Raw genomic sequence first — 57,671 nt, 5'->3', positions numbered from 1 at the left:
TGCTTCCGTGCTGGGCGCGGCCTCGACCATGCGCGATCTCGCCGGCGCACTGTCCGAGACCGAGAAGCGCGATCTGCTCGCGACCGTGATCGACGAGTCCGAGCGCCTCAACCGCTTTATCGCCAATCTGCTCGATATGACCAAGCTCGAATCCGGTGCCATCGTGCCCAACACGGCGCTGCACGATCTCGGCGAGATCGTGGGCAGCGCGCTGCGGCGGGCGTCCAAGATATTGGCCGCGCACAAGGTCGAGCTGGTCCTCGCCGCTGATCTTCCTATGCTCGAGCTCGATGCCGTGCTGTTCGAGCAGGTGCTGTTCAACCTGCTCGACAATGCCGCAAAATATTCGCCGGCCGAAACCACGATCGCGATCAAGAGCCGGCGCGAGCACGACCAGGTCGTGCTGGAGATCGCCGACGAGGGCGCCGGCATTCCGGCCCATGAGGTCGAGAGCGTGTTCGACAAGTTCTACCGCGTGCAGAAGGGCGACCATGTTCGCCCCGGCACCGGGCTTGGGCTTGCGATCTCCCGCGGCTTCGTCGAGGCGATGCGCGGCACGATCACGGCCGCCAATCGCAGCGACCGCAGCGGTGCGGTTCTCACCATCCGTCTGCCGGTCCCAGCACAGGCCCAAGCATTGGATACCGCCGCATGAGTGCTGCCCCGATCAAGCTTTTAGTGATCGACGACGAGCCGCCGATCCGCAAATTGCTGCGGATGGGGCTTTCAACGCAGGGCTACGAGATCCTGGAGGCATCGAACGGCAAGATCGCGCTGGAGAAGCTCGCTGAGGAGCCCGCACTGATCATCCTCGATCTCGGCCTGCCCGACATTCAAGGCCACGAGCTGCTGCGTACCATCCGCGCCCGCAATGACAACGTGCCGATCGTGGTGCTGTCGAGCCGCGGCGATGAGGCCGGCAAGGTGCAGGCGCTCGATCTTGGCGCCGATGATTATCTGACCAAGCCGTTCGGGATGGACGAGCTTCTGGCGCGCCTGCGCGCCGCGCTCCGGCACCAGCTTCAGGTGCAGGGCGAGCGACCGGTGTTTCGCACCGGCGATCTCTCGGTCGATCTCGTTCGTCGCATCGTCAAGCTCGGCGAGCGCGACGTCAAACTGTCGCCGAAGGAATATGACCTGCTGCGCGTCCTGGTGCAGCACGCCGGCAAGGTGCTGACCCATCGCTTCCTGCTCAAGGAGCTCTGGGATGAACTGACCGATCCGCAATATCTGCGGGTCTATGTTCGCCAGCTCCGCCAGAAGATCGAGGCCGATCCGGAGCGGCCGCAATACGTGCTGACCGAGACCGGGATCGGGTACCGGCTGAAGGCGGGGGATTGACGTTCCTATTGGGGGCGATGCTCTATCCACATCGTCGTTGCGAGCGCAGCGACGCAATCCAGGGTCCCTCCGCGGAAAGATTTTGGATTGCGCCGCTGCGCTCGCAATGACGGGGAGCTACCCAGCCTTCCTGTGACGCGCCGTGGAACGATGCGCCTTCTTCGCGGCGCGGTGCCGCCCGGTCGCACGCCGCGGATGCGACTTCGCCGTCGTCTTCTTCGCAGCCCGCCCCTTCAAGCTCTGCTTCAGCGCATCCATCAGGCTGACGACATTGCTGGGACGTTCCTCCGGCTCCGGCAGCTCGATCGTCTTGCCGCTGGCCTTGCGTTTCACCAATGACTTCAGGGCGGTCTCGTATTCGTCCTTGAACTCGCTCGGATCGAAATGCGCGGCCTTGGTGTGCAGGATGTGGCCGGCGAGCTCGACCATGTCCTTGGTGATCTTCGGGCTCTTGATGTCGCCAAAAAATTCGTGCTCGTCGCGCAGCTCATAAGGGAAGCGCAGTGTGGTGCCGAGCAGGCCCTTGCCGAGCGGTTCGATCGCGATGATGTGCTCGCGGTTCGTCAGCACGATCTTGGCGAGCGCGACGCGATCCTGGTCCTTCATGGCGTCGCGGATCACGGCAAAGGCGTCGATCGCGGCCTTGCCGTCGGGCGCGATGTAATAGGGGTGATTGAGATAACGCTGGTCGATCTCCTCGCTCGGCACGAAGCTCTCGATGTCGATGGTGTGGTTGCTCTCGATCTGCACCGCCTCGAGCTCCTCCGGCTCGATCTCGACATATTTGCCCTTGGAGAGCTCATAGCCGCGGCCCTTCTGGTCGCTCTCGACGACTTCGCCTGTTTCCGAATCCACCATCTGCTGCTTGAGGCGGTTGCCGGTCTCGCGGTTGATCAGGTGAAACCGCGTCTTCTCGGCCGCCGTCGTGGCCGGATAAAGCACGACCGGGCAGCTGACCAGCGACAGCTTCAACGTTCCCTTCCAATAGGCGCGCGGAGCCATTCCATTCTCCAGTGATTTCAAGGCCTTTCAGGAACTCCAACCGGCCTCCGGGGTTTTGGTTCCGGGCGGGACTTTAGCCGTGATAGGCTGAATGCCGAAAGTGAAGCGGGACCGGTCGTGCTGCAAAAACTCTCCACCTATCGAAAGAAGCGTGATTTCGAGAAGACGCCCGAGCCGTCGGGCAAGACCGCAGTGGCGCCCTCGAAGCAGCGGCGTTTCGTGATCCAGAAACATGATGCGACCCGGCTGCACTACGATCTCAGGCTCGAATTCGACGGCGTCTTCAAGTCGTGGGCGGTGACGAAGGGCCCATCGCTCAATCCGCAGGACAAGCGACTGGCGGTGGAAGTCGAGGACCACCCCCTCGACTACGGCGATTTCGAAGGCACCATTCCGGAAGGACAATATGGCGGCGGCACGGTGATGCTGTGGGACCGCGGCACCTGGGAGTCCGATGATCCCGAAGCCGGCTTCAGGAAGGGCGACCTCAAGTTCACGCTGCATGGCGACAAGCTGCATGGCAGCTGGGTGCTGGTGCGCATGCGTAACCGCGGCGGCGAGAAACGCACCAACTGGCTCCTGATCAAGCACCGCGACGAGTATGCCAGCGAGGGCCAGGATATTCTGGCCGAGGACAAGTCCGTGGCCTCCGGCCGCGCCATGGACCAGATCGCCGAGGGCAAGGGGCGGGCACCGAAGCCGTTCATGCTGGCAAAGGGAACGAAGGGCAAGGCCGATGCGGTCTGGCAATCCAATCGCGTCGACGAGACCAAGGGGCGCACGCTCAAGCCGGCGCCGCGGGCCGCTTTGAAGAGCGCCAAGACCTCTAAAGCGAAGGCGACGACCGCGACGAAGGCCAAGAAGGTCTCGGAGATGCCGGATTTCGTCGCGCCGCAGCTCTGCACCTCGGTCGAGCGGCCGCCTGCAGCCGATGGCTGGTGTCACGAGATCAAATTCGACGGTTACCGCGTGCAGCTCCGCGTCGAGGACGGAGAGGCGACGCTGAAGACCCGGAAGGGCCTCGACTGGACCGGGAAGTTCGCGTCGATCGCGAAGGAGGCGGGCGCGTTGCCGGATGTGCTCATCGACGGCGAGATTGTTGCGCTCGACCACAACGGCGCGCCGAACTTTTCCTCGCTCCAGGCCGCGCTGTCCGACGGCAAGACCGAGGACCTGATTTTCTTCGCCTTCGATCTGCTGTTCGCCGAGGGCCTCGACTATCGCGGTCTGCCGCTCAGCGACCGCAAGGACCGGCTGAAGGAGTTGCTGGAGGCGCGCAAGAAGAAGTCGAGCCAGATCCGCTATGTCGAGCATTTCGAGAGCGGCGGCGAAGCGGTGCTGCAATCGGCCTGCAAGCTCGAGCTCGAAGGCGTGGTGTCGAAGAAGCTGGACGCACCCTACCGTTCGGGCCGCACGGAGAGCTGGACCAAGGCGAAATGCCGCGCGGGCCACGAGGTCGTGATCGGCGGCTACAAGACCACCGACGGAAAATTCCGTTCGCTGATGGCGGGTGTGCATCGTGGCGACCATCTCGCCTTTGTCGGCATGGTCGGGACTGGTTTTGGCGCCGACAAGGTCGCTCGGATCATGCCGTCGCTGAAGGCCCTGGAGGCCAAGGAAAGTCCCTTCGGCGGCAAGAATGCGCCGAAAAAGACCCGCGACGTGCACTGGCTCAAGCCGGAGCTCGTGGCCGAGATCGAATTCGCCGGTTTCACCGCCGACGGCAATATCCGCCAGGCGGCCTTCAAGGGCCTGCGGCAGGACAAGCCGGCCGAGGAGGTCCAGGCGGAAACCCCTGCCGATACCAAACTGGCAAAACCCTCGGCCCGGAAGCGCGTCGCGCCGAAGGCCGACAAGTCGTCGAAGACGACCGGCACCGCCGAAGTGATGGGCGTCGTCATTTCCAAGCCTGACAAGGAGCTCTGGCCTGACGACGGAGAGGGGGCTCCGGTCACCAAGCTCGACCTTGCGCGCTATCTCGAGGCCGTCGGCGAATGGATGATCGTGCACCTCAAGGGCCGGCCATGCTCGCTGATCCGTGCGCCTGATGGCATCAAAGGAGAGTGCTTCTTCCAGCGCCATGCGATGCAGGGCACGTCAAACCTGCTCGAGCTCGCAAGAGTCTCGGGCGATCGCAAGCCTTACCTGCAGATCGATCGCGTCGAGGGGCTCGCTGCGGTCGCACAGATCGGCGGCGTCGAACTGCATCCCTGGAATTGTGCACCTGACGCTTATGACACGCCGGGCCGCCTGGTGTTCGATCTCGATCCCGCGCCGGACGTCAAGTTTACCGAGGTCGTGGACGCCGCCAAGGAGATGCGCCAGCGGCTGGTCGATGTCGGGATGGAGAGCTTTTGCAAGACCACCGGCGGCAAGGGGCTACACCTGGTGGTGCCGCTGCTTCACGGCGCGCGCGACAAGGTGAGCTGGAAAGAGGCGAAGGCGTTCGCGCAGGGCGTCTGCCAGTGGATGGCCGATGAGGATCCCGAGCGCTATCTGCTCAACATGTCCAAGAAGCTGCGCAACGGGAAGATCTTCCTCGACTATCTGCGCAATGATCGGATGTCGACGGCGGTGGCGCCGCTATCGCCCCGTGCGCGCGCCGGCGCCACGGTGTCGATGCCATTGACGTGGGCGCAGGTGAAGAGCGATCTCGATCCGAAGCGATATACGTTGCGGACGGTGCCGGGCCTGCTGGCGCGCTCGAAAGCCTGGGAAGGCTATGACGATGCGGCCACCTCGATCAAGGCGGCGATGAAGAAGCTGGCGGAGAGGAAATAGGTGCCTTCCAAACTGTCATTCCGGGCTGCGCCGAGCGCAAACCCGGAAATCCAGAGATTTGTGGCGCGAGATTCCGGGTTCGCGCTTGTGCGCGCCCCGGAATGACGGTTTGGCTAGATTCGCCCCATCAGCAGCAGGATCAGCAGAATGATGATGAGGAGCCCAAGGCCGCCGCCGCCGTAATAGCCGGTGCCGTAGAACGGGCCGCCACCGATGCCACTGAAGCCGCCGAGCAGCGCGATGACCAAAATGATCAGAATGATTGTACCGATAGACATGCGAATCTCCTCCAGCCCTTTGTTGAAAGGGTCGTTGCATCTGTCCGATATGCGGAGGGCAACTTGCCGCAGGTTCTAAAGTTCCGATTTTGAAACGGAACGACGGGTTCAACTTGAATGGAACCTTTGACCGTCCGGCCGACATGACTATGTGAGGATCAGTCACCGCAGGGCAGAGGCCATGTCAGCACCACTTGTCGTCTCCATTCCGCATCGTCTCGGCAGGGAGGAGGCGGTGCGCCGGCTCAAGACCGGGCTCGGTCGTGCCGCGGCCAGCATTCCCGTGATGCAGGTCGAGGAGGAGCGCTGGAACGGCGACACCATGAATTTTCGCATCCGCGCCCTCGGGCAGATCGCGAGCGGGCAGGTTGATGTCACCGACGACCATGTCGCGGTGCAGGTCGTGTTGCCGTGGCTGCTGCAGCGCTTTGCCGAGATGGCGCAGGCGACCATCCGCAAGCGCGGACAGTTGCTGCTGACCAAGGACGACGGGAAGTGAGGGTCAGGCGGGGGCGCGCTGGCGGGGCGATTTGGCCTGGCTTTTGGTGCGGGCTTCGATGACGCCCGCGGGTAGATCACGAAAAACCTGAGCCACCGGCAATTCGTTGCCGGCAAGGCCCGGCGCCTGGTAACCGCTGACGTCGACAGTCGCGTCGAAGCCGTCAAACACAGGCCATTCCCGACCTGCTTGCGTAAAGGGCGCGAACTGACGCCCGACCACGACGATCGCCGCATCGCGGCCATGCTGGCGGGCGAAGGCGATGACATGGCCGGCGTGGGCGCCACGCACCTGCAGCGGCTGGTAGTCGCCTTGCGCGAAGACGTCGGCGCATGCGTTGCGCAGCCTGAGCAGGTGCCGTGTCCAGGCCAGCTTGAGCTCGCCATCCGGCCAGCTCTTGATCAATCCATTCCAGTCCGGCGCGTCCAGCGACGTCAGGGCGGTGCTGCGCGCGACAAAATCCACGGGGCGGCGATTGTCGGGATCAACCAGCGAGAGGTCCCAATATTCGGTGCCCTGGTAAAAATCGGGAACGCCGGGAAGCGTCGCCTTCAGCGTGAGCTGGCTCAGCGAGTTCAGCGCGCCGAGCTGTGCGACGCGGCGGCCCAGCGTCTGCAGCGCCTCCAGGAATTCACCTGACCGCGCCGGATCGAGAATCTTCTCGATGAAGCTTTTCACCCCGTTCTCATACGCCTCATGCGGATTGAGCCAGCTCGTCTCCTCCTTGCCCTCGCGCGCCGCCTTGAGCGCATAGGCCTGGATTCGCTCGACGAAGCCCGCATTCGGCCCTTGCAGCGGCCAGGCGCCGAGCAGGGTCTGGTAGAGCATGTATTCGAACGTCGCCGACGGCGCGCGCAGATCGCCGTTGAGGACAAGGTGCGACGCGTTCAGCACCTTCCATCGCGCCGCCGCGCTGGTCCATTCGCCGGGAATTTCGCTGAGCGCCGCGATGCGCGCACGCGCATCCTCGCCGCGCTTGGTATCGTGGGTCGCGGTCGCCGTCATCCCTTGCGGCCATTCCTTGGCGCGGACGCGCATCGCCGCGTGGAAGGCGGGAATAGCGAGGCCCTTGCTGGCAGGATCGCCGCCGACCTCGTTCAGCGCCAGCAGCCGGTGGAACTGGTAGAATGCGGTGTCCTCCAGCGACTTCGCCATGACAGGCCCGGTGAACTGCTGCACCTTCAGCGCAAAGCGACGCACGCGGGGAGCGCTGTGCGGCGGGCGGCCGGGCTTGAGCAGGTCCATGGTCAGGGCATCATGCAGGAACTCGAAGATGCCTTCATCGGCGGCGAACCACTCCGCCCGGGCGCGTTCGATGGTGTCATCGATCAGTTTTCGGTCGAGCACCGTCGGGCCGCTGTGCGTCAGATAGGTGCGATAAACAGGAAAATGCAGCACGTACAATTCGAGTGCCTGCCGCAAACTGTCGGCGGAGAAGTCGCGGGTCGAATAATGGCCGTTGGCGATCCGGGCGAGCAGGCGTGTCAGCACGGTGAATTCGCTGGTGAGCAGCGTCTCCAGCACGCGCCGCTTGGCCTCCTTGACGTAGGGTCCGAGCCGCGGCGAGCGGTTGCTGATCTGCCGCCAGGTCTCGTCCAGCGCCTCCAGCCCCTTCGCATCCACCAGCACCTGGGTGATGGCATTCATCCACTCGTATCCGGTGGTGCCCTGGACGCCGGCGAAGTGCGGCAGTTTTTCGTGCTCGCACAGGATTTTTTCGATCACCGTGTAGAATGGCTTGGTATTGCCTTGCGCATCGCGCACCAGCCGGCGCAATCGTTGGCAATATTGAGCGGGATCGCGCAGGCCATCGATGTGATCGAGGCGAATGCCCTGCAGCTTTCCCTCAGCGACGAGCTGTTTCACCAGCCGGTGCGTGGCGGCAAACGTGCTCGCGTCCTCGACGCGCAGGCCTGCGAGCCCGTTGACGTCGAAGAAGCGCCGATAGTTGATGTCGCTGGAGGCGAGCCGCCAATGGCCGAGCTTGTAATGCTGCCGCTCGAGCAGATGATGCAGCGCCAGCGTCTGCGCCGGGCGATCCTTGGCCGCACGATACGCCGCAAGGCCGTGGGTGATGATGTCGGCGCTGCCAGCGATCTCCTTCAGTTCCGCCTTGAAGGCGGGCGCCTCCTTGCGATTGGGACGGCGCAAGCCCGTGTAGCGTGCGGCGAGCGAGAGCAGGCGTTTGCCGGCGACGGTATCGGCAGCGTCCGCTTCCTTCACGATCATCCGCAAGATCTCGCCATAGCGCTCCGGCGCGATCGGCAGGCGGTGCTCGAAATACCAGGCCGAAAGGCTGCCCTCATCCGGATCGTAGCGTAGCTCGATCTCGCCGCGCTCGAGTGCCTCGCCGTAAGACGAGCCGAGGATCGGCAGCAGCACGCCGCCGCGGGCACGGAAGGCCAGCTGATCCCAGTCGATATCGAACGAGACCGCATGGGGCGAGGCCTGGCCCCATTCCAGCACGTCCAACCACCAGGGATTGTCGGCAAAGTGCACGCCGACATGGTTCGGCACGAAATCGATGATGAGGCCGAGGTCGTGCTGGGTCAGCGCCTCGCTCAGCCGTGCAAAGCCGGCCTCGCCGCCGAGCTCGGGATTGAACTGGCTGTGATCGACGGTGTCGTAGCCGTGAGTCGAGCCCTTGCGGGCCTTCATCACTGGCGAGGCATAGAGATGCGTGATCCCCAGCGCCTTCAGGTAAGGCACCACCGCGGCGGCCTTGTCGAAGTCGAACTCCGCAGTCAGCTGGAGCCGGTAAGTTGCGAGCGGAATCTCGGAAGGCATCTCAACCTCCGAGATGCCAGACCACCGACCAGGGCGGAAGCCGGTCACCGGTCGCGCCGCCCCAGATCGGCGTGCCGGCATTGTCGTTGGAAAGCGCGATAGGCTTGTCCGACAGATTTGCGGTGAGCCGCAGCGTCGTGCCATCGCCCATCCGCCAATGGGCGGTGAGGAGGCCGCTGTCTGCGGCCTCGGCAGCACCGAAGCTCGCCCCCTTCAGCCGCGGCATGATTTCCTTGCGGCGAACTGCGAGCAGGTCGCGCACCCGTGCGAGCCGCGCGTCCTGTTCCACCGTGTGGCCGGTCCAATCAAGCACAGCCGATTGCGGTGTGGCCGGATCGAGCGGGTCGGGCACTTCCTCGCCGTATTTCTCATAGGCCCAGGCATATTCCTGCTTGCGCCCCTTGCGCACGGCATCCGCGAGGCCGCCCTGGAAATCGCAGAAGAACGGGAAGGGCACCTTGGAACCCCATTCCTCGCCCTGAAACAGCATCGGCACCATCGGTGCGAGCAGCGTCACCGCGAGCGCGGTGTCGATTTGCTCGGGCGAGGCCAGGCTCTCCAGCCGATCGCCGAACGGGCGGTTGCCGATCTGGTCGTGGTTTTGCAGGAAGTTGACGAAGGTTGCCGGCGGCAGATCGCCGCTCGGCTCGCCGCGCGGCTTCTTGCCCCAGAATTCGGAGATCTCGCCCTGATAAACGAAGCCGGACGCGAGCGCGCGCGCCAGATCCATGCGCGGCGTCTGGTAGTCGGCATAGTAGCCGTCGTGCTCGCCGGTCAGCATGACGTGCCAAACGTGATGATAGTCGTCGTTCCACTGCGCGCGATATTTACCGTTCGGCGGCTCCTGCGCGGCATCGAGCAGGCTGGCGCGGTTGTCGCCATTCTCCAGCACGAGATGGATGTGGCGACCGGTGGCCTTGGCGAGCTCGCCGGCGGCGACGCTGAGGTCCTGCAGCATCGACGACTGCTCGCCGGGGACCGCCATGATGTGGTTGGCGGCATCGAGCCTCAGCCCATCGAAGCGGTAGTCGGTCAGCCAGGACAGCGCATTCTCGACCGCAAAGGCCCGGACCTGCGGCACGCGATAATCGATGATGCTACCCCACGGCGTGTGCGCGTCGGTGAAGAAATCAGGCGCGTAGCGGCCGAGATAATTCCCTTCGGGGCCGAAATGATTATAGACGACATCGAGGAGGACCATCAGCCCGCGCAGATGGGCTTCGTCGATCAGCGACTTCAGGTCTTCGGGGCGGCCGTAGGCGCTGTCGGGCGCGTACCAGAGCACTCCGTCATAGCCCCAGCCGCGACGCCCGGCGAAGTCGGCGAGCGGCATCAGCTCCAGCGCCGTGATGCCGGTCCTCACGAGATGATCGAGCTTGTCGATCATGGCGCGATAGGTGCCATCGCGCGTGAAGGTGCCGACATGGGCCTCGATCAGCACCGTCTCTTCCCAGGGGCGACCGCGCCAATCCGTCGCGCGCCACGCAAAGGCGTCGTGGTCGATCACCTCGCTCGGGCCGGAGACGTCCTCGGGCTGGAAGGCGGAGGCCGGATCCGGCACATCGATCTCGTCGTCGATCCTGAACTTGTAGGAGCTGCCAGCAGAAAGGCCCGCAATGTCGGCGACATACCAGCCATCCTGCCGGCGCTGCATGGCATGTCGCCCCTCGAGCAGCAGATCGACGCGACGCGCGCCGGGCGCCCACAAACGGAACGACACGCCGTCCTTGGTCGGCTTCGCCCCGAAGGATGGCCTCATAGCGCCCCCGTAAAGGCGAGCACGGAACGCGGCGGCGCCTTGCTGTCGCTCCCGGGCAGGAAGTCAGTGCTGTTCAGCTTGGCATCCGTCGTGTTCAGGATTTGCTGCCAGCTCTTGTATTCGGGCATCTTTGGCAATTTGAATGCGATCTCTTCGGGGGCGGCGTTCAGTACGATAAAGATCGCCGCGCTGCCCGGTTCCACGGGTCCGACCACATAAGAAAGGAAGCGCCCATCCGGGAAGGTCCAGTCGCTCTCCGTCATCTCGTTGCCTTCAGGCGTCAGCCATAAAGCACCGTAGGAGATGCCATCCTTCGGCCGACCGTCGAGCCAGCGATGGCTGCGAAGCTGGGAGAAGCGGCCGCGGATGCCGGTGAGATGGGCGACGAAATCGATCATGTCGTCGCCGTCCTTGCCGAGATTGTCCCAGCCGACCCAGCCGATCTCGTTGTCCTGACAATAGGCATTGTTGTTGCCGGATTGCGTGTTTCCGACCTCGTCGCCGGCGAGGATCAGCGGGATGCCCTGCGCCAGCATCAGGCAGGCCAGCACGTTCTTGCGCAGCTGCCGCCGCAGCGCGAGGATGGCGGGATCGTCGGTCGGGCCCTCCACGCCGCAATTGTTGCTGTGGTTGTCGTTGGAGCCGTCGCGATTGTCCTCGCCATTGGCCTCGTTGTGCTTCTCGTTGTAGCTGAAGAGGTCGGCGAGTGTGAAACCGTCATGCACGGTGATGTGGTTGATGCTGGCGCGCGGCCGCCGACCGTCGTGGTTGAACAGGTCGGAGGACGCCGTCATGCGGCTGGAGATATCGCCGATCAGGCTGCCTTCGCCGCTCCAGTAGCGGCGCATCGCGCTGCGATAGCGATCATTCCATTCCGACCATTGCGACGGGAATGCGCCGACCTGATAGCCGCCGAGGCCGAGGTCCCATGGTTCTGCGACGAGCTTGACCGTGGCGAGCACCGGGTCCTGCCGGATCGCGGTCAGGAACGCGATGCCGCGATCATATCCGTTGGGCCCGCGCGCAAGCGTGGTGGCGAGGTCGAAGCGGAAGCCGTCGACGTGGCAGACCTCGACCCAGTAGCGAAGCGAATCCATCACCATCTGCAGCACGCGCGGATGGGTGAGGTTCACGGACGACCCGCAGCCGGTGAAGTCGTCGTAATAGCGCGGGTTCTCGCGGCTCAGCCAGTAATAGGAGGCGTTGTCGATACCACGATAGCACAGCGTCGGCCCCAGGTGATTGCCCTCGGCGGTGTGGTTATAGACGACGTCGAGCATGACCTCGATGCCGGCATCGTGCAGCCGCGCCACCGTGGTGCGGAAGGAATCGAGCGCGTTGTCCTGGGCGTAGCGCTGCTCCGGCGCGAAGAAGGACAACGTGTTGTAGCCCCAGTAATTGGCGAGCTTCTTCTCGACCAGGATGCGATCGTCGACGAAGCTGTGGATCGGCAGCAGCTCGATCGTGGTGACGCCGAGCTTCTTCAGGTGCTCGATCATCGCCGGCGACGACAACCCGCCATAAGTGCCGCGCAGATTCGGCGGCACGTCGTCGCGCTTCTGCGTCAGGCCCTTGACGTGGGCTTCGTAGATGATCGTGTCTTCCCAGGCGACGTTGGGCCGGATCTCGCGCCGGCCCCAGTTGAATGTCTCGTCGACCACGACCGCCTTGGGCATGCCGCGCGCATTGTCGCGCCGGTCGAACGACAGGTCCTCCCGCGCCGAGCCGGTCCGATAGGCGAAATGCGCATCGCTCCAGACCAGGCGTCCGGCAAGCCGCTTGGCGTAGGGGTCGAGCAGCAGCTTGTTGGCGTTGAAGCGGTGGCCGTGCTCCGGCTCGTAGGGGCCGTGCACGCGGTAGCCGTAGAGCTGTCCCGGCGAGACGTCGTTGAGATAGCCGTGCCAGACGTCCTCGGTTCTTTCAGGCAGCTCGATGCGTTCGAGCTCGCGGCGCCCCTGCGTGTCGAACAGGCACAGCTCGACCTTCTGTGCATTGGCGGAGAACAACGCGAAATTGGTGCCGCGTCCGTCCCAGCTTGCACCGAGGCGTGCGGGCGATCCAGCAGTCAGGCGCATCGGTCAGCTTTCCGGAACGAGGAAGATCGCGGCGAGCGGCGGAATGGTGAGGCGGAGCTCGGGCGCCTTGCCTTCAATGGTTTGCACCTCGCCGATGTTCCCGACATTTGTTCCGCCGTAATGGGCGGAGTCCGAATTGAACACTTCCTTCCACTTGCCGGCGAAGGGTACCGGGACGCGATAGTTGCGATAAACGTTGGGCGAGAAGTTGGTGACCACGAGACATCGCGCGTGCTCGTCAAAGCCCTTGCGCAGCCAGGCAAAGACGTTGCGGTTGGCATCATCGGTGATCAGCCATTCGAAGCCGGCATGGTCGCAATCCATCTGGTGCAGCGCCGGCACCGCGCGGTAGAGCCGGTTGAGGTCGCGGATCAGGGATTGGATGCCGGAATGGTACTTGTATTCGAGCAGGTGCCAGTCGAGTGACTGGTCGTGATTCCACTCCCGGCTCTGAGCGATCTCGCCGCCCATGAAAAGCAGCTTCTTGCCGGGATGGCCGAACATGAAGCTGTAATAGGCGCGCAAATTGGCGAAGCGCTGCCATTCGTCGCCGGGCATGCGGCCGAGCAGCGAGCGCTTGCCGTGCACCACCTCGTCATGCGACAGCGGCAAGATGAAGTTTTCAGAGAACGCGTAGTGCAGGCCGAACAGGATCTCGCCGTGATGATGCTTGCGGTGGATGGGATCCTTGCTGATGTAATTCAACGTGTCGTGCATCCAGCCCATGTTCCACTTGTAGCCGAAGCCGAGCCCGCCGAATTCGACCGGGCGCGAGACCTGCGGCCACGCCGTGGATTCTTCCGCCGCCGTGGTCGCCTGCGGAAAGCGCGCGAACAGCTCGGTGTTGAAGCGGCGCAGGAAGTTGATCGCCTCGATGTTCTCGCGGCCGCCATACTGGTTCGGAATCCAGGCGCCGGGCGGGCGACTGTAGTCGAGATAGAGCATGGATGCGACCGCATCGACGCGCAGGCCGTCGATGGCGTAACGCTCCAGCCAGAACAGCGCGTTCGAGACCAGGAAATTCGTCACTTCGGTGCGGCCGTAATTGTAGATCAGCGTGCCCCAGTCGAGGTGGCGGCCCTGCAGGGGATTGGCGTGCTCGTAGAGCGACGTGCCGTCGAAGCTGCCGAGCCCATGCGGATCGTCAGGGAAGTGACCAGGCACCCAGTCGAGCAGCACGCCGATGCCCTCGCGGTGGCAGGCATCGATCAGCGCGGCGAAATCCTCCGGCGTGCCGAAGCGGCTGGTCGGCGCATAGAGGCCGGTCGGCTGATAGCCCCAGGAGCCGTCGAACGGATGCTCGCTCACGGGCAGGAATTCGAGGTGGGTAAAGCCCATGTCGCGGGCATAGGCCGGAAGCTCCTCGGCGAGCTCGCGATAGGTCAGCCATTCATTGCCGTCCTTGCGCCGCCATGAGCCGAGATGAACCTCGTAGATCGACATCGGCGCCGACAGCGCATTGATGCCATCAGGCGCCGGGCGCGGCCGCGGCAAATGCGCCTCGTCGAACACGATGGAAGCCGTCTTCGGCCGCAGCTCGCTCGCGAATGCCATGGGATCGGATTTCAGCGGCAGCAGATGGCCATGCGGGCCAATGATCTCGAACTTGTAGTGATCGCCGGGCTTGGCGTGCGGAATGAACAATTCCCAATAACCGGCGCCGCGCACCCGCATCGGATGGCGCCGGCCGTCCCAGAAGTTGAAATCGCCGACCACCGAGACGCGCCGCGCGTTCGGCGCCAGCACGACGAAGCCGATGCCGTCGATGCCTTGCAGCCGCATTGGATGCGCGCCGAGCTTGTCGTAAAGGCGCTGGTGCGTGCCTTCGCCGAGCAAATAGAGGTCGAAATCGCTCAGGATCGGCGGAAAGCGGTAGGCGTCCTCGAATTCGACGACGTTGTCGCCGAATTTGGCGCGGAGCTGGTAGTGCTTGGAGCCATTGGGCAGCGGGCCGATGAACAGACCGGACGCGTGGACGCGATCGAGCTTTGCGACCTCGCCATGCTCGCCGACCGCTTCGACATTGGAAGCCTCGGGCAGGAAGGCCCGTACCACGCTCTTGTCGCCCTCCGGATGCATCCCGAGATAGTGGAAGGGGTCGGAATGGCGGCCCTCGATGATCGCGTAGGCCTCGGCTGGCAGTTTAGGCATGGGCTTCGCTCTCATTGGACAAAATGCGAAGCAGCCCGGCCAGCGCCCCATTGAGCCCCTCCGGCCGGTGGGACAGCTCGTACTCTACTTCGACGAACGCTTGATCAAGCAGGAAATACCTTAACATGTTTTCCGCAGCGTGCCTCTGTTGCGGCCAGATCCGCGGATCGGTCATGGCCTCGCGATAGGCGGTCAAGAAGGTCGAGGTGGCATGTTCGCGCCATTCGCCGAGCGCGGCGGCAAGCCGGCCCTGTTCGTCACTGGCCCCCGACAGGGCGCGGTGAAGCGCCGCGTTAACCGAAAGATCAATTGAGCGGACCAGGCCGGCGACGTCGCGCGCCGCAGGCAGCTTGCGGCGCCTGTCGGCCAACGTAAGATGCGGATCGCCGTCGAAATCGATGATGAAGATGTCGTCCTTCACGATCAGAGTTTGCCCGAGCCGGAAGTCGCCATGATGACGGATGTTCAACCCGCCGATGCCGGATGGCAAGAGCGCGTTGATATGGTCCGGCACGGTCGCGCGCGCCGCCACCAGCCGGTCGATCAGGGGCCGGTCGCCCTCGCGCAGGCCGTCCCTGATGTCGGCAAGGCGCTCGAACACCCGCTCGGCGCGTCCCTTGAGGTCGGATGTCCAACGCTTGACATCCTCAGGGCCGATCGCTTCCGGGGCGAGGTCGGTCGTCTTGGCGGTCGCGAGCGCCATGTGCAGTTCGGCGAGACGCCGGCCGATTTGCGCCATGAAGTGCAGATAGGGCGCCTGCTCCTGGGTCACCCGGGGCATCTCGCCGACCGGCCCTAACCGCTGCTCATCGATGTAGCGGTCCAGATAGCCCGTGGTCACCGCCCATCCATCGCCCTGGTTCTCGACATAGGCGTGCAGAACGCCGATCGCGCTGTGGCTACCGCCTTCGACCAGCTCGACGCTGCCGAGCAGCGCCGGCGCGTTGGCAAAGCGGGCGACTTCAGTGAGGTAGTGACCGATCTCGATCTCGGGATTGATGCCGCTCTCGAGCCGGCGATGGATCTTGGCCACATACTGATTGTCGACCAGCGCTGTGCTGTTCGACTGCTCGACGGCGCGGATGCGCGCGGGCTCCTTGATGATGTATTCGGCGAACCGGCTGGTGGCCTTGAACTCGAGCCGCAGATTGTTCTCGTCCACCACCAGGTTCTGCGACAAGCCTCGCAGGAACAGCCCAATGAAGATCTGGTCGGTCGCGACGTCGAGCAGCGTGCCTTCGCGCGCACCCTGGCGCACGGCGGCGAGCGCCTTCGGGTTGAAGCGCTCGCGGTCGAACCGCACCCACTCGATCTGCATGGGCAGCACGTAGCGCGTCGTGACCTCGTCCTGCGCCGTCTCGAAGAACGCGATCCAGGGCCTGTTGTCGCCGATGTCGCTGAACGGCACCGCCGAGGTCAGCGTTGCCTTGATGTGCTTGGGATCGTGCTCGGGATACCAGCGTGTCCGCGACAGGAAACCCGGCAGAACGTCACGCTCGAACACGCCGCGCTCGCGGGCGAGCGACACCCAGTTCGAGTTGACGGGTACCACGAGGGTTTCGAACTCCGGCACCGCGCGCGGCACCACCGGCTCGGACTTGTCACGCTCCTGGAGTTGGAACCAGTAGAAGCCGTAGGGCCCCAGCGTGATCATGTAAGGCGGCTCCCCGATCGCCGGGAAGCGGGTGCGGCCGAGCATCTCCTGCGGGATGCGATCTTTCCACGGCGACAGGTCGAGCTCGGTGGCTTGCGCCGCGCGCGACAGATTGGCGACGCAGAGGATCACCTCGTCGCCATATTGCCGGACATAGGCCAGCACGGCGCGGTTGGCCGGGCGGATGAAGGTCATGGTGCCGCGGCCGAAGGCGAGCGTCGACTTGCGCACGGAAATCAGCCGCTTGGTGGCGCTGAGCAGCGACGACAGACTGCGTGACTGCGCCTCCACGTTGACCGAATCGTAGCCGTAGACCGGGTCCATGATCGGCGGCGCATACAGGCGGGCCGGATCGGCGCGGGAGAATCCGCCGTTGCGGTCCGGGCTCCACTGCATCGGCGTGCGCACGCCGTTGCGATCGCCGAGATAGATGTTGTCGCCCATCCCGATCTCGTCGCCGTAATAGATGATCGGCGTGCCGGGAAATGACAGCAGCAGCGAATTCATCAGCTCGATCTTGCGGCGGTCGTTGTCCATCAGCGGCGCAAGCCGACGGCGGATGCCGACATTGATGCGGGCGCGGGGATCGTTGGCGTAGGTGGTCCAGAGATAGTCGCGCTCGACGTCGGTGACCATCTCCAGCGTCAGCTCGTCATGATTGCGCAGGAACAGCGCCCACTGGCAGCTCGCGGGAATGTCCGGCGTCTGACGCAGGATGTCGGTGATCGGGAAGCGGTCCTCCTGCGCGATCGCCATGTAGATGCGCGGCATCAGTGGGAAGTGGTAGGCCATCTGGCATTCGTCGCCGCGGCCGAAATATTCCTGCACGTCTTCGGGCCATTGATTGGCCTCGGCCAGCAACAGCTTGCCCTTGGAATAGGCGTCGAGTTCCTGGCGCAGGCGCTTGATGATCGCGTGCGTCTCGGGCAGGTTCTCGTTGGAGGTGCCCTCGCGCTCGCAGAGATAGGGAATGGCGTCCAGGCGGAAGCCGTCGACGCCGGCGTCGAGCCAGCGCTTCATCACCTGGATGATGGCGCTGACGACGCGGGGATTGTCGAAATTGAGATCGGGCTGGTGCGAGAAGAAGCGGTGCCAGTAGAACGCGCCGGCCTCGGGATCCCAGGTCCAGTTCGACTTTTCGGTGTCGGTGAAGATGATCCGCGTGCCCTGGTATTTCTGGTCGGTGTCGCTCCAGACGTACCAGTTGCGGGCGCTCGAGCCTGCGGGGCTGCGGCGCGCGCGCTTGAACCAATCATGCTGGTCGGAGGTGTGGTTGATGACGAGCTCGGTGATGACGCGCAGCCCGCGCTTCTGCGCTTCCTGGATGAAGCGCTTGAAATCCTTCATCGTCCCGAAATCGGGATTGATGGAGCCGTAGTCGCCGATGTCGTAGCCGTCGTCGCGGCCGGGTGAGGGGTAGAATGGCAGCAGCCACAGCGCGGTGACGCCGAGGTCCTGCAGATAGGGCAGCTTCTCGGTCAACCCGACGAAATCGCCGATGCCGTCATTGTTGCTATCGGCAAAGGCCTTGACGTGGAGCTGATAGATGATCGCGTCCTTGTACCACAGCTCATCCACGACCTCGGCGGCCGCGGCTTTCTGGGTGTCGACGGAAGACAGTACATTCATGGCGTGATCCTTACGCCAGGCAGCGGAATAGCAGCGCCGGATCGCAGTCGGGATCGATACGCAACCTGATCCCGCCCCATTCGATGCGGGACTGTTCGCCTGTCATGAGATTTTCGAGTGCGGAGATGCGGCGGCGTTCGCCGCCGACGTCGATGGTGAGCTCGCCGAGCGCCAACCAGACTTCGCGCACTGGGCGCGAGAGGGCGATGGCCACGACGACGATGTTGGCCGGCTCGGTCGCTTCCTTCACGAAAGCGATCGTCTCGCCGTGCTCGATGCCAAGGAAGCGCAGATTGGTGGTCTGCTGGAGCGCGGCGTTGTCATGGCGGATGCGGTTGAGCGCGGTGATGTAGGCCTTGATGTTGCCGGGGCGGTCCCAGTCGCGCTGGCGGATCTGGTACTTTTCGGAATCCTGATATTCTTCATGGCCGGGGATGGCCTCGTGCTCGAGCAGTTCGAAGCCGCTGTACAGGCCACAATTGCCCGACAGCGTGGCCGCCAGCGCGAAGCGCGACTTGAACATCCAGGCTTCGCCGCTTTGGAGATGGTAGGGCAGCAAATCCGGCGTGTTGACGAACAGGTTCGGCCGAACGAAGTCCCGCTCCGGATATCGTGTCAGTTCGCCGAGATATTGCTCGAGCTCCCATTTCCCGGTGCGCCAGGGGAAATAGCTGAAAGACTGCGCGAAGCCGAGCTTGGCGAGGCCCCTCATCAGCTTCGGCCGCGCAAACGTCTTGGAGAACAGGATCACCTCGGGATGGCGCGAGCGGATGTCGCGGATCAGCCACTCCCAGAACGGTAATGGCGCTGTGTCGTGATTATCGATCGCGAAGATGGTCACGCCGTGGTCGATCCAGAACAGCATGGCGTCGCGAAAGGCGTTCCACAATCCGACCCGGTCGACGGAGGCGAAATCGGGGATGACGATATCCGAATAAGGACCGTCCGCCGTCCGCACCGAGCGGTCCGGCCGCCATTTGAACCATTCCGGATGCTGCGTCAGCCAGGGATGATCCGGTGAGCATTGCACGGCGAAATCGAGCGCGATCTCGAGGCCATATTCCAGGCAGGTCGCGACCAGCGCGCGGAAATCCTCGATGGTGCCGAGTTCTGGGTGTAGCGCATCATGGCCGCCCTCGGCCGCGCCGATCGCGTAGGGCGAGCCGGGCTCGCCATCGCTCGCGCCCGGTGAATTGTTGCGACCCTTGCGCCGGGTTTTGCCGATCGGGTGGACAGGCGTGAAATAGAGCACGTCAAAGCCCATCGCGGCGATATCGGGCACCCGCGCGATGCAGTCGCGCAACGTGCCGTGCTGGCCGGCGACCGCGCTCTGGCTGCGTGGCATCATCTGATACCAGGCGCCGAAGCGCGCTCTGTCACGTTCGATGACGAGCGGGAAGCTCGGCGATCGCGTGAGGTCGGGCCGCGCCTGGCTCTCCGCCATGGCCTCGCCAAGTTCGGTGGCGAGCAGCGGCGTGACATCGCCGCTGCCGAGATAGTCCTCGCATTGCCTGAGGATGATAGCCGCCGCGTCCTGCCGCGCGCCTTGCGCCTTGGTCAGGAGGCCGGCGCCTTCGATCGCATCGAGCGTGATGTCGCTGCCGGACAACTGCTTGCGCTCGACGCCGTGCCGCCAGGTGGCGAATTCGTCGGTCCAGGCTTCGATGGCATAGACATAGGGACCGGGCTCGGTCGGAACGAATGCGCCGGACCAGCGGTCGTCGCCATGATGGATCATGCTCTCTCGCCGCCATTCTCGCTCCTGCTCGCCGCGCCAGATCAGTGCGGCGCTGATGGTGGCGTCACCGTCGCGATAGATGTCGGCCCACACCTCGACCCGATCGCCCGCGATCCGCTTCACGGCGAAGCGGCCGCCGTCGATGAGGGGATAGACGTCTTCGATCAGGAAAGCGCTGCCGGCCGCGGCACTCTCGACAGTTTGAATTGTCTTGTTCACGGTGATGCCATTGACAAGAAAGCAGGAGCCCGTTTCCCTTGGCGGGAATCCACGCTTGGTACCAGTATAGAAAGCCGCTTGTGTGGCATTGGTTCCCTCGGGAACAGGAGGCGCAGTTTGCGAGTTAAGCGTGACTAACCTCTTCCACCACCTCATTAAAATCGATGACACCGGCCTGACAATGGCCTGCAAGCTGCGTGCCGAATGGATCTTTTAGCTCAAGCCCGGATCAAGGGCGTTCAGTCCGAATTCATCGACGCCCTTGGAAAGCTGCGGGTCACCGCGCCCGAGGCGCTCAAATCCATCCTCGATGCCCTGCCGGAAAAGCGGGTCTACCGCTTCGTCAGCGGGCCGGTCGTGGTGCGCGCGCTGGGCAATCCGCGCACCGAGCTCGCTTCCACCGGCGCGGTGCCGCTGCAATGGAAGATCACCGGCAACGGCGATTTGATCGCAAAGGGTGAGACACGCGAGCCCGTGATCGCCTGGCCCGCCGGCCTGCCGCTCGGCTATCACCGGCTGACCCTGACCGATGCGGCAGGTGCGACGGAAGAGGTGCCGATGATCGTGGCACCGGAGCGTGCCTTTGGTGGCGATTTCGACCGCGGCTGGTTGCTCGCCGTGCAGCTCTACAGCGTCCGTTCGGACCGCAATTGGGGCATCGGCGATTTCACCGATCTGGCGGGGCTCGTCCGGCTCGCCAAACAGCTGGGTGCCGATGGCGTCGGGCTCAATCCGCTGCATGTGCTGTTCGATGATCACCCGGCCGATTGCAGTCCTTATTCGCCAAATAGCCGGCTATTTCTCAATCCGCTTTATATCGATGTCGAGGCCATCCCGGAATTTTCTCCGGACCTCATTCCGGACGCGGCCGCGACCGCTGCGCGGCTGCGCGAAGGCGATCGGGTCCCTTACGCCGACATGGCGGCGCTGAAATGGCTGGGCCTGCGCGCGGCCTTTGACAGTTTCGTGAAGTCGGCGAGCGGTGTCCGCCGCAACCAGTTCGATGCCTTCCGCGCCGAGCGGGCGCCGCTGTTGTCGCGCTTTGCCTGCTTCGAGGTGCTGCGGCATCGTTTCGCCGCGCCGTGGTGGGAATGGCCGGTGGAATGGCGGCAACCGGATGATGCCAAATGCGCCGGGTTGCGCAACGGCCCTGACAAGCACGAGGTCGAATTCGTCGAGTTCGTGCAGTGGACCGCCGACGAACAATTGCGCGCGGCGAAGGAGCTGTCGGCGGAACTCGGCATGCGCGTCGGCCTCTATCTCGATGTTGCCGTCGGCGTGCAGTCCAACGGTTTCGATGCCTGGAACGAGCAGACCGCGATCTCGCGTCAGCTTGCGGTTGGCGCGCCGCCCGATGTGCTCAACACGGTTGGGCAGGATTGGGGCCTTGCCGGATTCAACGCCGGCGGCTTGGAGGCGCAATCCTTCGTGCCGTTCGCCGAGATGGTGGCCGCGTCGATGCGGCATGCCGGCGCGATCAGGCTCGATCACGTGCTCGGACTGAAGCGGCTGTACCTGGTGCCGCGCGGCTTCAAGCCTGACAACGGCGCCTATGTGCAGATGCCGCTCGAGGCGCTGCTGGCCGCGGTGGTCAGCGAGAGCGTCACCCATAAATGCATCGTGATCGGCGAAGACCTCGGCACCGTGCCGGAAGGTTTCCGCGAGACCATGCAGGATTTCGGCATCTGGTCCTATCTCGTCATGATGTTCGAACGCGACGATGCCGGTCATTTCCGCAATATCGACTATTACCGGCCCAACGCACTGGTCACGCTGAACACGCATGACCTCTGCACCTATGCGGGCTGGCGCTCCTTCAGCGATCTCAGGATGAAGCGCTCGCTCGGGCTCGATCCCGGCGAGGACGATCAGGCGCGCTGGAACGCGCTCGGCGGGCTCGACGCGATCCTGCGCCAGAACGGCATCAACGCCAACGATCTCTACTCGGTGCTCACCTTCCTGTCGCGCACGCCGTCGCGTCTGCTCGCGGTGTCGTTGGAGGACCTGCTCGGCGTGATCGACCAGCCGAATATTCCCGGCACCATCGACGAGCATCCGAACTGGCGCCAGCGCTTGCCCGTTGCGCTCGACAAGATCGCCGCCAAGGTCGATCTCGCGGCATTGAAGGCGGCGACGCGGGAACGTTCGCTGCCCGGCGGGAGTTGATCAATCGGGGTTTCCAAGGTTCGGAAAGCCAGGGCTCGCACGACATTGTCACAGAAGATCGAGGACTATGCGTTGATCGGCGACTGCGAGACCGCAGCGCTGGTCGGGCGCAACGGCTCGATCGACTGGCTGTGCTGGCCTGCCTTCGATTCCGACGCCTGCTTTGCCGCCATCCTCGGTACGCCCGGGAACGGCCGCTGGCTGATTGCGCCGAGCGAGGACGTCACCACGATTTCACGCCGCTATCTCGGCGACACCCTCATCCTGGAAACACGATTTGAGACCAAAGGCGGCACCGCCGTGCTGATCGACTTCATGCCGCCGCGTGGCAAGGCCTCCGACATCGTGCGGCTGGTGCGCGGCCTCACGGGTACGATGAAGATGCGGATGGAGCTGGTGATCCGCTTCGGCTTCGGCGTCGACATTCCCTGGGTGCGGAAGATCGACCACTCGCTGCTGGCGGTCGCGGGCCAGGATATGACGGTGCTGCGCACGCCGGTCGAGACCCGCGGCGAGAATCTGACCACGGTCGCCGAGTTCGAGGTCAGGGACGGCGAGACCGTGCCGTTCGTGCTGACCTACGGTCCTTCGCATATCGATCCGCCCCAGGCGATCGATCCCGAGACCGCGCTCCGCGAGACCGAGAAATTCTGGAAGCAGTGGAGTGACCGCTGTGATCGCGAGGGCGATTACCAGAATCTCGTCATGCGCTCGCTGATCACGTTGAAGGCGCTGACCTTCGCCCCCACCGGCGGCATCGTCGCGGCGCCGACCACGTCGCTGCCGGAAAAGCTCGGCGGCGCCAGGAATTGGGACTATCGCTTCTGCTGGCTGCGCGACGCCACCTTCACGCTGCTGGCGCTGATGAACGCCGGGTATACTGAGGAGGCTTCGGCCTGGCACAGCTGGCTCCTGCGCGCCGCGGCCGGCTCGCCCGAAAACATGCAGATCATGTATGGCATCTGGGGCCAGCGGCGCCTCCTGGAATGGGAGGCCGGCTGGCTCGGCGGCTACGAGGGCGCGCAGCCGGTGCGCGTCGGCAATGCCGCCCATGCGCAGCTCCAACTCGACGTCTACGGCGAGTTGATCGATGCCTTCCACCAGTCGCGGATGGCCAAGCTCAAGCTCGATGATGAAGCGACCTGGGCGCTGGAATGCGCGGTGCTCCAGCATCTCGCCGAGGTCTGGGACCAGCCCGATCATGGCATCTGGGAGCGGCGCGGCCAGCCCAGGCATTACGTCTTCTCCAAGGTGATGACCTGGGTGGCCTTCGATCGTGCCATCAAGAGCGCCGAGACATTCGGCTTCAAGGCACCGCTGCTGCACTGGCGCACCTTGCGCGACGCCATTCACCACGACGTCTGCAACAAGGGTTTCGACGCGGAGGAGAACGCCTTCGTCGAATGCTACGGCTCGAAAATGCTCGATGCCAGCGTGCTGCTGCTGTCGGGGGTGGGCTTTCTGCCGGCAGACGACCCGCGCATCCGCGGCACCGTCGCTGCCATTGAAAAGCACATGATGCGCGACGGTTTCGTGCTCCGGCACGATCCGCGCGAGATGTCCGGGGAGACCCAGCCAATCGAGGGCGCGTTCCTGGCCTGCACCCTGTGGCTTGCCGATGCCCATGTGCTGGCCGGCGACACCGACAAGGCGCAGACGCTGTTCGATCGCGTGGCAGCTCTCGCCAACGATGTCGGATTGTTGGCCGAGGAGTATGATTCGATCGCGCGTCGCCAGACAGGCAATTTCCCGCAGGCGCTGACCCACATCGCGCTGATCAACACCGCGCACAATCTCTCAGCCGCGCGGCACGCGAGCGCGAAGCCGGCGATGCAGCGGTCGAAATGAGGGTCGGTGGGGCGCGACGTACCCAGAGCGGAGGCGCGCTCCCTCTTCCGCTAGCGGGGGAGGGCTGGGGCTGTCTCCGCTGGGCGAGAACCCCCAAGAGGAGAGAACCCTCACCCGCCGCTACGCGGCGACCTCTCCGCAAGCGGGAGAGGTTGAGAGAGCCCGCGGCTCGATCGACCAACTCGATGCAATTTCGCCTCAACCAACCCCGTTCCGCTTCAAAATCATCTCCATCGCCTCCGCAAAACCGTCCTGCTCGTTGGTCGCGGTGACGTTTGTCGCCTGGTCCTTGACGTCGTCGGTGGCGTTGCCCATTGCAATCGAGACGCCGCTGACGCGGAACATGGCGAGGTCGTTCTGCATGTCGCCGATGGTGGCGACCGCATCCAGGGAGATGTCCAGGCGCTTGGCCATGGCCTGCACGAAGGTGCCCTTGTTGAAGCCGGGCGGGGTGATGTCGAGATAGTAGGTCTGCGAACGGACGGCGGTCGCCGCACTGCCGAGCGCTTCCTGCATCACCTTTTCGCAACGCTCGAGACCTGCCGCATCGGCACTGGCACCGACGATCTTGCAGGCGCTGGCAAGATACGGCCTAAAGTCCCTCACGATGGTCGGATCGGCGCGGATCGTGTGCTGCTCATGGGCGACATATCTACCGCTCGGATTGTCGATCAGCCATTTGTCGGCAGTGAAGATCCAGATATCGGCGCCGAAATCGCGCAAGATCTGCAGCGACGTCTCGGCCGCGCTTGTCGGGATGAGGTGCTGCTCGACCGGATTCATCTCGGGATCGATGATCGAGGAGCCGTTGAACGGACCGACCGGCAGCCACAGCGCCAGCGGCTCGATCAGGAAGCGCATGCCGATCGCAGGCCGGCTGGAGGTGATGGTGAAGGCGACCCCGGCCTGGTGCAACCGCTGCACCGCGGACCGCGCGCGGTCCGTCAATGTCTTGTCCTTGGTCAGCAGCGTGCCGTCGACGTCGGAAACGACCAAAGAGATTTTCGTCATGGTTGAGCCTTCGTTTCCTTGGCCTTGCCTGTCGCGCCGTCGATCTTCAGCTGTCGCATGATGCCGTCGACGATCTCTTCGACCGATTCGTCGATCGACGCCGTGATGACGTGTTCGCTCGCGTCCGGGGGCTCCAGCGTGTTGAACTGGCTGGTGAGAAGCCCGGGCGGCATGAAGTGACCCTTGCGGTGCGCGAGCCGGTCGGCGATCAGCTCCTGCGTGCCCTTGAGGAAGATGAAGCGGACGTCGTCGCGGCCGCGCAGCAGCACGTCACGATAGCTGTGCTTGAGCGCCGAGCAGGCAATGATGACGTGCTCGCCCTTGTTGCAGACCCGCGCGACCTCGTCGGCAATGGCGTTGAGCCAGGGCCAGCGGTCCTCGTCGGTCAGCGGATGGCCGGCTCTCATCTTCTCGACATTGCTGACGGGGTGAAAGCTGTCGCCATCCTCGAATCGCCAGCCGAGACGCTCGCCGAGCGCCTCTGCAATTGTACTTTTGCCCGAACCCGACACGCCCATTACGATCAACGCACAAGGTGCTTTAACGCCCGCCACGAGTCCCCTCCGGAAGCGCGGCCTGATCGACCAGCCAGACGGTCTCACCATTCGAGCGCGCGCGTACAGCCGGCAGATTCTCGCCATTGAGCATGCGCGTCAAGATCGCCTGCTTGTCACGGCCTGCAATCTCGAACAGCATTTCACGGCAGGCGGCCAATGCAGGCAGCGTCAGCGAGACCCGCGGCACGAAGGGCGCGACATTGGCCTTGGGGACGCCGACGACCCAGCGCGCGGTCTCCTCGACCGCGGGATAGCCGGGAAAGAGCGAGGCGGTGTGCCCGTCAGGTCCGGCGCCCATCAGGACAAGGTCGAACAGCGGTCGGCTCGGGTCGAGCTGGTCAGCCCCATAGAAGGCCTTCAACTCGCGCGCATATTCCTCGGCGCCAGCGTCGGGACTCTCGACCGCGGTCGGCATCGGATGGATGTGGCCAGACGGCGCGCTGCGATCGAGAAACGTGGCGCGAGCCACCGCCATGTTGTTGAGGGGATCGCTCTCGGCGACAAAACGCTCGTCCCCAATGAACCAGTGCACGCGGTCCCAAGGAATCCTGCCGCGCCAGGCATCACTGCCCAGCAACTGGTAGAGCTTCTTCGGGCTGGAGCCGCCGGTGAGGCAGATCGCAATGCGGCCGGGATTGGCTGCTATCCGAGCCATCACTCGTTCGGCTGCGGCTTGCGCCAGGGCCTCGGCGTCGGCGACCACGATCAGGTTTGGCTCCCCGGCCGCCGCCATCACGAGAACTTCCTCCAGCTGCGGCCGTCGCGTCGCAGCAGCTCGTCGGCGCAGGCCGGACCGTCGCTGCCGGCCTCGTAGGTCTCGATGCCGTTGGTGCCTGCGTTCTTCCAGGCATCGAGGAATGGCTGCACCGCCTGCCATCCGGCCTCGATGCCGTCGGCACGCTGGAACAGGATGTTGTCACCGATCATGCAGTCATAGATCAGCGTCTCGTAGCCGGTCGACGGATCGGCCTGAAAATAGTCGCCGTACTTGAATTTCATCTCGACGCCGTCGATCGTGATGCTCGGTCCCGGAATCTTGGCGTTGAACTGAAGCTCGATCGTCTCGCTCGGTGCGATGCCGATGGTGAGAAAGTTCTGCGAGAGACGGTCGACCGCCGTGCCTGAGAACATCGACAGCGGCGCTTGCTTGAACTTGATCGCGACTTCGGTGCGCTTGTGGGCCAGCGCCTTGCCGGTGCGCAAATAGAACGGCACGCCGGCCCAGCGCCAGTTATCGATCATCAGCTTCAGCGCGACGAAGGTCTCGGTGGTGCTGCCGGGCTTGACGTCGTCGGTCTTCCGGTAGTCCGGGATCTGGTCGTCGCCGATGCGGCCTGCGAGATACTGCGCGCGAACCGAGCTCCTGAGCGCTTCTTCCTGGTTCGGCTGCTGCACCGCGCTGAGAACCTCGGCCTTCTCGGAGCGCACGGAATGCGCGTCGAAGCGCGCAGGCGGCTCCATCGCCACCAGCGACATCAGCTGGAACAGATGGTTCGGCACCATGTCGCGCAGCGCGCCGGTGGCGTCGTAGAAGCCGCCGCGATGACCGACGCCGAGCTTCTCCTCCACCGTGATCTGGACGTGGTCGATGTGGTTGCGATTCCAGATCGGCTCGAACATGCCGTTGGCGAAGCGCAGCACAAGGATGTTCTGCACGGTCTCCTTGCCGAGATAATGATCGATCCGGTAGATCTGGTGCTCGTCCATGATCTTCAGCAGTTCGGCGTTGAGCGCGCGTGCCGAGGCGAGGTCGGTGCCGAAAGGCTTTTCGATCACCAGCCGCCGCCAGGTGCCGTTCTCCTTCATCATGCCGGTGCGGCCGAGCTCGCGCGCGGTCGGTGCGAACGCAGCCGGCGGGGTCGCGAGGTAGAACAGCCTGTTACCGCCGGTGTCCTGCGCGCAGTCCAGCGAGTCCAGATGCTCGCGCAGCCGGTCGAACGATGGCGGATCCTTGGCATCGGCCTCGACGAAGCTCACGCGTTCCAGCAGTCTCCTGGCGACGACATCGTCCACCGGCCGGGTCGCGAACTGGCGCAGTCCCTTCAACAGGCTCTCGCGCAGCTCCTGGTCGGACATGGCGCTGCGGCCAACACCGACCACGCAGAATTTCTCCGGCAGCAGATGCTCGGCGGCAAGATTGTAAAGCGACGGGATCACGAGACGGTGTGTGAGATCGCCGGTGGCGCCGAAAATGACGAAAGCGCAATTTTCCGGCTTGCGCTTGGCTTGCGGGTCTTTTGTCACGAGCGATCGGCCTCGCTTGATGGTGTCTCTTATTTGATCTTCGAGGCGTCGGGCTGCGTCGGCTCCTTGTGGCCGCCGAAACCCGCGCGCATTGCGGAGAGAATTTTTTCGGCGAAGGTGTGTTCCCGACGGGAACGGAAACGTGTGTAGAGCGCTGCAGTCAGGACTTCAGCCGGCACGGCCTCGTCGATCGCCGCATTTACGGTCCAGCGGCCCTCGCCCGAATCCTCCACGAAGCCGGAATATTCTGCGAGCTGCGGGCTGTCGGCGAGCGCGGTCGAGGTGAGGTCGAGCAGCCAGGATGGGATCACTGAGCCTCGCCGCCACACTTCGGCGATGTCGGCGAGGTCGAAATCATAGCGATGATCGGCCGGCAGCGCGTCGATATTGGCGTTCTTGAGGATGTCGAAGCCTTCGGCATAGGCCTGCATCAGGCCGTATTCGATGCCGTTGTGGATCATCTTGACGAAATGGCCCGCGCCGGCCGGGCCGGCATGGATGTAGCCCTGCTCGATGCGGGCATCGCGGCCGTCGCGTCCCTTGGTGCGCGGAATGTCGCCGGCGCCGGGCGCGAGCGCCGCGAAGATCGGATCGAGCCGGTCGACGACCTGCTTCTCGCCGCCGATCATCATGCAGTAGCCGCGGTCGAGGCCCCAGACGCCGCCTGACGTACCGACGTCGACATAGTGGATGCCGCGCGCCTTCAGCGCCTTGCTGCGGCGGACGTCATCCTGCCAGAAGGTGTTGCCGCCGTCGATGATGACGTCGCCTTCCTGCATCACGCCCGCGATCGTGTCGATGGTCTGCTCGGTGATGCGGCCCGCAGGCAGCATCACCCAGACCGTGCGCGGCCGCTCGAGTTTCGAGATGAACTCTTCCAGCGTTGCCGAACCCACCGCGCCGTCCGCGGCGAGAGCGTCGACGGCCTTGCTGTCCTTGTCATAGACCACCGTCGAATGTCCCTGGCGCATCAGCCGGCGAACGATGTTGCCGCCCATCCGGCCGAGGCCGATCATGCCGAGTTGCATTGAGATATTCCCTCAGTTCAGTGCGTCGTTGAGCGCCGCATTGAGCGCCGCGAGACCTTTCTTGAGCGGACCCTTCAGGTGCACCCGAAGTGCGCGCCGGCCGCGCTCGGTGAGCACATCGAAGTCGCCGCGCGCCTGCGCCGCCTTGATCACGCCGAAGCTCGCCTTCTGGCCCGGCACGGCCAGGTCCTTGGCGTCATCTGCGGTAATCTGGAGGAACAGGCCGCTGTCGGGGCCGCCCTTGTAGGCTTGTCCGGTGGAGTGCAGGAAGCGCGGTCCGAATTCGGCGCAAGTTGCGACATGCCGTTTCTCGCGCACCTCGAGACGCATGGCCTGAAGCGCATCGATATTGGCCTTGTCGCGTTCGATGTAGCCGAGCAGGGCGACATAATCGCCGCGGCTGAAGCGCGACAGATGCGCCTTCAGCCAGGAGGTGAGGTCGCCGTCGGCGCCGGCTGCGCGCAGCGCCTTGGCGTTGGCGGCGTCGGTGTAGAGATCGGCTTCCTTGGTCCTGACGACAGGCTCTTCGGCCGGCAGCGCGCCGGTCTTCTCATAGGCCGACGTCAGTTCGCGGGTCTTGATCTTGGCGGCTTCCACGTCCGGCTGGTCGAACGGGTTGATGCCGAGGATCGCGCCCGCAACGGCAGTTGCCATCTCGAAGCGGAAAAATTCCTGGCCGAGATGCTCGATCGACTTCATGACGATGCGCACGACCGGATGGCCGGCGGCCTCGATCCCGGCGAGGGCCGAGTCGTGGGCAGCATCGGTCTCGCCTTCCGTGCGGATATCGATGAAGAAGCGATCATTGCCATAGAGCGCGGACTCGCCCAGCGCCTCGCCGGCGATCGGGATCAGGCCCTTGCCTTCCTTGCCGGTCGATTCGGCTATGAGCTGCTCGGCCCAGGCACCGAAATCGGCGATTTTCTTCGACGACAGGATCGTCACCTTGTCGCGGCCTTCGAGGCCGGCAAGTCCCATGGCGAGGCCGAGCTGCACGCCCGGATTCTCGGCTGGTGGCACATCCGGTCCGCAGGAGCGCGCCATCGCGAGCGCATGCTTGAGGAAGGTCTTGACGTCGATGCCGGCCGTGGCCGCCGGCACCAGGCCGAACGGCGACAGCACCGAGTAGCGGCCGCCGATCGACGGCTCACCGTGGAAGATGCGGGCGTAATTCAGCTTCTTGGCGGCCTTTTCCAGCGAGGAGCCGGGATCGGTCACCGCGATGAAGCGGAAGCCGGTCTTGGCCTTGGGGCCGAGGGCCTGCGCGACCCGCTCGTGGAAATAATCCTTCATCGCGTTCGGCTCGGTGGTGCCGCCGGATTTGCTGGAGACGATGAAGACGGTGTTGGCGATGTCGATCTTGGCCTCCATCGCCCGCACCTCGGCCGGGTCGGTGGAGTCAAGCACGTGCAGCTTCGGGAAGCCCGGCTTCCGCGCAAAGGTCTCGGCCAGCACCTCCGGACCCAAGCTCGAACCGCCCATGCCGAGCACGACGGCGTCGGAGAATTTCTGGCGCTTCACGCGGTTGGCATAGTCCTCATAATCGGCGACGTCGGCCTTCGCCGCGCTGTCGAGCCAGCCGAGCCATTTGTCCTCGTCCGTCCCGGTCCAGACCGACTTGTCGCGCTGCCACAGCCTGCGGATCTTGGCCGAGGCGCGCCACTCTTCGGTGCTCTTGGCCACGGCCTTGCCGAGGCTGTCACCCAGCGCGAGCTGCTGGCGGTCGATTGCCGGCCCGAGCACCGTTGCACGCTTGTGGGCGACTGCGCCGTAGAGCTTGTCGGCGGCATCCGCGAACTGCTTGACGCCGTCCCTGACGAGCTCCTCGGTGATCGCGTCGAGCGAGACGCCGGAGCGCTCCAGCTCTTCCAGCACGCGGCGGGCGTCATCGACGTTCTCTTCCAGGCTGTCGCGCGGTTTGCCGTGGTCGCGGAAAGCATCGAGCGTCGCCGGCGGCACCGTGTTGATGGTGTCGGGGCCGATCAGCTCCTCGACATAAAGGACGTCGCTGTAATCCTTGTTCTTGGTGCCGGTGGAGGCCCACAGCATGCGCTGCGGCTTGGCGCCCCTGGCAGCGAGCTTCTCCCAGCGCGGACCCGAGAACAGCCGCTTATAGTCCTGATAGGCAACCTTGGCGTTGGCGATCGCGACCTTGCCCTTCAGGGCGGCGAGCCGCTCCTTTTCAGATGGGTCGTTGGCGCGGGCAATCCTCTCGTCGAGCTGCTTGTCGACGACCGAGTCGATCCGGCTGACGAAGAAGCTCGCCACGCTCGCGACATGGGAGGGGTCGCCGCCGTCGGCAACGTATTTTTCGAGACCCGCGAGATAGGCCTCGGCCACCTTCAGGTAGACGGCTCTGGAGAACAACAGCGTGATGTTGATGCTGATGCCGTTGCCGATCAGCGTTTCGATCGCCGGCAGCCCCTCAGGCGTCGCCGGCACTTTCACCATCAGGTTCTTGCGGTTGACGTCCTTCCAGAGCCGCCGCGCCTCGGCCACCGTGCCTGACGTGTCCATCGCGAGATAGGGCGAGACCTCGAGGCTGACATAGCCGTCATGGCCCTTGAGCCTGTCATAGACCGGGCGCAGCACGTCGGCGGCGTTCTGGATATCCTCGACCGCGACCGCCTCGAACAGGTCGGCCACGGTCCGGTCTCCGCGCTTCAGCGCTTTGCCGATCGGGGCGTCGTACTCGTCCGAACTGCCGATCGCCTTCTCGAAAATCGAGGGGTTGGAGGTGACGCCCTTGACCCCGTCGGTGTCGATCAGCCGCTTCAGGTCGCCCTTGCTGATGAAGCCGCGGGCGAGGAAGTCCAGCCAGACGGCTTGTCCGTGCTTTTCCAGTTCTTTGACGGGATTCATGATGCTCTTTATCTCCAAGCCTGCGGGCGGAGGGGGTTTCCGCGACGGTCCTGACGCGCTATCCTTTAGCTCACATGCTCCCGGGAGGGAACCAATCAAGGGTACAGGCGTCATACTCCAGGTGTAACTCCGTCACGATCATGGCGATCCAGGCGGGAGTCGCGCTTTTGCGTAATAAAGATTCGGCCGGAATGGTCTGGCTGGATTGCTTCGTGAGTGATCCGTCGTGCCGCTGAATGTCGTCGGCGGATAGCGCCGATCGTCATTGGCGCGGCGACTGGCTATGCTGGGGGAAAGCATGCACGCTTGTCCTGACGGCGTTGCGATTGCCGGTAGCCGGCCATCGACTGCGCCAGCCGGCTGTGTCGATGCATCCCATGATCTCGAAATCGGTCCATGCGTCACGCGTCTGCGGCTGGCGCTCGCTGCGACCCTCGTCGCGACGCTGCTGAGCGCGAGCTTTGCCTTGGAATGGTGGCGTGACATCAGCTGTTACGATGCGACGATCGGCCATGGCGGCGTGGCCCTGTTCGGCCCCGTGACGGCCAGGCTTGCACCTCAAAGATGAACGCGACGCGCAAGGCATCGCCCTACAAGCGTCATAAGTTCGCCGCGCGCAGATCGTTCTATGTTGCAGTGCCGGATGGGAGTCGTCCCCGGTATTTGCCCGGATGTGGCGAGCCAGTGACAATTTCTGGAAATGAGCCAAGATAGACTGAGATTCGCACAAATTACAGGCAAGTGCCTGTTCGTAATTCAGCGAGTGCCTACCTTGTGCATTGCGTCGTGTTGGCAGCCAGGTGTCCAATGATCGTCATGTGCTCACGCTGATTCGAAACGCGGCCTGAGGAACGGTCCAGCAACTGCTTTCGTTTCAGCTTGTAGCGGAACTCACGCGGAGAGGGATCATGTACAACGATTCTCTATTCAATGCTTTCGCTCGGTCGTTCGAGGCGAGAAGCCAGCACGACATGTCGATGGCGGAATATCTGGAATCGTGTCGAAGCGATCCCATGAAATACGCGAACGCGGCCGAACGGCTACTAGCGGCGATCGGCGAGCCCCAGACGATTGACACGGCCAAGGACCCACGCCTTGGCCGTATTTTTTTGAACCGCACCATCCGTACCTATCCGGCCTTTGCCGGCTTCTACGGCATGGAAGAAACCATCGAGCGCATCGTCGGCTTCTTCCGCCATGCGGCGCAGGGCTTGGAGGAGCGCAAGCAGATTCTCTATCTGCTCGGGCCCGTCGGCGGCGGCAAATCCTCGCTCGCCGAGCGGCTGAAGTCGCTGATGGAAGTCCATCCGATCTACGTGCTCAAGGCCGGCGACGAACTCTCGCCAGTGTTCGAGAGCCCCCTCAGCCTGTTCGATCCCGATCATCTCGGTCCGATGCTGGAAGAGAAGTATGGCATTCCGCGCCGGCGTCTCACCGGTCTGATGAGCCCGTGGTGCTACAAGCGGCTCGAAGCTTTCGGCGGCGACATCTCCCAGTTCAGAGTCGCAAAAATCCAGCCGTCGCGGTTGCGCCAGATCGCAATCTCCAAGACCGAGCCCGGTGACGAGAACAACCAGGACATCTCCTCGCTCGTCGGCAAGGTCGATATCCGCAAGCTCGAGACCTACGCTCAGAACGATCCCGACGCCTACAGCTATTCGGGCGGCCTCAACCGCGCCAACCAGGGCGTGCTGGAGTTCGTCGAGATGTTCAAGGCGCCGATCAAGATGCTGCACCCGTTGCTGACCGCAACGCAGGAAGGTAACTATATCGGCACCGAGAATATCGGCGCGATCCCGTTCACCGGCGTCATCCTCGCGCACTCCAACGAAGCGGAATGGGCGAGCTTCAAGTCCAACAAGAACAACGAAGCCTTCATCGACCGCATCTGCGTCATCAAGGTGCCGTACTGCCTGCGCGTCACCGAAGAACAGAAGATCTACGAGAAACTGATCCAGGGCTCCGAGCTCGCGTCAGCCCCCTGCGCGCCCTCGACCTTGGAGACGCTGGCGCGATTCTCGGTGATGTCGCGCCTGCGCAAGCACGAGAACTCGACGCTGTTCGGCAAGATGCGGGTCTACGACGGCGAGAGCCTGAAGGAATCCGATCCCAAGGCGCGCAGCGTCCAGGAATATCGCGATGCCGCCGGCGTCGATGAGGGCATGGACGGCGTTTCCACCCGCTTTGCCTTCAAGATACTGGCTGCGACCTTCAATCACGATCCGCAGGAAGTCGCCGCCGATGCCGTGCACCTGATGTACGCGCTGGAGCAGTCGATCCGCAGGGAGCAGCTGCCCGAGGAAGTCGAGAAGCGCTATCTCGAATTCATCAAGGCCGAGCTCGCGCCGCGCTACGCCGAATTCATCGGCAACGAGATCCAGAAAGCCTATCTGGAATCCTACTCGGATTACGGCCAGAACCTGTTCGACCGTTACGTCGATTACGCCGATGCCTGGATCGAGGATCAGGACTTCAAGGACCCTGATACGGGCCAGCTGCTCGATCGCGAGCTTTTGAACCAAGAGCTGACGAAAATCGAGAAGCCGGCGGGCATCGCCAACCCCAAGGACTTCCGGAACGAGGTCGTCAAATTCTCGTTACGCTCCCGGGCCCAGAACGGCGGCAAGAATCCGACCTGGACCTCCTATGAGAAGATTCGCGATGTGATCGAAAAGCGGATATTCTCTCAGGTCGAGGACCTGCTTCCGGTCATCTCGTTCGGTTCGAAGAAGGACGGCGAGACGGAGAAGAAGCACGGCGAGTTCGTCGCACGCATGGTGGAGCGTGGCTACACCGAGCGTCAGGTTCGCCGACTGGTCGAATGGTACATGCGCGTGAAGCAAGCCGGTTGAGGCGGATGAGAAAGTGGCCATTCACATCATTGACAGGCGCCTGAATCCAGGCGGCAAGAGTCTTGAGAACCGCCAGCGGTTCTTGCGTCGTGCCAAATCCCTGGTGCAGGGCGCCGTCAAGAAGACCTCGCAGGAACGCGAAATCAAGGACGTCCTGGAGGGTGGTGAGGTCACGATCCCGCTCGACGGGATGCACGAGCCGCGTTTCCGCCGTGAAGGCGGAACGCGGGACATGGTGCTGCCCGGCAACAAGAAGTTCATCGAGGGCGACTATCTCCAGCGCCAGGGCCAGGGCAGCGCCAAGGATTCCGGACCGGGTGAGGGCGACAGCGAAGATGCCTTCCGCTTCGTGCTGAGCCGCGATGAATTCGTCGATCTCTTCCTGGATGATCTCGAACTGCCTGATTTGGCCAAGCGCAAGATCGCGCAGACCGAGAGCGAAGGCATCCAGCGCGCCGGCTACACCACGTCGGGTTCGCCCGCCAACATCTCGGTGAGCCGAACGGTGAAGCTCGCGCTTGCCCGCCGCATCGCGCTCAAGCGTCCGCGCAAGGACGAGGTCGAGGAGCTGGAAGCCGCGATTGAGGCCTGCACCGACGAGGACGAGCGCGCCGAGCTTGTCGCCCGGCTCGAAAAGCTGAAGGCCAAGACCAAGCGCATTCCCTTCATCGACCCGCTCGACATCCGCTACCGCCGCTACGAGAAGATGCCGCGGCCGGTCGCGCAGGCCGTGATGTTCTGCCTGATGGACGTGTCGGGCTCGATGTCCGAGCACATGAAGGATCTGGCAAAGCGCTTCTACATGCTGCTCTACGTGTTCCTCAAGCGGCGCTACAAGCATGTCGAGATCGTCTTCATCCGCCACACCGATCGCGCCGAAGAGGTCGACGAGCAGACCTTCTTCTACGGTCCGGCCTCCGGCGGCACACTGGTCTCCAGCGCGCTGCAGGCGATGCACGAGATCGTGCGCGAGCGCTTCAATCCGTCGGACTGGAACATCTATGCCGCGCAAGCCTCCGACGGCGACAATTCCTATTCCGACGGCGAGCTCACCGGCCTCTTGCTGACCGAAAAGATACTGCCGGTCTGCCAGTTCTTCGCCTATCTCGAGGTCGGGGAATCCGGCGGCAGCGCCTTCGATCTTTCCGATTCCTCGCTCTGGACCCTCTACGAGCGCCTCCGCAACTCTGGCGCACCGCTTTCGATGCGCAAGGTCTCTGAGCGCAGCGAGATCTTTCCGGTATTCCACGATCTGTTCCAGCGCCGCGAAACTGCCCAGGAGAAAGCCGCTCCATGACGGAACGCTTGTTCGAAGGCGCCGATTGGGATTTCCACACCTTGCAGCGCATTACCGATGCGTGCGAGGAGGTGGCGCTGAAGGATCTCGGACTCGACGTCTACCCGAACCAGATCGAGGTCATCACCGCCGAGCAGATGCTGGATGCCTATTCCTCCGTCGGCATGCCGCTGTTCTACAAGCACTGGTCGTTCGGCAAGCACTTCGCATATCACGAGGCCTCCTACCGCAAGGGCCTGATGGGCCTTGCCTATGAGATCGTGATCAACTCCTCGCCCTGCATCTCCTACCTCATGGAGGAGAACACGGCGACGATGCAGACGCTGGTGATCGCGCACGCTGCCTTCGGTCACAACCACTTCTTCAAGAACAATTATCTGTTCAAGCAGTGGACCGATGCGGAAGGGATTCTGGACTATCTGGATTTCGCCAAGAACTACGTCATGCAGTGCGAGGAGCGCTACGGCCGCACCGAGGTCGAGCGCACGCTGGATGCCGCGCATGCGCTGATGTCGCACGGCATCGACCGCTATCCCGGCAAGAAGCAGTTGGATCTGCGCGAGGAAGAAAAGCGGGCAGGGCGTCGCCGTCAGCACGAGGAGGAGATTTTCAACGACCTCTGGCGCACCGTGCCCAAGGGCGCCTCGAAGGCCCGGACCGCGATCTCGCTCGAACGACGCCGCAAGCTGCTCGGCCTGCCGCAGGAAAACCTGCTCTATTTCCTGGAGAAGAGCGCGCCAAGGCTGGCGCCCTGGCAGCGCGAGCTCCTGCGCATCGTCCGCCACATTGCGCAATATTTCTATCCGCAGAGCCAGACCAAGGTGATGAATGAGGGGACGGCGACCTACGTCCACTATCGCATCATGAGTAAGCTGCATCAGCAGGGCCGCATCACCGACGGCAACTTCCTCGAATTCCTGGGATCGCACACCAACGTGGTGTTCCAGCCCGAATTCGACGATCCGCGCTTCTCCGGCTTCAATCCCTATGCGCTCGGCTTCGCGATGATGCAGGACATCGAGCGCATCGTCACCAATCCGGAAGATGAGGACCGCGAGTGGTTCCCCGATATCGCCGGCAGGAACGACGTGATGGGCGTGCTGCGCGACGTCTGGGCCAATTATCGTGACGAGAGCTTCATCGGCCAGTTCCTGAGTCCGAAGCTGATGCGGCACTTCCGCATGTTCCACCTGCACGACGATCCCGAGGAGCGCGCCGGCATCCGCGTCGATGCCATCCATGACGAGCGCGGCTTCCGCCGGGTTCGCCGCGAGCTGGCGCGGCAGCACGATGTCGGCTTCATCGATGCAAATATCGAGGTGGTCGACGTCGATCTCTCCGGCGACCGCCGTCTGATCCTGCATCACCGCGTCATCAAGGGGTCGCAGCTCAACGAGACCGATGCCAAGCGGGTACTCCAGCATCTCGCCGATCTCTGGACCTACGACGTCGCGCTGATCGAGGTCGACGCTAACGACAAGGTGCTGCGCGAATACGTCGTCAGCCCGCGTCCCATAGCAGCCGCGGTGGCGTGAGGGCGGCGGGCTACCTTAGCAACATGGCGAGGTGCGCATTGATGTGCCCTCGCCCGCTGCGGCAGAGGGCAGCAACGGCGGGAGACACAAACTCACTCCGGTGAGGGGTATCTCTCCGCAGATTCCCGTGTCGATAGAGACCCCTCATCCGGCGCTTCGCGCCACCTTCTCCCACGAGGGAGAAGGGAAGGCTCTCGTGGCCGCGCCCAAGGCGGCCTAAGCCGATCGCTTCTTCGCCGGCTTCTTCTTCGCCGCATTCAGCTCCACCGCCGCGCGGATCAGCGCCTTCAGCGCCTTCTCGTTGATATCAGCGCCCTCGCCGATATCGATCGCGCGCCGCACGTTGCCGTCGAGGCTCGAGTTGAACAGGCCGGCCGGATCGTCCAGCGCCGCGCCCCTGGCAAAGGTCAGCTTCACCACGGTCTTGTAGGTCTCGCCGGTGCAGATGATGCCGTCGTGCTCCCACACGGGCACGCCGCGCCATTTCCATTCCTCGACCACCTCAGGATCGGCCTCCTTGATCAGCGCGCGGACGCGTTTCAGCGTCTCGCCGCGCCAGTCGCCGAGCTCCTTGATCCGACCGTCGATCAGCTTTGACGGTGACGGCTCATCCGCTTCTTTCTTCTTTGCGGTCACGGCCTTCTTCATGATCGCGCCTCGCTGGAGCGGCCAAGATAGGGCAGTGCGAACAGATAGAGCCCGGTCGCGAGCAGCGGGATCAGCGGCACGAAAGCCAACAGTCCGATCCATGCCGCTTGAATCTGCATGGTCAGCGCAACGATGTTGGCGATCACGGCAAGCGTGAAGGCAACCGACAGCCAGCGATGGATATGCCGGATCCACATGTTCGAATTCATCTCGATTTTCCCTGGTGATGTTGCGAATGGTCGTTGTTGGCCGGACTATTCGGTCCGCGCCAGCAACTCGTCCAGCTTGGTGAAAAACTGCTTCCAGCCGGCATGCGCACCGCCATAGGCCTGCTTCTGGCTGGGCCGGAAGCCTGCCTGCTCGACGCGCAGATGCGTGCCTGATCCCCGCGGGGTGAGCGTGAACGTCACGATGCTCTTGAGGTCGTAGGCCGCGTCCTCGTGCGTGAAATTCCAGGTGTAGGCGAGCGAGCGTTGCGGTTCGATGGCGAGCACCTCGCAGTCCAGCACACCGCCCCATTCGCCGCGCAGATTGAAGCGATGACCCACCGATGGCTTGAAGTCGTTCTTCATCAGCCATTCCTCGATCAGGTGCGGCTGCGTCAGCGCGCGCCACAGCCGCTCCGCAGGAAAGGCAAATTCCCGCTCGATCACCACGGAACGTGTCTCGGTCGCAGCTTCGGTCATTGGTCCATCCTCTTGAGGAGATCGTCGAGCGCATCGAGCCGGTTCTGCCAGAAGCCCGCCATCTGGCTGGTCCAGTCGATCAGTGGATTGAGCGCACCAGGCTGCGCGCTGTAATGGGTCTGGCGTCCTTCGTGGCGGTCACGCACCAGGCCCGCCTGCTTCAGCGCGCCCAGATGTTTTGAGACCGCCGGCTGGGAAACGCCTGATGTCGCCGTCAGGGCCCCGACCGTCTGCTCGCCCTCGCGGCAAAGCCGCTCGAAGATCGCCCGCCTTGTGGGGTCGGCGAGTGTCCGGAACAGGAGGTCGGGGGCGGTGGACATCGGGATCTATAACTCGAAGGTTATGGATCCATTCATAACCGTGGAGTTATGGGTATGTCAAGGCCGGTCGAAGTGAGTTGGGAGGTGACTGTGCGGGCTCCACCTTACCTCGCCCGCTTGCGGGAGAGGTCGCGCCGAAGGCGCGGGTGAGGGCTTTTTCCTCCAGGGGATTGTCCCGTCGCGGAGACACCCTCTCCCCAACCCTCCCCCGCAAGCCGGGGAGGGAGCGCAGCGAATTCGCGGCAACCGTTACGGCCGCAAATACAGATAACCCTGCGACTGAAGCTCGGCGAGACGAACCACGCCGCCCTTCTCCGCACTCACGAACCCCGGGAGCAGATCGGTCAGCTTGATGTTCTGCGCCTTGATGGTGTTGGCGCAGGCGGCGAGCTCGACGCCGTCCTTCGCGAAATTGCTGATGCGCCCGCTGACGTCGGGGTTGGCCTGCGCCCGGTGGAACGCCTTCAACGCCGGCCCGTGGATGACAAGCGCGAGCTTGACGTGGTCGGGACCCCCGACGCCGTCGATGTGGTTCTGGATGTTGCCGAGCACGAAATTGACCTTGTCGGCGTCAGCCAGGTGATAGACGACCTTCAGCTTGTCCGACTTGGTGGCTTCAGTCGCCGCTTTGGCGCGCGAGGCCGCAAAGGCTGCGCCAAGCGCCGAGACGGTGCTCCACAAGACGTTCCGGCGGTTCATGATGATCTCCTGATTTGCCGGAGGCATGTCACTTGTGGCGCAGCGCAGCGAGTTCCTTGCGGTCGGTCACCAGCGCGGCGCACTCGCTGTTGTCGGTCCGGTCGAGCCGGAAAATCCCGTCGTCCTGGCCTGCGACCAGGGATCGGTCCTTATCCTCAGTCGGGTTGTTGTGCGGCCAGATCCTGATGCTTTCGAGCCGCACGATGGCTGACTTGTCGTCCTTTGACAGTGCAATGCCGACGCCGCCGCCCTCGCAATCGACGCCGCAGTTGAGGCGCACCTCGCTGCCGTCCTTGGTAAACACCGCGTGGTGGCAGGAGCCGCCGGAGTCGAAAGCGCCGCTGCGGTGGCGATAGTGGAAGCCGATCCGGAACGAGTTGCGCAGCTGATTGTCCACTTCGTAGGTCTCCGCCGAGACCAGCAGCTTCATCGACGCAACTTTCTGCTTCGGATGCTGCGCCAGATGGGCGGCATCGTAACGGCGAACGAAGCAGGCATAGGCTGTCTTGCCGGGTGGGCCTGCATAGATGCGCGCGTTGAAGGTATCGGCTTCGGCCGTGGTGGCCTCGTGGATATCGTCGACCTCCTCGGCCCGGGCGGCGCCGATGAAGGCGGCAAGGGCAAGCGGAAGGATGAGGGCAAGCTTCATGATCGCACCGGGGACGTTGGCCATTGACGGCCCGCATCGGGGAGGGAGCGGGCCGTTTGCGGTTAGTCGCAAGCCGCTCGCCGAGCGTTCATCTGCCCTCCCTCCGGCAGCCTCGCTAAAGTGGTGTGGAGCTCTCCGAGGTCGAACAGGTTGTCGCGCAACATGTCGCTGGGAATAGACGCAGGTTAATGGGTGCGCTCGCGTCAGCCTTAGTCGCCGTCGGACCAGGAAGGTTCAGCGGCGTTTTGCCTGGGAACCTCGCGCGGTCCTCTGCGACGTTGTCGCGGTTCCTCGATGTGATAGTCTTCACAGGCAATTCACAGGCAATCGCATTTCGGAGTTTTAAGCTGATCCGCTTTGCAAGTTTGTGGAGTCCCCGTGATGGGCGAAATTCGCAACTTCAGATCCGGAAATCCCGGCGAGCCCCCTCCCCAGGGCAGAATGCCCCGTCGGCTCGCTGCGATCATTGTCGGTGACATCGCTTCCTACAGCCGCTTGATGCAGGCCGACGAGGAAGGCACGCATCTCCGCGTCAAACGGATCGAGCGGGACCTCATTGAGCCCAGCATCATCGAGCATCATGGCGCGCTGGTGAAGACGACGGGCGACGGCTTCATCGCGATTTTCGACAGTCCTGTCGAGGCCGTCAGGTGCAGCATCGTCATCCAGCAGAATCTCATCGGCCGCAACACCTCGCTGCCGAGGGAATCGCGCATCGAATACCGGATCGGCGTCAACCTGGGTGACGTGATCGTCGAACCTGATGACGTGTATGGCGACGGCGTCAACATTGCCACGCGCATTGAGGGGATCGCCGATCCCGGTCAGGTCTACATTTCGGGCGCCATCTACGAGCAGATCAAGCACAAGGTCGTGTGCGGCTATGAGTCGCTCGGAGACCGCAAGGTCAAGAACATCACTGATCCCGTTCGCGTCTATCGCGTCCTGCCGGACGCCGATGCGGTCGGGAGGACGCGCGGCCGGCGCGAGAACATGCTGATCTTTCTCCTCGGTGTCACGCTGCTCGTGATTGCTGCCGGCGTGCTGTGGTATCTGCTGGCGCAGCAGCCGGGCAAGACAGGCGAGCGCGCCGCCGCGCCGAGCGTCGCCCCTCCGGTCGCATCACCAAGTCCGCAATCGCCGCCGCGCGAAGCGGCGGCGCCGACACCTCAACCATCTCCGTCAGTGGCTGCCTCAACTCCGTCACCCGCGCCGTCGCCGAGTCCATCGGCGACAACGGCCCGCGAACCCGAAATGATCGCCATTCGCGGCGGCAGCTTCGCGATGGGAAGCAACGACGACCCGACCGAGCGGCCTATCCACCAGGTGACGGTCAAGCCATTTTCAATCGGCAAGTACCCGGTGACGACCGGCGAATGGAACGAATGCGCTGCTGCGAAGGCCTGCGGATTTGTTGCGACCGGAAAGGACGATGCGCCCGTCACCAATGTGAGCTGGACCGACGCGCAGCAATACGTGGCCTATCTCGCGCAAGCGACCAAAAAGCCCTATCGGCTTCCGAGCGAAGCCGAATGGGAATATGCCGCTCGCGGCGGAACGCAGACCAGATACTGGTGGGGTGACAAGCTGCAGGCAGGCATGGCCGGATGCAAGGATTGCGGTGATCTCGCGGCCGAGCAGCCGGCGAAGGTCGGCGGTTTCAAGCCGAATCCATTCGGCCTCCATGACATGGGCGGCGGTGTCGACCAGTGGGTCGAGGACTGCTGGCACAGAACCTACCAGGGCGCGCCCGGTGATGGCTCGGCATGGAACGGCGGGGACTGTGCATCGCATGTCTTGCGCTCGGGCTCGTGGAAGAACGATGCGAGATATGTGAGGCCATCCAACCGCGATGGCTACGACACCAATGTTCGCTATCCGACGCATGGATTCCGAGTAGCCCTTGATCCTTAGGTAGGAGTGGGTTTGATGCAAATCCTTCGTTGCATCGCGTTGTCGATGGCGCTTGCGTTGCTTCCGGGCGCAGCCCTTGCGCAAGGCAAGACCGCTCCGAAGGATGCAAAGCTCTATTTCATCACCCCCTATGACGGGCAGAAGGTCCGCGGCGGATTCTGGGTCCGGTTCGGCTTACGCAACATGGGCGTGACGCATGCCGGTGATGATTACCAGAACGCCGGTCATCATCATTTGCTGGTCGACGTCACCGACCCGATTGACCCGAAGGAGCCGATTCTCCAGGACAAGTCGCATCTGCATTTCGGCGCGGGACAGACCGAGACCTTCCTGGAACTCTCGCCCGGGACCCACACCCTTCAACTGGTGCTGGGCGACGCGAAGCACTATCCGTTCGATCCGCCTCTCGTGTCAGACAAGATCACCGTGCGTGTCAGGCCGCCGGCGGAGCGCAGCAAATGAGTCAGCGCAGGCTGGCGTTGATCTTGTCCAGCACCGCCGACCCCGGGCACAGCGTGTCGGCTTCGAGCGTGTTGAGCGGCGTCTCGACCGTGTTCAGATGCGCGTGCAGATCTTCCGCATCGGGGTCCACAAAGAGCAGGCCGGTGACGATCTGTCCCTTGGCGGCGTGCCTGGCGAGGAAGGTCTGGGCCCCTAACCGGTCATGGGGATCGTAGTCGGCCTCGATCTTGCGCAGCGCGATCTTGCTGCCGTCATGTTGTTCGACCACCTGCACCGTACCGGGCGCGTAGTCGACCGCAATGGGATCGCGGCCGACCAGCACGTCGAGCCGGTTCACGGCGTCGTTGTGCTCACGGACGTAGTCAAAGCTCTTGGTCGAGCCGGCGTGATTGTTGAAGGCGATGCAGGGGCTGATGACATCGATGAAGGATGCGCCCTTGTGGCGGATTGCGGCTGCGATCAGCGGCACCAGCTGGGTCTTGTCGCCGGAGAACGAGCGTGCAACGAAGGTGGCGCCGAGTTGTAGTGCGATCGCGACGAGATCGATGGCGTTGTCGGTGTTGGTCACGCCCTTCTTCGACTTTGAGCCGCGGTCGGCGGTGGCCGAGAACTGGCCCTTGGTCAGGCCGTACACGCCGTTGTTCTCGACGATATAGGTCATGTTGACGCCGCGCCGGATCGAATGCGCGAATTGGCCGAAGCCGATCGAGGCGGAATCGCCGTCGCCGGAGACGCCGAGATAGATCAGGTCGCGGTTGGCGAGATTGGCCCCGGTCAGCACTGACGGCATGCGGCCGTGCACGGAGTTGAAGCCATGGGAATTGCCGAGGAAATAGTCCGGCGTCTTCGACGAGCAGCCGATGCCGGAGATCTTTGCCACCCGGTGCGGCTCGATCGAGAGCTCGTAGCAGGCCTCGATGATCGACGCCGTGATCGAATCATGGCCGCAGCCGGCGCACAGCGTCGAGATCTTGCCCTCGTAGTCGCGGTGCGTGTAGCCGAGCTCGTTCTTCTTGAGGCCCGGATGGTGGAATTTCGGTTTTGCGATGTAGGTCATGACAATTTCTTTCTGCTTCCTCGCCGCAAGCCGACGTCTTTCAGCCCGCGCCCGGGCCGTTGCTGCTGCAACCCGTCATTGCGAGCGCAGCGAAGCAATCCAGGATCCCTCCGCGGCAAGACCTTGGATTGCTTCGCTGCGCTCGCAATGACGATGTCGATGCAGCTGGCCATCATGACACGGCCTTGCGGAGCGGGGTCACCTTGAGCTGATCCTGGTGGTCGCCAATGGCTTTTGCGATGAAACGTGCGGTGATCGGGGTGCCGTCGTAGTGCACGATCGGCACGAGGCGGACGGGGTCGATGCCGTTCTCGTTGACGATGAGCTGCCGAAGCTGGCTGTCGCGGTTCTGCTCGACCACGTAGACGAAGTCGTGCTCGGCAAGGAAGCTCGCCACGCTCGAGTGGAACGGGAAGGCGCGGATGCGCAGGCGATCGAGCTGGTGCCCGCGCGCCTCCAACAGGCCGATCGCCTCGTCCATCGCCGGCGAGGTCGAGCCGAAATAGATCACGCCATATTTGGTCGGCCGTTCCGCATTGGCCTGCAGCGGTCGTGGCACGAGGTCTTGCGCGGTCTCGAATTTGCGCACGAGGCGTTGCATGTTGTCGGCGTAGACAGTGCCTTCCTCGGAATAGCGCGCATAGCGGTCGCGCGAGGTGCCACGGGTGAAATACGAGCCTTTGGTCGGGTGCGTGCCGGGATAGGTGCGGTAGGGGATGCCATCGCCGTCGACGTCGAGATAGCGGCCGAAATCGCGGCCTTCCTCCAGCATCTCCGTCGTCATCACCTTGCCGCGGTCATATTGCCTGGCATCGTCCCATTTCAGCGGGCGGCAGAGTCGGTGGTTCATGCCGATGTCGAGATCGAGCATCAGGAAGATCGTGGTCTGCAGCCGCTCGGCGAGATCGAAGGCGGCCGCCGCGAACTCGAACGCCTCGGCCGGGTCTTCCGGGAACAGCAGCACATGCTTGGTGTCGCCATGCGATGCATAGGCGCAGGCGATGATGTCGCATTGCTGGGTGCGGGTCGGCATGCCCGTGGACGGGCCGGCGCGCTGGATGTTCATGATCACGGCCGGAATCTCGGCGAAATAGGACAGGCCGATGAACTCGGTCATCAGCGAGATGCCGGGCCCCGAGGTCGCGGTGAAGGCGCGGGCGCCATTCCAGGAGGCGCCGATGACGATGCCGATCGAAGCCAACTCGTCCTCGCCCTGCACGATCGCGTATTTGGCCTTGCCGGTTTCAGGGTCGTGCCGGTACTTCTTGCAATGCGCGGTGAAGGCCTCCGCCACGGAGGACGATGGCGTGATCGGATACCAGGCGCAGACGGTCGCGCCGCCATAGACGGCGCCGAGCGCAGCGGCGCTGTTGCCCTCGATGAAGATGCGGTCGCCGACCTTGTCGGACTTCCTGATGCGCAAGCCCAGCGGGCATTTCAGGTTTTGCAGCGCCCAGTCGCGCCCGAGATGCAGCGCATGCACGTTGGAGGACAAGAGCTTCTCCTTGCCCTTGTACTGCTCGCCGATCAGCTGCTCGATCAGCTTCGGGTCCATATCGAGCAGCGCGGAGAGCGCGCCGAGATAGATGATGTTCTTGAACAGCTGGCGCTGGCGCGGATCGGTATAGGTCGAGTTGGTGATCGCGGTCAGCGGCACGCCGATCACGGTGATGTCGTCGCGGAATTTGGTCGACGGCATCGGCTTGGTGGAATCGTAGAACAGATAGCCGCCGGGCTCGATGCCGGCGACGTCCTTGTCCCAGGTCTGCGGGTTCATCGCCACCATCATGTCGACGCCGCCGCGGGCGCCGAGATGGCCGGCTTCCGTGACGCGCACCTCGTACCAGGTCGGCAGGCCCTGGATGTTGGAGGGGAAGATGTTGCGCGGGGACACGGGTACGCCATGGCGCAGGATCGCGCGCGCGAACATCTCGTTGGCGCTGGCCGAGCCCGAGCCGTTGACGTTGGCGAAACGGACGACGAAGTCGTTTACGCTGCTGATCGGCTTTTTGTCGGACATGTCGAACCTGCGTGAGTCATCTCGATGAAGTATTTCTGCATGTCCCACGCCCCGGTCGGACACCGCTCGGCGCACAACCCGCAATGCAGGCAGACGTCCTCGTCCTTGACCATCACGCGCCCGGTCTTGAGATCGGAGGACACATAGAGGTCCTGGTCCTGATGCGGCGAGGGCGCCTTCAGGCGATGGCGCAGATCGTCTTCCTCACCGTTGGTGGTGAAGGTGATGCAGTCCATCGGGCAGATGTCGGCGCAGGCATCGCATTCGATGCAGAGCGAGGTCGAGAACACCGTCTGGACGTCGCAGTTCAGGCAGCGATGCGCCTCGCCGAGCGCGAGCTTGACGTCATAGCCGAGCTCGACCTCGGTGCGGATGTCCTTCAGCGCGACGACCTTGTCGCGATGCGGCACCTTGAAGCGCTTGTCGATGGAGATGTCGTTGTCATAGCTCCATTCGTGGATGCCCATCTTCTGCGAGGAGACGTGCACCTCCGGCAGCGGCCGCTCGGTGATGTCCTCGCCCGAGAGCAGCTTGTGGATCGACAGCGCGGCGTCGTGGCCCTGCGCCACCGCCCAGATGATGTTCTTCGGCCCGAACGCGGCGTCACCGCCGAAGAACACCTTCGGGTTGGTCGAGACGAAGGTTTTCGGATCGACCTTCGGCATATGCCATTTGTCGAACTCGATGCCGCAGTCCGGCTCGATCCAGGGGAAGGCGTTCTCCTGGCCGACCGCGACCAGCACGTCGTCGCATTCGAAAGTCTGGTCGGGTTCGCCCGAGGGGACGAGGTTGCGGCGGCCCTTGGCGTCGTATTCGGCCTTCACCTTCTGGAAGGTGATGCCGGTGAGCTTGCCATTGTCGTGGATGAAGGCAATTGGGACCAGGAAGTTGAGGATCGGGATGTCCTCGTGGATCGCGTCCTCCTTCTCCCAGGGCGAGGCCTTCATCTCCTCGAAGCCGGAGCGCACGATCACCTTGACGTCCTCGCCGCCGAGGCGGCGCGCGGTGCGGCAGCAATCCATCGCGGTGTTGCCGCCGCCGAGCACGATCACGCGTTTGCCGATCTTGTCGGTGTGACCGAACGACACGGACGAGAGCCAGTCGATGCCGATATGGATGTTGCCGGCGGCCTCTTTCCGCCCGGGAATGTCGAGCTCGCGGCCGCGCGGCGCGCCGGAGCCGACGAAGATCGCGTCGTATTTCTCCGCGAGGAGCGCCTTCATGCTCTCGATGCGGTGACCGCCTTTGAACTCGACGCCGAGACCCAGGATGTAGCCGGTCTCCTCGTCGATCACGGAATTGGGCAGGCGGAATTTCGGGATCTGGGTCCGCATCATGCCGCCGGCCTCAGGATCGCCGTCGAACACGGTGCAGTGATAGCCGAGCGGCGCGAGATCGCGCGCCACGGTCAGCGAGGCCGGGCCGCCGCCGACGAACGCGACGCGCTTGCCGTTCTTCCCAACAGGGTGCGGCAGGCGCTGCTTGATGTCGTCCTTGAAGTCGGCAGCAACGCGCTTGAGGCGACAGATCGCCACCGGCGTTTCCTCGACGCGTCCGCGCCGGCACGCCGGCTCGCATGGACGATCGCAGGTGCGTCCCAGGATTCCGGGAAACACGTTCGACTTCCAATTGATCATATAGGCGTCGCTGTAGCGGCCTTGTGCGATCAGTCGGATGTATTCGGGAACCGGAGTGTGCGCAGGACAGGCCCACTGGCAATCGACCACTTTGTGAAAGTAGTCGGGGGCCGCGATATCGGTCGGTTTCATTCCTACCCTGTCCGCACAGGCTCAAAGACCCGGCGGCCTTGTCTTGAGCTTGTCGAACGCTTAACGCGCCGCAATCTGGTTTATGAACGACGTCATTGGGTTAGCTTATTGGAATAGCTCCGGAGTACAACGGCAAATTTTCGCGATCACCTGCTTTCATGGGAGCTCCGCGCAGACAGCATTGACGTCGGCGCGCAGCGATGCGGCGGTGCAATATGTTGCGATGCGGATCGCGTTTCAGCTGGCAGCGATGCCGCTCTTCGCGAGGTCCCACATCAACGCATAGGTGCCAACCGAGACAGGCAGCGGGAAGGGCGCCGCAGCGGGACCTGTGAAGCGCTCGGCCATCACGGCCGACACCGCGCCGACATGGGTACCGTCAATCAGCACGAACCAGTCGCGCGCGCCTTCGTTGCGCACGGCCGGAATGTCAGCCGTCGCTCCGGACAATTCGGGCTCGCTCTCGAGCAGGTGCATCGAGACGATGCCGTCGCGATTCTGTGGCGCCAGCTTTTCTTGCAGTGCATCACGCCATGCGCCCGCGTTGTCGGCCGTGGGCGCAACCGCACCAGACCGAGTACGGCGCCGCGGCCACTGCCCTTGCTGATGGTGACGCGCGCGACGACACGCAGCATGTTCTTGAATTGCGCCATGGTCCGCCGCGACCATTCGGTCTGGTTGGCGAGGCGCGCCCTGTAGGCGGGACTGTCGAGCACATCGAGCGTCGCGGTCGAATACAGCGAGAGATATTTGGGATTGGCGGCGTGCGCCACATAGCGCCGCGCTTCGAGAAAGCCCTCGATCGCGACGCGCTCTTCCAGATGCTCGCGATCGTACCAGCGGTTGAAATCGGCTTCGTCCGCGGCGTCGATGTTCATCGACGTCAGCAGCATGCCCGTCCCGGCGAGCGGCATTGTTCTTGTTGTCCTTGTTTCGCGTGCTAGCGCGCGGCCTTCGACGCGAGATCGGCGATCGACTTCATGACCGCGTCCCGCACGCCGGCATCATAGAGCGAATGCCCGGCTTCTTCCACGATCCTGACCTCGGAACCCGGCCACACCTTCGCAAGCCGCGCGGATGTTTCAGGCGGGCACAACAAATCGTAGCGGCCCTGGACGATGATGCCGGGAATGCCGGCGAGCTTGTCTGCATTCCGCAACAGCTGGTCTTCGCTCATGAACGAGCTGTTGGCGAAATAATGCGCCTCCATGAACGGCGTCGCCGGCAGCGTACGCCAGACGTTGAGCGAGGCCAGGTCAATGCGGGTCTTGGCCGCCTTGTGTTCCGACAGGGCGCGCTCGGTGTCGTGCCAGGCGCGCGAGGCCGGCCCGTGCACGGCGGGATCGGCATCGAGGATGCGGCGATAATAGGCTTGCACGGGATGCGCGCGCTCCTCCGGCGTCAGCACGCTCAGGAAATCCTCGTGCAGCGCCGGATAGAACTCCGCCAGGCGCGAGGTGAAGGCGATCTCGACCTCTCCTTGCGTGCCCAGGAAGGTCGCACGCAAGGCAATGCCGGAGACGCGCTCAGGATGAGCCTCCGCATAGGCCAGCGCCAGCGTCGCGCCCCAGGAGCCGCCGACCACCATCCAGCGGTCAAGACCGAATTTCTCGCGGATCTTCTCGATGTCGGCGATCAGATGCGCCGTGGTGTTGTGCTCGCGCGATCCTTTGGGGCGGCTGCGGCCGCAGCCGCGCTGATCGAACAGCACGGCGCGCATGCGTTCGGGATCAAACAGCCGGCGGTGATCGGGCTGGCAGCCGCTGCCGGGCCCGCCATGCAGGTAGATCGCGGCGATGCCGTCAGCACGGCCGACGCTCTCGACATAGAGCTCGTGGCCGTCGCCGACATCGAGCATGTCTGATGTCAGCGGCGCAAACGGATCGGCACGTCTCGCGGATGCAGCCGCGTCCGCGTCAGGCACCATTCTCGTCTTCCAGAGTGCCGCCGGCGAAGTTGCGATAGAGGAAGCGGTTGGTCTCGCCCTCGGCCTCCCGCTCGGCCTGCTTGAAGATGGTTTCGTGCAACGGCGACAGCGCGCAGGCCGGGTCGGTGTTGGCGGCGTCTCCTGTCAGCGCAAAGGCCTGGCAGCGGCAGCCGCCGAAATCGATCTCGCGGAACTCGCAAGTCTTGCACGGCTCCTTCATCCATCCGGTGCCGCGATAGCGGTTGAAGGCCTCGGAGTTCCGCCAGATCCAGGCGATCGAGTTCGAGCGCACGGATTCGAAGTCGAGCCCGGTGATGCTCTCGGCGGCGTGGCAGGGCAGCACCTTGCCGGCCGGCGAGATGTTGAAGAACTGCCGGCCCCAGCCGCCCATGCATTTCTTCGGCCGCAGCGCGTAGTAATCGGGGACGACGTAGTCGATCGCTAGCGTGCCTTTGAGCCGCTCGCGGGCCTCCTCGACGGTGCGGGTGCATTGCTCGAGCTGCGCGACCGTCGGCATCAGCGCGGCGCGGTTCTTCAACGCCCAGCCGTAATATTGCACATTGGCGACCTCGAGCCGGTCGGCGTCGAGATCGACCGACATCTGGATGATCTCGGGGAGCTGATGCAAATTCTGCCGGTGCATCACCGCATTCACCGTGAGCGGCAGATCCAGCTCGCGCGTCCATTTCGCGACTTCGAGCTTCTTGCGATGGCCGCCCTTGTAGCCGGCAACGCGATCGGCGAGGCCCTCCTCGATGCCCTGGAAAGATATCTGCACATGGCAGAGCCCGGCGTCGGCGAGATCGCCGAGTCGCTCGCGCGTCAGCAGCACGGCCGAGGTAATGAGGTTTGTGTACAGGCCGACATCGCTGGCATGCTTGACCAGCTCGACGAGGTCCTTGCGCGCCGTCGGCTCGCCGCCGGAGAAATGCACCTGGAGCACGCCGATCTCGGCGAGCTCGCTCAGCACCTTCTTCCATTCCTCGGTGCTCAGCTCCTTGCCCGACCGGTCGAGCTCGACCGGGTTGGAGCAATAGGGGCATTGCAGCGGGCAGCGATGAGTGATCTCCAGCAGCACCGCGAGCGGAATGCCGAAGGTCTCGGCAGTCGAGCGGCTCTTCTCCAGCACCGCGAGACTGTCGCTGGTATCGAGCGGGATGGTCGGGAGCACATCGCTCATGGCGTCTTCTCCCTGACTTCGGTGAGGAAGCCCTTGTCCGCGAGATCCTGGAGCATGACGATGACATCGGCCAGGATCGCCTCTCGGGGGGCGGCGTATTTCGCCGCCAGCTGATCGGACACTTCGCCGACACTGCGCTTGCCGTCGCAGAGCTGCAACACCTCGACCGCGATTTCATCAGGCGCCAGCACGCGTTCCGGCGCCAGGATCACCCAGACTTGTCGCGTCTCGTCATATTTGAGCTTGGCATGCCGCGGCAGCACGGGGCGGCTTGCCTCGCTGACGCTGATGTTCCGCGGCCCGGCCATGCTCTTGTTCCTCAGCTCGCCTTCTTAGCTTTCTTTGGGCACGAACGCGCCCGGCGGAATGTTGCCTTCGACATAGGCGTGCTGGAGCGCGTCGAGCTGCACCCACAACACGTTGGTCTTGAAGATCAGCGCGTTGCAGACCTGCGCGCGCTGCTCCGGCGTCGCGGCATGCGCCTTGACGTAGTCGAGCGCGAAGCCGGCATCGCGCGGCGCCTGCGTGAGGCGGCGCTTGAAGTAGCTCATGATGTCGGGATTGACGAAGTCGTAATGCTCCAGCATGCCCGAGATGCGTTCCTCGTGCAGGTTTGGCGCGAACAGCTCGGTCAGCGAGGAGGCGATCGCCTCGAGTGGGCTCTTCTCGCGACAGAAATGCACGTAAGCCTCGACCGCGAAGCGCGTCGCCGGCAGAATGCCTTCGGTCGATTCCACATAGGCCGTGTCGAGACCGAGGCCTTCGGTCAGCTTCAGCCAGCGCTCGATGCCGCCTTCAGAGCCGACATCGCCGTCATGATCCTCGATGCGGTGCCGCCATTCCAGCCGCGTGGCGCGGTCGCGGAAGCGCGAGATCACGACCGCGTCCTTGATCGGGATCGTGCTCTGGTAATAGTAGCGGTTCAGCGCCCAGGCCTGCACCTGGCCCTTGTTCAGCTTGCCGCCGTGCAGCAGCTTGTGGAATGGATGCAGGCTGTGATAGCGCGTGGCGCCGATGTGGCGCAGCGTCGCTTCAAGCTCCTCGGCGCTCGTGAGCCTGATGTCCTTGCCGACGGAGAGCGCAGTCATTCCAGTCATGTTCATTCCAGGCTTGGACGCGGCACTCACAGCACGATCTCCGTTCCGTCGGCGGGTATCTGCCATCCCGCCGCCTCGGCCGTCTTGCGTTCAGGCGTATCGGGCAGCAGCGCCGGGTTCGAGTTATTGATATGCAGAAACATCTTCCTGTCGAGTGAGAGATCGGCCAGCCGCGCGATCGCGCCATCGGCGCCGGACATCGCGACATGGCCCATGCTCTTGCCGGTTTTGTGGCCGAGCCCGGCCTTGATCATCTCGTCGTCCCGCCAGACCGTGCCGTCGAAGAACACGAGCGCGGCGCCGTCGATCTCGGCCTTCAGCGCGTCGGTGACCTCGGCGCAGGCGGCGATGAAGTAGAAGCACTTGCCGGTCGATTTGTCGGTGACCTTCAGGCCCAGCGTGTCGCCGTCGCCGCTCTCGCCGCCGGGATGCGCCTTGCCTTCGAGATACCAGGCCGATTTGCCGGGCACGGCGAAGGCGACCACTTCAAGGCCGGAGCGCGCGCCGTCAGGGAATTTCGGTTCGAATGGCTCGGAAATCCCGATCGGCTGGCGCTTGACGATCTTCTCGTTCAGCACGTTGAAGATGCTGTTGCTGGCCAGGATCGCCAGAACCTTCTCATGCGCATAAACGGTGAAGGGCGAGCCCTCGCGCATCGACAGCAGGCCCGCCACCGCATCGACTTCGCCGTTGGTCAGGATCACGCCGGCAACGGGCGTATGGCGCAGCGCGCCCGCCTTGGGATGCAGCTGCGGCGCGGCGTTCAATTGCTGGCGGAGATCGGGAGAGGCGTTGATCAGGAACCAGTGCTCGCCGTCACCGCTGAAGGCGACCGAGGCTTGGGTTCGATAAAGCTCATGGCCATTGGCACGGGCCGCCCGGCAGCCGTCGCAGCCGCAATTCCATTGCGGAACACCGCCGCCGGCCCCGGCGCCCAGGACGACGACGCGAAGCATGATCCGTCTCCTGGGGCAAATTCGCGAGGGGGATTCTTAGGCCGACGCAGTTTCCATCATCCAGAACCGCTCGCGACCGAAAGACCCACATGCGCAGAACGCTTAAGTCACCAAACCACCTATTTACGGGTGGCGCTCACATACATGTTGATTTCCATGCCGCAGGGCACTTCGACGATTTTGGGGGCTTTCCAGGCCATTTTGGCTCTCCATTCTGCAAACTCGGACATGTCCGACCAAGGGTAAATTAATGCGGGCGGAAAAGTTCGCCAGTGAAATCTTCCCGAGAAATGCCATGTTGCGACGCGAAAAATGATGCTGGGAACATTACTTCTGCGGATCCAGCCTCGCGCTTGGCACATTCGGTCGCCAACCCTGTCCTGATAAAGCAGTTGTGAGTGCAGTGCAGCTTTCAATCCGATACAGGCGCCTTTAGCTGGATCTCGTGATGCCCAAATATTTCTTCAACACCCGTATCGGCGACGAACTGATCGTGGACCCCGACGGCGAGGATCTGCGCAACCCCGATCGCGCCTGGGAGGTCGCCCGCCAGATGATCCTGGAGGTGGTGAAGTCCGAGGGCGCCCAGCCAGCCCTGCTCGAGGCGGTCATCGAGGTCACCGATGATGACGGCGAGATCGTCCTGGAATTTCCCTTCAGCGAGGCGCTGCTGGACATGCCGGACCAGTCGGCGACGCGGCATTAGAGGCCCCCTCGCTGTCTCCCCGTTGGCGAGGAACCCTCTCCACGTCATTGCGAGCGAAGCGACGCAATCCAGACCACCTCTCCGGAGGCAGCCTGGATTGCTTCGTCGCATCTGCGCAAAACTGCTACGCAATTTTGTCGCGAGCTCCTCGCAATGGCGGCGAATGAGGCGCGACCTCGGACCAAACCGCGCTTCCTCCTTGCGAAATCCGCATGGCTTTGCCGCGTTCCCGGCGCTAAAAGACGCCGGTTACACGGAGCACGTCATGCAAGATCTCTGGCGCCTCTCGGCAGCCGACCTCGCTAATCTCGTCAGATCCAGGAAGGTGTCGGCCCGGGAGGCGGCCAAGGCCGGCCTCGACCGGCTGGACGCGGTCAACCCCCAGCTCAACGCTGTCATCGACCACCGGCCAGAGGACGTGATCAAGCAGGCCGACGCCGTGGATGCCGCCATTGCCAGGGGGGAAGACCCCGGCGTGCTCGCCGGCGTCCCCGTCACCATCAAGGCCAATGTCGACCAGGAGGGCTTTGCCACCACCAACGGCCTCAAGCTGCAGAGCGGCTTGATCGCGCGCGAGGACAATCCCGTCGTCGCCAATTTCCGCAAGTCCGGCGCGGTTCTCCTTGGCCGCACCAATTGCCCGGCCTTCTCCTATCGCTGGTTCACCACCAATCTCGTCCATGGCGACACCAAGAACCCGCGCGATGCCTCGCTGACGCCGGGCGGCTCGTCCGGCGGCGCCGGCTCGGCGGTGGCTGCCGGCATCGGCCACATCGCCCACGGCACCGACATCGCCGGCTCGATCCGCTATCCCGCCTATGCCTGCGGCGTGCATGGCCTGCGTCCGACCCTGGGCCGCATTCCCGCTTTCAACCCGGCGCTGCCGGAACGCCCGATCGGGCCGCAGATCATGGCGGTCTCGGGCCCGCTGGCCCGCACCGTGAATGACCTGCGCATTTCGCTGGCCGCGATGTCGGCGCGCGACGTGCGCGATCCCTGGTATGTGCCGGTGCCGCTGGAAGGCCCCGCGCGCGACAAGCGCGCTGCGATCTGCCTCACCCCGGACGGCCTCGCCACCACGCCTGAGGTGAAGGCGGCCGTGACCGACGCCGGCAAGCGCCTCGAGCGCGCCGGGTGGACCGTCGAAATGATCGAGAACACCCCGCCGATGCGCGAAGCCGTCGCGTGGCAGCGCAAGCTCTGGCTCGGCGACGCCTTCGAGGCGCAGCTCGAGATGGCCGAGCGCGAGGGCGATCCCGGCGCGCTGGCGTGTCTGCGCGGCAACCGCGCCAAGGTGACGCCGATGGACCAGGCCAACTACGCGCAGGCGCTGACCCGCCGCGCCACGCTGACCCGCGACTGGATGCTGTTCTTCGAGACATACGCCGTCGTGCTGACGCCGGTGTCCGGCGAGCTGCCGTTCCCCGATCATCTCGACCGCAAGGACGCTCAATCGTTCGAGCGCGTCTGGGAGGCGCAGATGCCGCAGATCGCGACTCCCTTCATGGGGCTGCCGGGCCTGGTCGTCTCCACCGGCCTCGTCGGCAAGACTCCGGTCGGCGTCCACATCGTCTCCGGCCGCTATCGCGAGGATCTCTGTCTTCTCGCCGGCGAAGCGATCGAGGCGGGCGGCGTGCCGCCGTCGCCGATCGATCCCGTGGGCTAGCCATGTCCGCGATCTATGATTTCAAGGCCAATTCTCTTGCGGGCGACGAGGTGTCCATGCGCGCCTACGAGGGGCAGGTGCTGTTGATCGTCAACACCGCCAGCAAATGCGGCTTCACGCCGCAATATCGGAGCCTGGAGGATCTGCATCGCGATCTCTCGCCGCGCGGCTTCGCGGTGCTCGGCTTTCCCTGCAACCAGTTCGGCGCGCAGGAGCCGGGGCAGGCCGACGAGATCCAGGCGTTCTGCTCCGCGAACTACGACGTCACCTTTCCCCTGTTCGAAAAGATCGACGTCAACGGCGCACGGGCGCACCCCCTGTATGAGTACCTGAAACGCCAGCAATCCGGACTCCTCGGCGCTTCCATCAAATGGAATTTCACCAAATTCCTGGTGGATCGTGCCGGCCACGTGGTCGCGCGCTACGCGCCGACCGCGCGGCCGGAAGGATTGCGGCAGAAGATCGAGACCCTGTTATGAGCGAGACATCAATGAGCGACGAATTTCCCGACCGTCTGTCGGTCGATCCCAACAGCCCCTACTACAACGCCGACATCCTGTCGCGCGACGTCGGCATCCGCTTCAAGGGTATCGAGAAGACCAACGTCGAAGAGTACTGCATCAGCGAAGGCTGGGTCCGCGTCACCGCCGGCAACGCCAAGGACCGCTACGGCAATCCGCTGACCATCAAGGTGCATGGGCCCGTGGAGCCGTATTTCAGGGACAAGAAGTAGGCGTCGCGCACTCTCCTCGTCATTGCGAGGAGCCCACTCCCTCTCTCCCCGTCGTTGCGAGCGAAGCGAAGCAATCCAGACTATTTCCCGCAGATACACTCCGGATTGCTTCGCTACGCTCGCAATGACGAAAGTGAAAGGCGGCCCCATGTCCGTCCGCATCGTCGACGTCCGCGAGATCACCAAACCGATCTCGTCCCCAATCCGCAACGCCTATATCGACTTCACCAAGATGACGACCAGCCTCGTTGCCGTCGTCACCGACGCGGTAGCGGATGGCAAGCGCGTCGTCGGCTACGGCTTCAACTCCAACGGCCGCTACGGGCAGGGCGGCCTGATCCGCGAGCGCTTTGCTTCGCGGATCACGGAGGCCGATCCGAAGTCGCTGCTGAATGTATCAGGTGACAATCTCGACCCCGACAAGGTCTGGGCCGCGATGATGACCAACGAGAAGCCGGGCGGCCATGGCGAGCGCTCGGTCGCGGTCGGCACCATCGACATGGCGGTGTGGGATGCGGTGGCGAAGATCGCGGGCAAGCCGCTGTTTCGTCTGCTCGCCGAACGCCACGGTGTGAAGGCCGATCCGCGCGTCTTCGTCTACGCCGCCGGCGGCTATTATTATCCCGGCAAGGATCTCTCGATGCTGCGAGCTGAGATGCGCGGCTATCTCGACCGCGGCTACAACGTCGTGAAGATGAAGATCGGCGGCGCCGACATCGACGAGGACCGCAAGCGCATCGAGGCGGTGCTGAAGGAGATCGGCCAGCATGCGCAGCTCGCCGTCGACGCCAACGGCCGCTTCAACCTCGAGACCGGCATCGCCTACGCAAAAATGCTGCGCGATTATCCGCTGTTCTGGTACGAGGAAGCAGGGGATCCTCTCGACTACGCAATGCAAGCGGCGCTTGCCGAGTTCTATCCAGGCCCGATGGCGACAGGCGAGAATCTCTTCAGCCACCAGGACGCCCGCAATCTCATCCGTCATGGCGGCATGCGTCCCGATCGCGACTGGCTGCAATTCGATTGTGCGCTGTCCTACGGCCTGTGCGAGTATCAGCGCACGCTGGAAGTCCTGAAGACCTACGGCTGGTCCCCCCGCCGCTGCATCCCGCATGGCGGCCACCAGATGTCGCTCAACATCGCCGCCGGTCTCGGTCTCGGCGGCAATGAAAGCTATCCTGATTTATTCCAGCCTTATGGCGGGTTCCCGGATGGTGTGCGCGTCGAGAACGGCCACATCACCATGCCGGACCTGCCGGGCATCGGTTTCGAGGGCAAGTCGGATCTCTACAAGGAGATGAAGGCGCTGGCGGAGTAGCGGGACGTCTGTACAAGACGGCCGAGCCACATCCTCCGTCATTGCGAGCGTAGCGAAGCATCCAGAATTTTTCCGCGGAAGTGGTCTGGATTTGCTTCGTCGCAAGAGCTCCTCGCAATGACGATGCGCGACCGCTGTGGGCTTTTTGTCGCCTTTATCGCATCTCTCCGTCGTTGCGAGCGCAGCGAAGCAATCCAGAATTGGGCCTCCCCTAAATTGGTGGACACCTATAGCTTAGGCAGAGAGAGGTGTCGGATGGCGAAACGGCAGCGTCGGTCATATTCGGACGAGTACAAGGGGCAGGCAGTTGATCTGGTTTTGTCGAGCGGTCGCTCGGCGAAGTCGGTATCGAAAGAGCTCGGGCTCGATGGCTCCGTGCTCAGTCGATGGGTGAAGGAGCGGAGCACGGTAGCAGCCGGCGGCAGCGCCGCGGCGCCCACGTCGCAAGCGTCGGTGCCGTCGGCGGACCAGGCTGACGTGATCGCACGGTTACAGCGGGAAAACGAGCAGTTGCGCATGGAGCGCGACATTTTAAAAAAGTCGATCGCGAT

The 57,671-nt window shown here is 63.7% G+C and carries 47 protein-coding genes and 1 pseudogene (1 of these 48 running past the window's edge); 18 read left to right on the top strand and 30 right to left on the bottom strand.

The window, feature by feature from the left end; all coding sequences use genetic code 11:
* Both BM222_RS32300 and BM222_RS32295 read left to right on the top strand, forming a co-directional pair.
* A protein-coding gene (locus BM222_RS32300; RefSeq protein WP_092237584.1) for a DUF4118 domain-containing protein crosses the window boundary here: on the top strand, positions 1-655 show its 3' portion. 2,069 nt of this gene lie to the left of the window's left edge; 655 of the gene's 2,724 nt are visible here — the last part of the coding sequence; its start codon lies beyond the left edge, outside the window; its stop codon occupies positions 653-655.
* Complete coding sequence (locus BM222_RS32295; protein ID WP_092237579.1) at positions 652-1,341, top strand: response regulator transcription factor; 690 nt, start codon at positions 652-654, stop codon at positions 1,339-1,341. Before BM222_RS32300 ends, BM222_RS32295 begins: the two co-directional genes overlap by 4 nt.
* Positions 1,342-1,458: 117 nt before the next feature.
* Here BM222_RS32295 and ku read toward each other — a convergent pair whose 3' ends face one another.
* Positions 1,459-2,343 carry a non-homologous end joining protein Ku gene (gene ku, locus BM222_RS32290; protein ID WP_092237576.1) on the bottom strand — a complete coding sequence of 295 codons (885 nt, stop codon included), beginning with the start codon at positions 2,341-2,343 and terminating at the stop codon, positions 1,459-1,461.
* A gap of 117 nt (positions 2,344-2,460) precedes the next feature.
* Here ku and ligD point away from each other — a divergent pair, with 117 nt between their 5' ends.
* Positions 2,461-5,124, top strand: a complete 2,664-nt coding sequence (gene ligD / locus BM222_RS32285; RefSeq protein WP_092237573.1) for a DNA ligase D — start codon at positions 2,461-2,463, stop codon at positions 5,122-5,124.
* A gap of 113 nt (positions 5,125-5,237) precedes the next feature.
* Here the strand turns inward: ligD and BM222_RS32280 are convergent, their stop codons facing one another.
* Positions 5,238-5,402, bottom strand: a complete 165-nt coding sequence (locus BM222_RS32280) for a DUF3309 family protein (protein WP_092237569.1) — start codon at positions 5,400-5,402, stop codon at positions 5,238-5,240.
* Positions 5,403-5,583: 181 nt separating this feature from the next.
* On the opposite strand from BM222_RS32280, the gene BM222_RS32275 reads away from it, so the two are divergent.
* Positions 5,584-5,901: a polyhydroxyalkanoic acid system family protein gene (locus BM222_RS32275; RefSeq protein ID WP_092237566.1), complete on the top strand. Its 318-nt coding sequence runs from the start codon at positions 5,584-5,586 to the stop codon at positions 5,899-5,901.
* A gap of 3 nt (positions 5,902-5,904) precedes the next feature.
* Here the strand turns inward: BM222_RS32275 and treY are convergent, their stop codons facing one another.
* The 6 genes from treY to BM222_RS32245 are packed head-to-tail and all read right to left on the bottom strand — an operon-like array spanning position 5,905 to position 19,913.
* Positions 5,905-8,688, bottom strand: a complete 2,784-nt coding sequence (treY, locus tag BM222_RS32270) for a malto-oligosyltrehalose synthase (RefSeq protein WP_092237562.1) — start codon at positions 8,686-8,688, stop codon at positions 5,905-5,907.
* A 1-nt stretch (position 8,689) separates the two neighbouring features.
* The gene (gene treZ, locus BM222_RS32265) at positions 8,690-10,447 is read right to left on the bottom strand and encodes a malto-oligosyltrehalose trehalohydrolase (protein ID WP_092237559.1); all 1,758 of its coding nucleotides are present in this window, start codon (positions 10,445-10,447) and stop codon (positions 8,690-8,692) included.
* Positions 10,444-12,522: a glycogen debranching protein GlgX gene (glgX, locus tag BM222_RS32260; RefSeq protein WP_092237556.1), complete on the bottom strand. Its 2,079-nt coding sequence runs from the start codon at positions 12,520-12,522 to the stop codon at positions 10,444-10,446. The genes treZ and glgX overlap by 4 nt, the downstream gene beginning before the upstream one ends.
* A 3-nt stretch (positions 12,523-12,525) precedes the next feature.
* Positions 12,526-14,673: a 1,4-alpha-glucan branching protein GlgB gene (gene glgB, locus BM222_RS32255; protein ID WP_092237553.1), complete on the bottom strand. Its 2,148-nt coding sequence runs from the start codon at positions 14,671-14,673 to the stop codon at positions 12,526-12,528.
* A complete protein-coding gene (treS, locus tag BM222_RS32250; protein WP_092237550.1) occupies positions 14,666-17,956 on the bottom strand; it encodes a maltose alpha-D-glucosyltransferase in 3,291 nt (1,096 codons plus the stop codon). Before treS ends, glgB begins: the two co-directional genes overlap by 8 nt.
* 10 nt (positions 17,957-17,966) lie before the next feature.
* Positions 17,967-19,913 carry a maltotransferase domain-containing protein gene (locus tag BM222_RS32245; protein ID WP_092237547.1) on the bottom strand — a complete coding sequence of 649 codons (1,947 nt, stop codon included), beginning with the start codon at positions 19,911-19,913 and terminating at the stop codon, positions 17,967-17,969.
* A gap of 204 nt (positions 19,914-20,117) precedes the next feature.
* Between BM222_RS32245 and malQ the strand changes: the two genes are divergently transcribed.
* Complete coding sequence (gene malQ, locus BM222_RS32240) at positions 20,118-22,079, top strand: 4-alpha-glucanotransferase (protein WP_092237543.1); 1,962 nt, start codon at positions 20,118-20,120, stop codon at positions 22,077-22,079.
* A 45-nt stretch (positions 22,080-22,124) separates the two neighbouring features.
* Positions 22,125-23,927 (top strand): glycoside hydrolase family 15 protein, encoded by a 1,803-nt coding sequence (locus tag BM222_RS32235; protein ID WP_092237540.1) that lies wholly within the window; start codon positions 22,125-22,127, stop codon positions 23,925-23,927.
* Positions 23,928-24,125: 198 nt separating this feature from the next.
* On the opposite strand, the gene BM222_RS32230 is transcribed toward BM222_RS32235, so the two are convergent.
* Genes BM222_RS32230 through BM222_RS32205 form a run of 6 tightly spaced genes read right to left on the bottom strand, consistent with a single transcriptional unit; the run spans position 24,126 to position 31,629 of the window.
* Positions 24,126-24,938, bottom strand: coding sequence for an HAD family hydrolase (locus BM222_RS32230; RefSeq protein WP_092237538.1), 813 nt, complete (start codon positions 24,936-24,938; stop codon positions 24,126-24,128).
* Complete coding sequence (locus tag BM222_RS32225; RefSeq protein WP_092237535.1) at positions 24,935-25,492, bottom strand: gluconokinase; 558 nt, start codon at positions 25,490-25,492, stop codon at positions 24,935-24,937. Before BM222_RS32225 ends, BM222_RS32230 begins: the two co-directional genes overlap by 4 nt.
* Positions 25,479-26,228, bottom strand: a complete 750-nt coding sequence (pgl, locus tag BM222_RS32220; RefSeq protein WP_177243592.1) for a 6-phosphogluconolactonase — start codon at positions 26,226-26,228, stop codon at positions 25,479-25,481. The genes BM222_RS32225 and pgl overlap by 14 nt, the downstream gene beginning before the upstream one ends.
* Entirely contained in the window at positions 26,228-27,739 is a 1,512-nt protein-coding gene (zwf, locus tag BM222_RS32215) for a glucose-6-phosphate dehydrogenase (RefSeq protein ID WP_092237529.1), read from the bottom strand. The genes pgl and zwf overlap by 1 nt, the downstream gene beginning before the upstream one ends.
* 29 nt (positions 27,740-27,768) lie before the next feature.
* Positions 27,769-28,767, bottom strand: coding sequence for a phosphogluconate dehydrogenase (NAD(+)-dependent, decarboxylating) (gnd, locus tag BM222_RS32210; RefSeq protein ID WP_092237526.1), 999 nt, complete (start codon positions 28,765-28,767; stop codon positions 27,769-27,771).
* Positions 28,768-28,779: 12 nt separating this feature from the next.
* Entirely contained in the window at positions 28,780-31,629 is a 2,850-nt protein-coding gene (locus BM222_RS32205) for a bifunctional transaldolase/phosoglucose isomerase (protein WP_092237524.1), read from the bottom strand.
* A 298-nt stretch (positions 31,630-31,927) separates the two neighbouring features.
* Here BM222_RS32205 and BM222_RS32200 point away from each other — a divergent pair, with 298 nt between their 5' ends.
* The 4 genes from BM222_RS32200 to BM222_RS32185 all read left to right on the top strand — a co-directional run bounded on the left by BM222_RS32200 (position 31,928) and on the right by BM222_RS32185 (position 37,313).
* A complete protein-coding gene (locus BM222_RS32200; RefSeq protein ID WP_143106123.1) occupies positions 31,928-32,197 on the top strand; it encodes a hypothetical protein in 270 nt (89 codons plus the stop codon).
* Between the two features lie 340 nt (positions 32,198-32,537).
* The gene (locus BM222_RS32195; protein WP_092237520.1) at positions 32,538-34,481 is read left to right on the top strand and encodes a PrkA family serine protein kinase; all 1,944 of its coding nucleotides are present in this window, start codon (positions 32,538-32,540) and stop codon (positions 34,479-34,481) included.
* Positions 34,482-34,500: 19 nt separating this feature from the next.
* Positions 34,501-35,778, top strand: coding sequence for a YeaH/YhbH family protein (locus BM222_RS32190; protein WP_177243593.1), 1,278 nt, complete (start codon positions 34,501-34,503; stop codon positions 35,776-35,778).
* Positions 35,775-37,313, top strand: coding sequence for a SpoVR family protein (locus tag BM222_RS32185; RefSeq protein WP_092237516.1), 1,539 nt, complete (start codon positions 35,775-35,777; stop codon positions 37,311-37,313). The genes BM222_RS32190 and BM222_RS32185 overlap by 4 nt, the downstream gene beginning before the upstream one ends.
* Before the next feature lie 216 nt (positions 37,314-37,529).
* Here the strand turns inward: BM222_RS32185 and BM222_RS32180 are convergent, their stop codons facing one another.
* From BM222_RS32180 to BM222_RS32150, 6 genes are all read right to left on the bottom strand, one after another.
* A complete protein-coding gene (locus BM222_RS32180) occupies positions 37,530-37,961 on the bottom strand; it encodes a DUF1801 domain-containing protein (RefSeq protein WP_092237514.1) in 432 nt (143 codons plus the stop codon).
* Positions 37,958-38,170, bottom strand: coding sequence for a hypothetical protein (locus BM222_RS32175; protein WP_177243591.1), 213 nt, complete (start codon positions 38,168-38,170; stop codon positions 37,958-37,960). The genes BM222_RS32180 and BM222_RS32175 overlap by 4 nt, the downstream gene beginning before the upstream one ends.
* A gap of 45 nt (positions 38,171-38,215) precedes the next feature.
* Entirely contained in the window at positions 38,216-38,647 is a 432-nt protein-coding gene (locus tag BM222_RS32170) for an SRPBCC family protein (RefSeq protein WP_092237512.1), read from the bottom strand.
* The gene (locus BM222_RS32165; protein ID WP_092021516.1) at positions 38,644-38,967 is read right to left on the bottom strand and encodes an ArsR/SmtB family transcription factor; all 324 of its coding nucleotides are present in this window, start codon (positions 38,965-38,967) and stop codon (positions 38,644-38,646) included. Before BM222_RS32165 ends, BM222_RS32170 begins: the two co-directional genes overlap by 4 nt.
* Positions 38,968-39,216: 249 nt before the next feature.
* Positions 39,217-39,666: a DsrE family protein gene (locus BM222_RS32155; protein WP_092237631.1), complete on the bottom strand. Its 450-nt coding sequence runs from the start codon at positions 39,664-39,666 to the stop codon at positions 39,217-39,219.
* Between the two features lie 28 nt (positions 39,667-39,694).
* Positions 39,695-40,315 (bottom strand): hypothetical protein, encoded by a 621-nt coding sequence (locus BM222_RS32150; protein WP_092237634.1) that lies wholly within the window; start codon positions 40,313-40,315, stop codon positions 39,695-39,697.
* Positions 40,316-40,696: 381 nt separating this feature from the next.
* On the opposite strand from BM222_RS32150, the gene BM222_RS32145 reads away from it, so the two are divergent.
* Together BM222_RS32145 and BM222_RS32140 are read left to right on the top strand one after the other, a co-directional pair.
* Complete coding sequence (locus BM222_RS32145) at positions 40,697-42,229, top strand: SUMF1/EgtB/PvdO family nonheme iron enzyme (protein WP_092237507.1); 1,533 nt, start codon at positions 40,697-40,699, stop codon at positions 42,227-42,229.
* A 15-nt stretch (positions 42,230-42,244) separates the two neighbouring features.
* Positions 42,245-42,691 carry a DUF4399 domain-containing protein gene (locus BM222_RS32140; RefSeq protein ID WP_092237627.1) on the top strand — a complete coding sequence of 149 codons (447 nt, stop codon included), beginning with the start codon at positions 42,245-42,247 and terminating at the stop codon, positions 42,689-42,691.
* Position 42,692: 1 nt separating this feature from the next.
* On the opposite strand, the gene BM222_RS32135 is transcribed toward BM222_RS32140, so the two are convergent.
* The 10 genes and pseudogenes from BM222_RS32135 to pqqA form a co-directional block, all read right to left on the bottom strand.
* The gene (locus tag BM222_RS32135; protein ID WP_092237505.1) at positions 42,693-43,748 is read right to left on the bottom strand and encodes a 2-oxoacid:ferredoxin oxidoreductase subunit beta; all 1,056 of its coding nucleotides are present in this window, start codon (positions 43,746-43,748) and stop codon (positions 42,693-42,695) included.
* A 172-nt stretch (positions 43,749-43,920) separates the two neighbouring features.
* On the bottom strand, positions 43,921-45,768 hold the full coding sequence (locus tag BM222_RS32130) for a 2-oxoacid:acceptor oxidoreductase subunit alpha (protein WP_177243590.1): 1,848 nt from the start codon (positions 45,766-45,768) through the stop codon (positions 43,921-43,923).
* Entirely contained in the window at positions 45,738-47,537 is a 1,800-nt protein-coding gene (locus BM222_RS32125) for an FAD-dependent oxidoreductase (protein WP_092237500.1), read from the bottom strand. Before BM222_RS32125 ends, BM222_RS32130 begins: the two co-directional genes overlap by 31 nt.
* Before the next feature lie 237 nt (positions 47,538-47,774).
* Positions 47,775-48,451: pseudogene (locus BM222_RS32120) on the bottom strand (hypothetical protein).
* 26 nt (positions 48,452-48,477) lie between these two features.
* Entirely contained in the window at positions 48,478-49,464 is a 987-nt protein-coding gene (gene pip / locus BM222_RS32115; protein ID WP_092237498.1) for a prolyl aminopeptidase, read from the bottom strand.
* Entirely contained in the window at positions 49,454-50,644 is a 1,191-nt protein-coding gene (gene pqqE, locus BM222_RS32110) for a pyrroloquinoline quinone biosynthesis protein PqqE (RefSeq protein ID WP_092237496.1), read from the bottom strand. Before pqqE ends, pip begins: the two co-directional genes overlap by 11 nt.
* Complete coding sequence (pqqD, locus tag BM222_RS32105; protein WP_092237494.1) at positions 50,641-50,952, bottom strand: pyrroloquinoline quinone biosynthesis peptide chaperone PqqD; 312 nt, start codon at positions 50,950-50,952, stop codon at positions 50,641-50,643. The genes pqqE and pqqD overlap by 4 nt, the downstream gene beginning before the upstream one ends.
* Before the next feature lie 24 nt (positions 50,953-50,976).
* Positions 50,977-51,732: a pyrroloquinoline-quinone synthase PqqC gene (gene pqqC, locus BM222_RS32100; protein WP_502690970.1), complete on the bottom strand. Its 756-nt coding sequence runs from the start codon at positions 51,730-51,732 to the stop codon at positions 50,977-50,979.
* A gap of 35 nt (positions 51,733-51,767) precedes the next feature.
* The gene (pqqB, locus tag BM222_RS32095) at positions 51,768-52,697 is read right to left on the bottom strand and encodes a pyrroloquinoline quinone biosynthesis protein PqqB (protein WP_092237488.1); all 930 of its coding nucleotides are present in this window, start codon (positions 52,695-52,697) and stop codon (positions 51,768-51,770) included.
* Between the two features lie 119 nt (positions 52,698-52,816).
* Positions 52,817-52,897 (bottom strand): pyrroloquinoline quinone precursor peptide PqqA, encoded by an 81-nt coding sequence (gene pqqA / locus BM222_RS32090; RefSeq protein WP_007595659.1) that lies wholly within the window; start codon positions 52,895-52,897, stop codon positions 52,817-52,819.
* Positions 52,898-53,145: 248 nt separating this feature from the next.
* Between pqqA and BM222_RS32085 the strand changes: the two genes are divergently transcribed.
* The 6 genes from BM222_RS32085 to BM222_RS32060 form a co-directional block, all read left to right on the top strand.
* Entirely contained in the window at positions 53,146-53,403 is a 258-nt protein-coding gene (locus BM222_RS32085) for a DUF6894 family protein (protein ID WP_177243589.1), read from the top strand.
* Between the two features lie 265 nt (positions 53,404-53,668).
* On the top strand, positions 53,669-55,069 hold the full coding sequence (locus BM222_RS32080) for an amidase family protein (RefSeq protein ID WP_092237624.1): 1,401 nt from the start codon (positions 53,669-53,671) through the stop codon (positions 55,067-55,069).
* 2 nt (positions 55,070-55,071) lie between these two features.
* Positions 55,072-55,548, top strand: coding sequence for a glutathione peroxidase (locus BM222_RS32075; protein ID WP_092237482.1), 477 nt, complete (start codon positions 55,072-55,074; stop codon positions 55,546-55,548).
* Entirely contained in the window at positions 55,545-55,802 is a 258-nt protein-coding gene (locus tag BM222_RS32070; RefSeq protein WP_092237479.1) for a DUF3297 family protein, read from the top strand. Before BM222_RS32075 ends, BM222_RS32070 begins: the two co-directional genes overlap by 4 nt.
* Positions 55,803-55,950: 148 nt before the next feature.
* Positions 55,951-57,120, top strand: a complete 1,170-nt coding sequence (gene tarD / locus BM222_RS32065) for a D(-)-tartrate dehydratase (protein WP_092237621.1) — start codon at positions 55,951-55,953, stop codon at positions 57,118-57,120.
* Between the two features lie 117 nt (positions 57,121-57,237).
* Positions 57,238-57,671: transposase (locus BM222_RS32060; protein WP_143106121.1), on the top strand; the 434-nt coding region annotated here is incomplete at its 3' end.

This window comes from Bradyrhizobium sp. Gha (genome assembly GCF_900113735.1).
Lineage (GTDB): Bacteria > Pseudomonadota > Alphaproteobacteria > Rhizobiales > Xanthobacteraceae > Bradyrhizobium.
This window is presented reverse-complemented; position numbering and strand designations above follow the sequence as displayed.

Bases quoted from the DNA above. Each gene is read 5' to 3' on its own strand.
- BM222_RS32150 (WP_092237634.1), bottom strand. From the start codon at position 40,315: ATGAAGCTTGCCCTCATCCTTCCGCTTGCCCTTGCCGCCTTCATCGGC.
- BM222_RS32205 (WP_092237524.1), bottom strand. From the start codon at position 31,629: ATGAATCCCGTCAAAGAACTGGAAAAGCACGGACAAGCCGTCTGGCTG.
- treY (WP_092237562.1), bottom strand. From the start codon at position 8,688: ATGCCTTCCGAGATTCCGCTCGCAACTTACCGGCTCCAGCTGACTGCG.
- BM222_RS32155 (WP_092237631.1), bottom strand. From the start codon at position 39,666: ATGAACCGCCGGAACGTCTTGTGGAGCACCGTCTCGGCGCTTGGCGCA.
- pqqC (WP_502690970.1), bottom strand. From the start codon at position 51,732: ATGACTGCGCTCTCCGTCGGCAAGGACATCAGGCTCACGAGCGCCGAG.
- BM222_RS32200 (WP_143106123.1), top strand. From the start codon at position 31,928: ATGCACGCTTGTCCTGACGGCGTTGCGATTGCCGGTAGCCGGCCATCG.
- pip (WP_092237498.1), bottom strand. From the start codon at position 49,464: ATGGTGCCTGACGCGGACGCGGCTGCATCCGCGAGACGTGCCGATCCG.
- BM222_RS32080 (WP_092237624.1), top strand. From the start codon at position 53,669: ATGCAAGATCTCTGGCGCCTCTCGGCAGCCGACCTCGCTAATCTCGTC.
- BM222_RS32070 (WP_092237479.1), top strand. From the start codon at position 55,545: ATGAGCGAGACATCAATGAGCGACGAATTTCCCGACCGTCTGTCGGTC.
- pgl (WP_177243592.1), bottom strand. From the start codon at position 26,228: ATGGCGGCGGCCGGGGAGCCAAACCTGATCGTGGTCGCCGACGCCGAG.
- BM222_RS32230 (WP_092237538.1), bottom strand. From the start codon at position 24,938: ATGACGAAAATCTCTTTGGTCGTTTCCGACGTCGACGGCACGCTGCTG.
- BM222_RS32295 (WP_092237579.1), top strand. From the start codon at position 652: ATGAGTGCTGCCCCGATCAAGCTTTTAGTGATCGACGACGAGCCGCCG.
- BM222_RS32130 (WP_177243590.1), bottom strand. From the start codon at position 45,768: ATGTCCGACAAAAAGCCGATCAGCAGCGTAAACGACTTCGTCGTCCGT.
- treS (WP_092237550.1), bottom strand. From the start codon at position 17,956: ATGAATGTACTGTCTTCCGTCGACACCCAGAAAGCCGCGGCCGCCGAG.
- BM222_RS32175 (WP_177243591.1), bottom strand. From the start codon at position 38,170: ATGAATTCGAACATGTGGATCCGGCATATCCATCGCTGGCTGTCGGTT.
- pqqE (WP_092237496.1), bottom strand. From the start codon at position 50,644: ATGAGCGATGTGCTCCCGACCATCCCGCTCGATACCAGCGACAGTCTC.
- BM222_RS32140 (WP_092237627.1), top strand. From the start codon at position 42,245: ATGCAAATCCTTCGTTGCATCGCGTTGTCGATGGCGCTTGCGTTGCTT.
- BM222_RS32085 (WP_177243589.1), top strand. From the start codon at position 53,146: ATGCCCAAATATTTCTTCAACACCCGTATCGGCGACGAACTGATCGTG.
- glgX (WP_092237556.1), bottom strand. From the start codon at position 12,522: ATGCGCCTGACTGCTGGATCGCCCGCACGCCTCGGTGCAAGCTGGGAC.
- BM222_RS32180 (WP_092237514.1), bottom strand. From the start codon at position 37,961: ATGAAGAAGGCCGTGACCGCAAAGAAGAAAGAAGCGGATGAGCCGTCA.
- tarD (WP_092237621.1), top strand. From the start codon at position 55,951: ATGTCCGTCCGCATCGTCGACGTCCGCGAGATCACCAAACCGATCTCG.
- BM222_RS32145 (WP_092237507.1), top strand. From the start codon at position 40,697: ATGGGCGAAATTCGCAACTTCAGATCCGGAAATCCCGGCGAGCCCCCT.
- treZ (WP_092237559.1), bottom strand. From the start codon at position 10,447: ATGAGGCCATCCTTCGGGGCGAAGCCGACCAAGGACGGCGTGTCGTTC.
- pqqA (WP_007595659.1), bottom strand. From the start codon at position 52,897: ATGGCCTGGAAAGCCCCCAAAATCGTCGAAGTGCCCTGCGGCATGGAA.
- BM222_RS32280 (WP_092237569.1), bottom strand. From the start codon at position 5,402: ATGTCTATCGGTACAATCATTCTGATCATTTTGGTCATCGCGCTGCTC.
- BM222_RS32125 (WP_092237500.1), bottom strand. From the start codon at position 47,537: ATGAAACCGACCGATATCGCGGCCCCCGACTACTTTCACAAAGTGGTC.
- ku (WP_092237576.1), bottom strand. From the start codon at position 2,343: ATGGCTCCGCGCGCCTATTGGAAGGGAACGTTGAAGCTGTCGCTGGTC.
- BM222_RS32135 (WP_092237505.1), bottom strand. From the start codon at position 43,748: ATGACCTACATCGCAAAACCGAAATTCCACCATCCGGGCCTCAAGAAG.
- BM222_RS32275 (WP_092237566.1), top strand. From the start codon at position 5,584: ATGTCAGCACCACTTGTCGTCTCCATTCCGCATCGTCTCGGCAGGGAG.
- BM222_RS32170 (WP_092237512.1), bottom strand. From the start codon at position 38,647: ATGACCGAAGCTGCGACCGAGACACGTTCCGTGGTGATCGAGCGGGAA.
- BM222_RS32185 (WP_092237516.1), top strand. From the start codon at position 35,775: ATGACGGAACGCTTGTTCGAAGGCGCCGATTGGGATTTCCACACCTTG.
- malQ (WP_092237543.1), top strand. From the start codon at position 20,118: ATGGATCTTTTAGCTCAAGCCCGGATCAAGGGCGTTCAGTCCGAATTC.
- BM222_RS32195 (WP_092237520.1), top strand. From the start codon at position 32,538: ATGTACAACGATTCTCTATTCAATGCTTTCGCTCGGTCGTTCGAGGCG.
- BM222_RS32075 (WP_092237482.1), top strand. From the start codon at position 55,072: ATGTCCGCGATCTATGATTTCAAGGCCAATTCTCTTGCGGGCGACGAG.
- pqqD (WP_092237494.1), bottom strand. From the start codon at position 50,952: ATGGCCGGGCCGCGGAACATCAGCGTCAGCGAGGCAAGCCGCCCCGTG.
- pqqB (WP_092237488.1), bottom strand. From the start codon at position 52,697: ATGCTTCGCGTCGTCGTCCTGGGCGCCGGGGCCGGCGGCGGTGTTCCG.
- glgB (WP_092237553.1), bottom strand. From the start codon at position 14,673: ATGCCTAAACTGCCAGCCGAGGCCTACGCGATCATCGAGGGCCGCCAT.
- gnd (WP_092237526.1), bottom strand. From the start codon at position 28,767: ATGCAACTCGGCATGATCGGCCTCGGCCGGATGGGCGGCAACATCGTT.
- BM222_RS32165 (WP_092021516.1), bottom strand. From the start codon at position 38,967: ATGTCCACCGCCCCCGACCTCCTGTTCCGGACACTCGCCGACCCCACA.